A 57671-nucleotide genomic window follows, 5' to 3' on the forward strand; every position below is an offset into this window, starting at 1 on the left:
ATATTCACGTATTAAAATTGCTAACCGAAAATTAGAAAATGAAGGAAAAGTAAAAATAAGCTTTATGCGTAATTTACTAGGAATCACTAAGGCATCATTAGCTACAGAATCATTTATTTCTGCAGCATCTTTTCAAGAAACAACACGTGTATTAACTGAATCATCTGTAGCTGGGAAAAGAGATGAACTGCGCGGTCTTAAAGAAAATGTTATTGTTGGCAGATTAATTCCAGCTGGAACTGGCTACTCTTACCATCAAGAACGCATGCATCACCGTCGTCATTCAAGTAATAAAAATGAAATAGAAAAATCCAAAACAACAACAAATATTTCTTCTCAAATTACAGCAGATGAAGCATCAGCAAACTTAACTGAATTATTAAACGCTACATAAACCTTATATTTTTTAATTATGAAAAAACGATTATACTAATATATAATAGTGTTATAGACTGAAAATACTAAGTTAGAGTAAACAATTAGTAATATAGATACAACATATAAAAAATATAATTTAATATAATTTTAAAATTTAAATATTAATAATATAATTGTTCTATATTATTAATATATATTCTTTAGTTTTATACCAAAATCAGCACATAATGCACCTTATATTTATTAATTTCTATAAAACATAAATAAAAATAAATATTATTACTAGATTTTATATACCATCTATACATAATCGAGAGCATTACAACTAGTGTTTTATATAAACAATATAAATTCTATCAAAACCGTATTTTAAGGAATCAATGCCTAAAATGACGGATACGTGTGAAAATCATCGAGATACCATATTTATTGGCAGTTTTAATAATTTCCTGATCTCGAATAGATCCTCCTGGTTGGATGATACAACTAATACCTACTTCAGCCGCAATACGTATTACATCAGGAAAAGGGAAAAAAGCATCAGAAGCCATCACTGATCCTTGGATATTCTTCAACGTACCCTGTTCTTTAAAAGAAACAGCTATTTTTACCGCATGCACTCGATTCATTTGACCACTACCAATTCCGGTTGTTTGATAATTTTTGCCACAAACAATTGCATTAGATTTAACAAACTTAACTATTTTCCAACAGAACAATGCATCCTTCATTTCCTCATCTGTTGGCTGGCGTATAGTAACTATTGCTAAAGATTGTAAATCTGTTATAAGATCATAATCTTGTATTAATAATCCTCCATTAACACGTTTAAAATCTATATCTGATTTTCTCACAGTCCACACACCGCATTCCAACACTCGTATATGTTTTTTACTAGATAAAATACTAAGACAATCTCGATCAATACTTGGCGCTACGATTGCTTCTACAAATTGTCTCTTAACGATAGTTTGAACCGTGTTTTTATCTAAAGACCTATTAAAAGCAATAATTCCTCCAAATGCAGAAACAGGATCCGATTGATAAGCTTTAAGATATGCCGAACTAATTGTATTAGAAGTAGCAACACCACATGGATTAGCGTGTTTAACAATTACACAAGTTGGTTCATCAAACATTTTTACACATTCCAAAGCCGTATCCATATCTAAAATATTATTATAAGATAATGGCTTTCCATGCAATTGATGAGCAGTAGCAATAGATCCCATTTGTTTCGCACAAGTATCTATATAAAATGCTGCTCGTTGATGTGGATTTTCTCCATAACGCATATCCTGTTTTTTTGTAAATTTAAGATTCATAAAAGTTAAATGTTTGGGAAAACAATGATAGGATGCATCGCAATTGTCCTCATCAGCCATAGCAGCACAACAATTACTTTTCAGCTGATCATTAAAATAATCAGAAATTGAATTATCATATTCAGCAACATACTTAAATGCTTTTACAGCTAAATAAAAACGGGTTTCTAAGCTGAGTAATCCATTACAGTGATTAATTTCATCTAAAATTTTTTCATAACTATTACTATTGACCACAGTAGCAACATTCCTATAATTTTTTGCTGCTGCTCTTACCATACTTGGACCACTAATATCAATATGATCTAACATTTCTTCTTCAGAATGTATTTTATTTTTCATTAACAAAGAGTTAAACGAATAGAAATTAATCACTACCATATCAATTGGTTGAATATTATATTGATGCATAACAGCATCATCTAATCCTCGTCTACCAAGAATCCCAGCATATATCTTATAATGTAACGTTTTGATACGTCCATTCATTATTTCAGGTAACTTAATATAATCAGAAATTTTAAATACCGGTAACCCAGCTTCAGCTAATACTTGAGCTGTACCTCCAGTCGATAATAATTGAATGCCACGTTCAATTAATGATTGAGCAAATTCTAAAATATTAGATTTATCAAACACACTAATTAACACACGACGAATAAACAATGATGATTGCGTCATAGTATCCTCATAACAGTAAGTTAAACTACAAAATTAATTGCAATCTTACAAACATTACACGCAATAACATAATTACAATATTATTATATATCATTTCCTAAAATATTAAATTATTCAAATAATTTTAAAATAATTATAAAGGACTAATTTAATACTTTAAATAATAACTATTGAATTATAGAAATAATCTTAAATACTATTGACATTAACTAAAATCAATGCTAATGATATATTTGTTTTGTTTTAGAAATAACATGAAGCATATGTAATTGGAAGTATAGTTCTTTAACAATTGAATTTTAGATAATTTATGTGGGCACTTACGCGAATATGAAAGATAGTATTTTACTATTTATAAAATATAAAAAGTTCACTAATTAATGGTTATGCATAAAATATTGGTGCGCTTATTGATTATAAATGGGAACTGATTTAAATTGAAGAGTTTGATCATGGCTCAGATTGAACGCTGACGGTAAGCTTAACACATGCAAGTCGAGCGGCAGCAGGAGCAACGATTTCGTTGTTCTGATTGGCAAGCGGCGAACGGGTGAGTAAAGTCTGGGGATCTGCCCGATAGAGGGGGATAACTATTGGAAACGATAGCTAATACCGCATAAAGTCATAAAGACCAAAGTAGGGGACTTTATGTTTTGTTCGTAATAAATAAAGCCTTATGCTATCGGATGAACCCAGATAGGATTAGCTAGTAGGCGGGGTAATAGCCCACCTAGGCCACGATCCTTAGCTGGTCTGAGAGGACGATCAGCCACACTGGAACTGAGACACGGTCCAGACTCTTACGGGAGGCAGCAGTGGGGAATATTGCACAATGGGGGAAACCCTGATGCAGCTATACCGTGTGTGTGAAGAAGGCCTTCGGGTTGTAAAGCACTTTCAATGGGGAAGAATTTAATTTTGATAATACCAATTTTAATTGACGTTACCCATACAAGAAGCACCGGCTAACTCCGTGCCAGCAGCCGCGGTAATACGGAGGGTGCAAGCGTTAATCGGAATTACTGGGCGTAAAGCGTACGTAGGTGGTTCGTTAAGTCAGATGTGAAATCCCTAAGCTCAACTTAGGAACTGCATTTGAAACTGGCAAGCTAGAGTTTCGTAGAGGGGGGTAGAATTCCAGGTGTAGCGGTGAAATGCGTAGAGATCTGGAGGAATACCAGTGGCGAAGGCGGCCCCCTAGACTAAAACTGACACTCAAGTACGAAAGCATGGGGAGCAAACAGGATTAGATACCCTGGTAGTCCATGCCGTAAACGATGTCGATTTGAAGGTTGCAGACTTGATCTGTGGCTTTCGAAGCTAACGCGTTAAATCGACCGCCTGGGGAGTACGACCGCAAGGTTAAAACTCAAATGAATTGACGGGGGCCCGCACAAGCGGTGGAGCATGTGGTTTAATTCGATGCAACACGAAGAACCTTACCTACTCTTGACATCCAAAGAATCACATAGAAATATGAGAGTGCCTTCGGGAACTTTGAGACAGGTGCTGCATGGCTGTCGTCAGCTCGTGTTGTGAAATGTTGGGTTAAGTCCCGCAACGAGCGCAACCCTTATCCTTTGTTGCCAACGAGTAAAGTCGGGAACTCAAAGGAGACTGCCGGTGATAAACCGGAGGAAGGTGAGGATGACGTCAAGTCATCATGGCCCTTATGAGTAGGGCTACAAACGTGCTACAATGGCGTATACAAAGAGAAGCAATCTCGTAAGAGCAAGCAAACCTCATAAAGTACGTCTTAGTCCGGATTGGAGTCTGCAACTCGACTCCATGAAGTCGGAATCGCTAGTAATCGTGGATCAGAATGTCACGGTGAATACGTTCCCGGGCCTTGTACACACCGCCCGTCACACCATGGAAGTGGGTTGCAAAAGAAGTAAGCAGTTTAACCTTAGGGAGGACACTTACCACTTTGTGATTCATGACTGGGGTGAAGTCGTAACAAGGTAACCGTAGGGGAACCTGCGGTTGGATCACCTCCTTACTTATCAAAAGTAATATAAGCGAAGCGCCCACATAAATTATCTAATGTTTTTTATAAAGATAAAACTAAAAATATGAAGTAAATAAAAAATTTTTATTTTGTTGCAACTAGAGCTCAGGTCCCCTTCGTCTAGAGGTCTAGGACACTGCCCTTTCACGGCGGCAACAGGGGTTCAAAGCCCCTAGGGGACATATTTATTTTCATAAATAAAAATTTTGTATTTTATAGTTCTTTAACAATTAGGACAAAACTTAAATCTTAAACTTTTAAAATACTAGAAGTAAATGATATTATATTTAAGTTTATTAGAATATAAACACATATTAAAATGAATGTGTTTATATAGTAAATAAAATATAATTCATCTAATTAAATTATAGAGATCTGAGGATTGCGAAGTTAAGTAATTTAAGCGTACACGGTGAATGCCTTGGCAGTCAAAGGCGATGAAGGACGTGCTGATCTGCGAAAAGCATCGGTAAGCTGATGTGAAGCGTTTTAACCGGTGATTTCCGAATGGGGAAACCTAATGCAAGATAAATTGTGCATTATCATTTAGTAAATTCATAGCTAAATGAAGCAAACCAGAGGAACTGAAACATCTTAGTACTCTGAGGAACAGAAATCAATTTGAGATTCCCTTAGTAGTGGCGAGCGAACAGGGAACAGCCCAGAGTTATATGATACCACTTATGTATTAAGAGAATAATTTGGAAAAATTAGCAATATAGAGTGATAGCCTCGTATCTGAAAATATATTAGTTATCGTAACTCAACGAGTAGGACGAAACACGTGATATTTTGTCTGAAGATGGGGGGACCATCCTCCAAGGCTAAATACTCTTGACTGACCGATAGTGAACCAGTACCGTGAGGGAAAGGCGAAAAGAACCCCGGCGAGGGGAGTGAAATAGAACCTGAAACCGTGTACGTACAAGCAGTAGGAGCACGAATGATCGTTTATTTGTGTGACTGCGTACCTTTTGTATAATGGGTCAGCGACTTATATTCTGTAGCAAGGTTAACTAAATAAGGGAGCCATAGGGAAACCGAGTCTTAACTGGGCGTTAAGTTGCAGGATATAGACCCGAAACCCGGTGATCTAACCATGAACAGGTTGAAAATTAGGTAACACTGATTGAAGGACCGAACCGACTAATGTTGAAAAATTAGCGGATGATTTGTGGTTAGGGGTGAAAGGCCAATCAAACCGGGAGATAGCTGGTTCTCCCCGAAAGCTATTTAGGTAGCGCCTCGTAAATTCATCTTTGGGGGTAGAGCACTGTTTCGACTAGGGGTCTTCCCAGACTACCAACTCGTTGCAAACTACGAATACCAAAGAATGCTATTACGGGAGACACACGGCGGGTGCTAACATTCGTCGTGGAGAGGGAAACAACCCAGATCGCCAGCTAAGGTCCCTAAGTTATGATTAAGTGGGAAACGATGTGAGAAGGCTTAGACAGCCAGGATGTTGGCTTAGAAGCAGCCATCATTTAAAGAAAGCGTAATAGCTCACTGGTCGAGTCGGCTTGCGCGGAAGATGTAACGGGGCTAAATCATGCACCGAAGCTGCGACAATACATATTTTATAATTTAATATTTTGCATTTATAATTATATCAAATATAAAATTTTTATTGGGTAGGGGAGCGTTCTGTAAGCCTGAGAAGGTGTGTTGTAAAACATGCTGGAGGTATCAGAAGTGCGAATGCTGACATAAGTAACGATAAAGCGGGTGAAAAACCCGCTCGCCGAAAAACTAAGGGTTCCTGTCCAACGTTAATCGGGGCAGGGTAAGTCGACCCCTAAGGTGAGGCCAACAGGCGTAGCTGATGGGAAACAGGTTAATATTCCTGTACTAGATATAACTGCGATGGGGTGACGAAGAAAGCTAGGTTCTCCGAGGATCGGTAGTCTCGGTTTAAACGTGTAAGCGGAAAGATTCAGGAAAATCCATTCTTTCCAACGCTGAGGCGCTATGACGAGCCATCAAGATGGCGAAGGAATTAATGCTATACTTCCAGGAAAATCCTCTAAGCTTCAGGTTATATCTAATCGTACCATAAACCGACACAGGTGGTTAGGTAGAGAATACTCAGGCGCTTGAGAGAACTCGGGTGAAGGAACTAGGCAAAATAGTGCCGTAACTTCGGGAGAAGGCACGCTGGAATGTAAGTGTAAGAACAATAAATATATTGCTTCTGAAGCTGAACCCAGTCGAAGATACCAGCTGGCTGCAACTGTTTATTAAAAACACAGCACTGTGCAAACACGAAAGTGGACGTATACGGTGTGACGCCTGCCCGGTGCCGGAAGGTTAATTGAGAGGGTTATCTTTTATTACAAATAAAAGAAAAGCTCTTGATCGAAGCCTCGGTAAACGGCGGCCGTAACTATAACGGTCCTAAGGTAGCGAAATTCCTTGTCGGGTAAGTTCCGACCTGCACGAATGGCGTAATGATGGCCAGACTGTCTCCACCCGAGACTCAGTGAAATTGAATTCGCCGTGAAGATGCGGCGTACCCGCGGCAAGACGGAAAGACCCCGTGAACCTTTACTATAGCTTGATACTGGATATTAAATATTGATGTGTAGGATAGGTGGGAGACCATGAAGTAAAAGCGCTAGCTTTTATGGAGTCATCCTTGAAATACCACCCTTTAACATTTGATATTCTAACTTAGGTCCGTGATCCGGACCAAGGACAGTGTCTGGTGGGTAGTTTGACTGGGGCGGTCTCCTCCCAAAGAGTAACGGAGGAGCACAAAGGTTAGCTAATCACGGTTGGACATCGTGAGGTTAGTGCAAAGGCATAAGCTAGCTTAACTGCGAGAGTGACGATTCGAGCAGATGCGAAAGCAGGTCTTAGTGATCCGGTGGTTCTGAATGGAAAGGCCATCGCTCAACGGATAAAAGGTACTCCGGGGATAACAGGCTAATACCGCCCAAGAGTTCATATCGACGGCGGTGTTTGGCACCTCGATGTCGGCTCATCACATCCTGGGGCTGCAGTAGGTCCCAAGGGTATGGCTGTTCGCCATTTAAAGTGGTACGCGAGCTGGGTTTAGAACGTCGTGAGACAGTTCGGTCCCTATCTGCCGTGGGCGTTGGAAGATTGAGAGGGGCTGCTCCTAGTACGAGAGGACCGGAGTGGACGCACCACTGGTGTTCGGGTTGTCATGCCAATGGCATTGCCCGGTAGCTACGTGCGGAAAAGATAACCGCTGAAAGCATATAAGCGGGAAACTTGCCTCAAGATGAGTCTTCCCCGAGGATATAAAATCCTCCTAAAGGGACGTTAAAGACGATGACGTTGATAGGTCGGGTGTATAAGCACTGCGAAGTGTTAAGCTAACCGATACTAATGACCCGTGAGAACTTAACTTCGCAATACCTGAGATCTCTATATTTCTATATAAAACAAAAGAGAAAATAAGAAAAGAATAAACAAAAAATAAAATTTTTATAAAATACGACTAATTAATCGATCAAACCTAAGTTTGCGAATTTTATGAAGAAGCTGTCTTACCTTTACAGGATAATTGGATATGTGCTGCAATGACGTATAATGCATAACTGAACTAGTGTGCACACGAATAGTCTTCAATTCTTTATCATTTTGATTCAATAACATTTTACATGGATCATGTATAAGTAAAGCATTTTCCAAATCAAACCTTAAAGATCTAGGATTTAGATTATTTCCAGTAAGTAACTGCCACTCATCATCCACCCAAATTCCTTTAACATGATACCCATTATTACCTTCTCTCCACATTCGCACCGTTAATTGTTTATTATCAACATAGCTTTGCAATTTTTTTAAAAAATAACGCAGATTTAATTCATACAAATACGGTAAAACACTAATTAATGTAAATGGTTTATTAGAAGGAATATAAAAATCATTAGCAATTTTATCTCCTACAATAATTTCTATATTTCTTCCTTTATGTAACAAATAAATTAAAGTGTTTATTAAAAAATTAGGCATATTAAAATATGGCGTGCATAATATTATTTTACTCTTTGATGAACAAATTAAATGATAAATCGCTTGATTAAGTTCACTATTTTTACCTAAACCAACTAACGGAGCTATCGCTAATTCATTAAATGTCGCATTACCCTGATAACAATAACAACCCCTTCGTAAACTACGACGCAATAAACGAATATCATTTTTTCTATGCCTATTCAATTTACTTAAAGAACTTTCGCATCCTAATTTACTAATTACCCTTGAAGACAATAATTCTTTATTAATATAATCTAACATAATATTTGATAATTGACGATTCCGTATTATATGGTATCGATCGTATCGATACTTAGTACTCACATGCAAATACTCATCACTCAAACTAGCTCCACTATACAATATTTGATCATCAATAATAAATCCCTTCAAATGAAGCACCCCTAATACTTCACTTATATTAATTGGTATTCCATATATTGCAATCTCAGTATTAGGATACTTATTTATAAGATCTATATACCAATCAACATTTGTACATTTTTTGGTAGAACCAATACGACTTCTCTTAGCACGATGCCAATCCACCAAAATTATAATTTTAATTTTTGGACGAATTTGTTTAACTCGAAATAAAGCATCAAAAATCCTTTTACCACCTTGATCACCTTCTAAATAAAGAGTAACCAAACAAATATGATGACATGCTCGAGAAATAGCATACAACAATTCATTACTGAACTCTTTAGGACTATACAAAATCTTAAAATAATCCATTCTCTGAACAATTTTAGGTAACTCTACAAGAAATTTTTTATGATCATCAAACTTATTTAAAATATTGAATTTCATCTTTTTATCATAATAAATACAAACAATTTTATTTTATCTCAATAGAGATAATCAATATTCAAAAAATTATTAACAATAATTTTAAACTTATATATAATAAATAATCCACAAGAAATAAATTTTTTGCCTACTACACTACACACATATACATATAAATTTACACAATGTTATCATCCCTCTAAAACAAAATATTTAAAAAATTTTAAATTATAATAAAAGTTGTATCACTATAAATTTCAGTAAATTACAATAAATATCAATAAAAAATCTATTTAAAATAAATTAAACACACTTTAATGGTAATAAAATATTAGCTCAAATAAACATAAACTACTTCAATCATACAAAATATATATATATATATAAATATAATTTTAGCAATAAATTTTAAATTATTTCTATAAAACATTTTTATATACAATTAATGCTTTACTGTTCTAGAAAATACATTAATTAATACGACACCAATAATAATAAAAGTAATACCAATAATAGCTAAACCATCTAACTTTTGATCATAAAATAAATATCCTACTACAGTAATAAATATAATCCCAAGACCAGCCCAACAAGAATATGCAATACCCATCGGTATTGTTTGTAACACCAAAGATAACAATATAAAAGAAAGTAAATAACCAATCACTACCACAATAGAAGGATACAATTTACTAAACCCTTCAGACGCTTTTAAAGAAGCAGTAGCAACAACTTCTGAAAGAATAGCAACAAATAAATATAAATAATCCATATAATTTTCTTAAAAATTTCTTAATTTAATTTTTAAACAATAGATATTCTTGTTGTCAAATAATGAAATATTAAACAAGAAAACAAACATTATCTTGTTAGATAAAATTTTGAATGGTACAATAAGAAAGCAATTCTATACATTTTTAATAAATAAGTAGATGCAGAAAACAACTCTAAAATTTAAACATCACTTTATTACACCACTTTTACCTCAAACTAATCTTAGTGTAGCACACAAATCCAACCGATTATCTGAAAAAATAAAAAACAAAGTAATATTATATACTTACCTATTATAAAAAATTCTCTTTAACCACTTGATTATTTAATTGGATTTATTCGCTATTTTGAATTTTAAATCTTCAGTGGAGCTGGCGGGATTTGAACCCGCGTCCAGAAATTCTTAACTATTCTCAGTCACCTACATGCTTAGGTCTCAAATTGTATTTAATCGATTTAGATATATCAAGACCAATCACTAAATCCACTAGCTTTTATAACACTTAACGTCAAGCCAAAAGCAAGCATTCACGCGCACTCTTATTATATATGACCTCTCATTTAACTTTCTTTTTAATATTCAAGAGTAAATATTAAATGTAAGAGGGAATCTTCAGGGTATTAATCTGATTTTAAGCTGCCAAAGCAACAGATTCACTACGTGTACTATTATTTGCAGTTATTTTTTTAGGCTTTTTTACGAGGCCTGCCTCACCTCGGCATGCACTTTAAATATAAGATATCCCGTCGAATCCAAAATCAGCCCCGCTATCTTTTCTAAATAAGGATGATTATAACATAAAACGATGTATATACAAAACATTATTTATTTTACATACTTTAAAATATGTACTTTTTCTTTCTTCCATTTATGCGCATCTATTATATTTCTTTTATCATATTTTTTCTTACCTTTGGCAATCCCGATGCTTATTTTAATCCAAGAATCCCGCCAATACAAATCTAACACAACTATGGTATAACCTCTTTGTTTAACCGTTTCCATCAAAAATAGTAATTCATTTTTTTTTAATAATAACTTACGTATGCGAGCTGAATTATATACTTCATTATAAAATTGAGTTATATTTGTCTGGAATATAGAATTATAAATATATGCTTCTTTATTATCAAAAGATATATAACTATTATTAATAGTTACCATATTAGAACGTGCAGATTTTACTTCCCACCCTAATAATACAATTCCAGCTTCAATTTTTTTTTCAATAAAATATTCATAATATGCACGTTTATTTTGAGTAATTTTTTTTAAAACTAACTGCGTCATAATTTAATTTTCATAAAATATTGATTTTAATTTTTTTTATTATTTAAAAATAAACACATCACTAATATAATGTATCATATATATGAAAACATAATAAACAAATAAAATAAATATGCATCATGTCAAATATTTTACCTCAGTTCCTTATAGCGTAGAACAAATGTTTCATTTAGTAAACGATATTAATTCTTATACTCAATTTATCCCTGGATGTAACGTAAGTAAAATTTTAGAGAAAAAGGATAACGAATTAATTGCTGAAATGAATTTAGTTACAAATGGAATGATTAAATCATTAGTGACTCATAATTTTTTTATAAAAAATAAAAGTATCATAATACTCTTAGTAAGAGGCCCATTTAAATCATTTTATGGTTACTGGAAATTTGTTCCTATTACTTCTGATATCAGTAGAATTGAATATGTTTCTTATTATGAATTTAAATCAATATTTATTGAAAAATTTTTTAATCACATTTTAAAAAAAAAATATAAAAGTATAATTAAATCATTCATTTCCAGAGCTAATCAAATGTACGGTACATAATATATTTTATCACATCAAATACAAAGATATGCATATCTGTATTTATTAATTTAAATACATATTTTGATATTAGAAATAGTAAAATTTCACTAAAACATTAATAATTTTATTATTAATGTTTTAATAACTATTACTTCTTATTAATAGTTATTAAAACATCATTAGTATCAAATTTTAATGTCAAAATTTGATACTTTACTATTTTGTTGCCAATACAATGATAAAAAATGTAATACCATATATTCGGTTCTAACAAACCTTGCAATGTCGGAACCCCAATACTAGAAGATATATCTAATTTTGTCATACCAAGGCAAATTTTGTTGATGTCACATTCAGACAAATAATTACCTTGCTTTACATCAAAATATTTAGGAGTATACTGCAGCATTGTGCAACTTATGATACACACCATCATTGCTACAGCGACGATCGTGTGTATCACGATATGAAATACCTTCAAACACATAATTTTCTATTCAATTTATTCTAAGTTAAGATTATTAAATACAAAAAAAATAAATATTCCATATAATTATTACCTAATTATATTGCTACTACTTTTCTGTTTCAGAAATATTTTTTGACCAACCAAGCTTAATATTTAATGTTTTAAAATAGTTATAATTACTGGGATGAATTAAATCAAGATAATAATTACTACGTTGAATAAAAATTTCTTCTTCTTTACATATAAAAGTAGGAATTTGATTATCACAACCAATTTTCAATTCAGACGTAACTTTAGAAAATTTTAAACAAATAATACTTTTACTATTAATCACAACTGGCCGAGACGATAAGGTATGAGGACATATTGGCACCAATATAATAGCATCTACCATTGGGCTAAGAATCGGTCCTCCAGCAGATAAGGAATATGCGGTCGATCCAGTTGGAGTAGAAACAATTAGCCCATCAGATCTCTGAGAAAAAACAAAATTATTATCAATATATAATTCAAACTCAATCATACGTCTGATTGTATTTGTATGTAAAATAACTTCATTAATAGCACTGCCTAACCTAGTTATATTACTGCAGCGTTGTACTGTCACATCTAATAAAAACCGCTTTTCATTAATAAAATGGCCAGATAAAACATCAGATAATTCCATTAATGCTGAATTAGGATCTAAATCAGTAAGAAATCCAAGAGTTCCACGATTAATACCAATAACTTTAATATCATACTGTGCCAAAATATTTGCAGCTCTTAGCATATTTCCATCTCCGCCTATAACTATAGCTAAATCTGCATAATTACCTATATCATTCAAATCACCTACAACTGATTTTTGTATATTTAATAAACTAGCTGCATGATGTTCAATGATTACTGTAATTCCTTTATTATACAGCCAACGATATAAAATATCATATGTATGTATAGCTTGCGGATAACGAGAGTATCCTATAATACCAATGGTACTAAAAATAGAAGAAGTCATGTTATTATGAATCCTTTCTGTTTTTGTTGTAATTTTTTATTCATCACAAATGATGTCTTGAATACCTGCTATTCGTCCTTATAATAACTGAATTATAAAATATGTAATTAATAAACAGAGGATAAAATTCATGATAGACAACAATATAAAAAACAATACTAATGAACATATATCACAGGATAAAAAAGTAGAAAAAGAAGAACTATTAGAATCTAATTCTACAGCAGATAATATTATTGATCCAAAAAATGATCAAATTGTTAAACTAAAAATAAAATTAGCTCAACTTAAAGAACACGAACGTAATACTGTACTACGTCTAACAGCTGAAATAGAAAATATTCGTCGACGTAATGCCCAAGAAATAGAAAAAATACATAAATTTGGATTAGAACGGTTCATATTTGAATTACTACCAGTCATTGATAACTTAGAACGCACATTGAATATTTCAGATCATTCCAATACTTCATTGTCTGCTATAATAGAAGGAATTGAACTAACATTAAAATCATTTTTAGATACTGTACACAAATTTGGATTAGAATCCATACACGAAATTCATGTCCCATTCAATCCTGAAATACATCAAGCAATATCTGTGATAGAATCCGAAGATCAAAAACCCAATCAAGTATTAACAATTATTCAAAAAGGATATATTCTTAATGGTAGACTAATTCGGCCTGCTATGGTTACAGTCTCAAGAACTAAATGTTAAATATTATGTATGCGTGCAGAAAATTTAATAAACCAGAGCAATTACATGTCTTCTAAATGCTGTTATTAAATAATAATTATGCAATAATTAATACTCTAACTGAAAATTGCCGTATTACATAAATAATTTTCATAAAAATTAATATAATTGTAATAACTATTGTATTCAATTAACGATAAAATATCGGTTTTAGATTATTCATATTACATAATCTTTCACGATATATAGTCGATTATTACTTTAAAAATTATTTATTAAATAAAACAAACAAGAAGATATCTGAAAACATAAAATAAAAAATAATTAAAACCACATAATAACACCAAACAACTATGTTATCTAAATACGCTTTAAAATATTTTTAATTTTTTATTAAAATTCAGTCAACTATTTTAGGCTGCCAATCAATCATCTGTTTATCTTGTTGCATTAAAAACATATTAGCTCTAGAAAAATGCCGGCATCCCAAAAACCCATATTGAGCTGATATAGGCGAAGGATGCGATGCGATTAAAATATGATGTTTTTTTTGACTAATAATATTTCCTTTTTTTTGAGCATACCGCCCCCATAACATAAATATAATTTTTTCTTTATAAATATTAAGTATACGTATTACTTTATCTGTAAATAATTCCCATCCAATATTAGCGTGAGAATTACTTTTTCCTGCTTCAACAGTCAAAATACTATTCAGTAGCAATACCCCTTCCTTTGCCCAGCTTTTCAAACAACCATGACTTGGTATAACAAAATTTGGTATATCAGATACGAGTTCTTTATAAATATTCCTTAAAGAAGGAGGTATCAAAACACCAGGTAACACAGAAAAAGCAAGCCCATGTGCTTGATTTGGTCCATGATAAGGATCTTGTCCTATAATAACAACTTTGACAGATTCAAAACTAGTAAAACGAAATGCATTAAAAATATCTTTTTGTTTTGGATAACAAACAATTCCTTTTCTTTTCTGTTCTTCTAAAGAAGATAATATATTCTTAAAATAAGATAATTTTTTTTCTTCTGATAAAAAATATCGCCAGGTCAATTCCTTCATTACATTATGCTACTATTCGGATAATTTTTGTTTAAAATCTCAACATTATTTATTAACAAAATTTACAATATTAAATAAATATATATTTCACATATAATAAGTGTATTTCCAATATTATAAAACTTTAATAAATAACGATAATATTGTAGGTCACACGTAATTTTAACGTAACCAAACTATTGATGTCTAAACATATAATTCAATTAATACTATGTACTCAGATTATAAATCATTTGCTAATATACTTCTCAAAAATCATCGATTTGTTCTATAATTATTTCATATCTATTCAAAACATCTTATTGTACACTAATTAATTCTAATTAAATACCAATTAAATTTAGGTTTACACACAACTGATAATAATCATGATAAAATACATACGTAATTTTTCTATTATTGCACACATTGATCATGGAAAATCAACATTATCTGATCGATTTATTCAAACTTGTGGAGGATTAAGCGCACGTGAAATGACACCTCAAGTATTAGATTCTATGGAATTAGAACGAGAACGTGGCATTACTATAAAATCACAAAACGTAACACTAAATTACACGTCTAAATTTGGCCAATCTTATCAATTAAATCTTATCGATACTCCAGGACACGTCGATTTTTCTTATGAAGTATCTCGATCCCTAGCAGCATGCGAAGGCGCTTTATTAGTAGTAGATGCTACGCAAGGGGTTGAAGCACAAACTGTAGCTAATTATCAAATTGCTACAGAAATGAATTTAAAAGTCATTATAGCATTAAATAAAATCGATTTATCAACAGCTGATCCTATCCGAGTATCTCAAGAAATTAAAAACATTATCGGAATTAATGCAGATAATGCAATAAAATGTTCAGCTAAAACTGGCTATGGCATATCAGAATTACTAGAACATTTAATTTATGATATTCCACATCCTCAAGGAAACTCACATGCTCCTCTGCAAGCACTAATTATTGATTCCTGGTTTAATAAATATTTAGGCATTGTATCGTTAGTATGCATTAAAAACGGAAAATTAAACAAGGGCGATATATTACAATCTATGAATACGGGACAAAAATACACTGTTGATCAAATGGGTATTTTTACTCCAAAACAAGTAAAACGTGAAATATTAAATTGTGGAGAAGTAGGTTGGTTAGTTTGCGTCAACAAAAACATTATGCGCACTCCTGTAGGAGATACATTAACTCTATCAACTCGCCCAGCAAACAATGCATGTCATAGTTTCAAAAAACTGCAACCTTACGTTTATGCAGGATTATTCCCTACAGGCTCTAAAAATCAAAAAATTTTTCATGATGCTTTATTTAAACTTAGTTTAAATGATGCTTCTTTATTTTATGAACCAGAAAGATCAGAAATTTTAGGTCTAGGTTTTCGATGTGGATTCCTTGGATTATTACACATGGAAATTATACAAGAAAGATTAAAACGTGAATATTCGCTTAATCTAATTGTTACAGCTCCAATGGTAATTTACGAAATATTAACTATTGATAATCAAATAATATATATAGATAGTCCATCGAAACTACTTGCTTTAACAAAAATTAAAGAAATACGTGAACCTATTGTTTTATGTAATATATTACTTCCAAAAAAATATGTTGGAGAAATTATTTCCCTATGTACTAAAAAAAGAGGCACTCAAATTTCCATGAAATATCATGATAATCAGATCATGATCACTTACGAATTACCTATGTCTGAAATAATATTAGATTTTTTTAATCAAATAAAATCTGTATCACGTGGATATGCCTCATTTGAATATAAATTCAGTCATTTCCAAATATCAAGTATAGTATGTATAGAAATATTAGTTAATAAAAAACGTATTGACGCGTTATCAGTAATCACTCATCAAAAAAAATCTATGTATCATGGACATATTTTAGTTAAAAAATTACAAAAATTAATACCAAGACAACAATTTGAAATTGTCATTCAAGCAACTATTGGTAAACGAATAATATCTCGCAACACTGTCAAGCAATTACGAAAAAATGTTTTAAAAAAATGTCATGGAGGTGATGTAACTCGAAAGAAAAAATTATTGTATAATCAAAAAGAAGGAAAAAAACGCATGAAAAAAATAGGTAATATTAATGTACCACATACCGTGTTTCTAGAAATTTTTGATGTCAATAACAATAAAAAAAATAACTGAAGGATTTTATTTATATGATTAGCACATTTTCTTTAGTCTTAGTAATTATTACAGGAATATCAGGTATTTTCTGGGGAATAAAACAACTATATACAATGATATATAATCATTATCAGCATAAAAAAATATTTTTTCAAAAATCAAATAATATTTATCAACAATCAAAAAACACTTATTCATTAATAATTTCATACTTTTCAAAAATCTCTGAATTTATATCCTCACTTTTTCCAATATTATTATTAGTGTTTATAATACGATCATTTATTTTTGAGCCATTCCGGATACCTTCTGGATCCATGATGCCAACTTTATTAATAGGAGATTTTATTTTAGTAAAAAAATTTATATATGGTATTAAAAATCCTCTGACTCAAAAAACATTAATTAATACTGGACACCCAAAACGTGGAGACGTAATAGTATTTAAGTATCCTAAAAATACTACGCTAAACTATATTAAACGGGTAATTGGAGAACCAGGAGACAAAGTAATTTATAATATCATTACTAAGCAATTAACAATATATCCTAATTATATCAATGATATTCAGTACATACAACCATTACCAATTATTTACAATAACATTGCCCCCAGTAATTTTATTCAAATATTTAACAGTGACGTAAATGGAAAGGTCAATTCTTCTTTTATTAAAACAAAATCCCAGAAAAAAAATTTAAATGGCATTCGGTTAATCCAGGCTACAGAATCATTCAATGGAATAGAACATAATATTTTAACAATGATACCTCCTGGTGATCAAAACCTAATAAAAATGTATAACCAACATACAAAACACTTAATATCTGAATGGTTAGTACCCACAAATGAATATTTTGTAATGGGAGATAATAGAGATAACAGCGCAGATAGTCGTTACTGGGGATTTGTACCTGAGCGTAACATAGTAGGAAAAGCAACAATAATTTGGATGAATTTAAAAAAACAAGAAGAAGGAATATGGCCAATTAGCATACAAATAAATAGAATAGGAAAGATACAATAAGATTAATATATCTTCTTCTAATAATAAATAAATTAGATATTTCTCCTATTAGAAAGGTAACAAAATAAATAAAAGTTTTTATAATTAACTTTTATTATATTATATATATAACATGTAATATGTAACCTATAAACATTATGTCAGTTAATTCGCTTCAAAAAAAACTTGGTTATATTTTTACTCAATATAATTTATTATTACAAGCACTAACCCATAGAAGTTCTAGTAATCAACATAACGAAAGATTAGAGTTTTTAGGGGACGCTATATTAAATTATATCATCACCAACATATTATATCATAAATTTCCTCATATTAGCGAAGGAGATATGAGTAGAATGCGTGCGAATTTAGTACGTGAAAATACTCTAGCAACTTTAGCACGAGAATTCAACCTAGGAGATTATTTGCAATTAGGTCAAGGTGAGCTAAAAAATGGCGGATATCATCGTGAATCTATTCTAGCTAATACAGTTGAAGCAATAATAGGTAGTATATTTTTGGACAGTAATATTCAAACTATTGAAGTATTAATTACTAATTGGTATCAAGTTCGTTTAAATCAAATGAATCCTTGTGATAAACAAAAAGATCCAAAAACTCGTCTGCAAGAATATATGCAACATCGTCGTTTACCGTTACCTGTATATTGGGTTAATCAAATAGTCGGAGAGGCACATAATCAAATTTTTACCATAAATTGTCAAATTAACGAATTAACACAACCAGTCATCGGATCCGGTTCTAGCCGACGTAGAGCTGAACAAGATGCAGCAAAAAAAACTCTAGAGATATTAGAATATGATGTAAATAAATACACTAAATAAGACTACTAGAATATATTTAGATACAAAATATCTTCATACTAATAAATTTAGCCAATAAACAAATGAAATCTATTCAAAAGAAATATATTATAAGCTTTAAAAATATTTGTACGAATCATTACATACATAATTACCACTCTTTTTATTGTATTATCATGCACACATACACAATAGTATTAAATACTACTTAATTTATAAACCTATTAAAATTTGAATATTATATGATTATAGCAATAAACTGTTAACAATAATATCATTCATATGTACGAATGAATTACTAAATTATTATTATCTTTAATAACACCACATTGTTTCATCTTTAACAAAGAAGAATACCTGTCTAAATTATGCGGCACTATAATATTTATGGTATTATGTAGATGTATTTTACATTAATAAATTTTGGAAAAATTAACATTCATTATTGCAAAGTAATAGTAAATCCTAAAAAATCGTTTAAAAATTAATCACTCAATATAAAAATTTACAAATCTTGAAAAATAATAATTATTATATATTATATTTGTACTCAAATGGATCAATTTATAAACACATTGTATTCTTATCCAGTATGAACATGAATGTTCATACTGGATAAGAATACAAATACTAAACTTAAGAGTGTATACATAATGTCTAATTTATTATTAGGAGTAAATATTGATCATATTGCAACACTACGCAATGCAAGAAATACTGCATATCCCGATCCTATACATGCTGCATTTATTGCAGAACAATCAGGAGCAGACAGTATTACTGTACATTTAAGAGAAGATCGTCGCCACATCACAGATCGAGATGTCGAAATGTTACGTAAAACTATACAAACAGCTATGAACTTAGAAATAGCAGCAACAAATGAAATGATTAATATAGCATGTAAGTTAAAACCACATTATTGTTGCTTAGTGCCTGAAAGACGTCAAGAACTGACAACTGAAGGTGGTTTAAATATAATTAATAAATCAAATAAATTACAGGATATAATATTTAAGCTTATTGATTCTGGAATTAGAGTTTCACTATTCATCGATCCAGATGAACAACAAATTAATGCTGCATATAATATAGGAGTACCCTACATAGAAATACATACTGGTATGTATTCTGATGCTAGAGATCAAACAACTAAAAATATAGAATATAAACGTATTAAAAAAAGCGTACAATTTGCTGTAGATAATGGTTTAAAAGTCAATGCTGGGCATGGTCTTGGTTATCACAATGTACAGCCTATTGCAATGTTGCCAGGAATACAAGAATTAAATATAGGACATTCTATCATTAGCCGATCAATTTTCTGTGGATTATCTAAAGCCATTAAAGATATGAAAACATTATTACAAAAATCAAGAAGAGGTTAATAGTGATTCACGGAATTGGCATAGATATCGTCGATATTATCAAAATTAAAAAAATAATAACACATAGCGGAGACAAATTAGCTAAACGCATACTTAGCCAATCAGAATGGAAAATATATCAAAACAAAAAACATCCTGTACGTTTCTTAGCGAAACGTTTTGCTGCAAAAGAAGCGGTAGCTAAGGCATTTGGAACTGGAATCAATCAAGGAGTAACATTTAGTCAAATTGAAATATTTAACGATAAATTAGGAAAACCAATGTTGCATTTGTTTTCATATGCAGCACTGTTAGCTAATAAATTATCATTAAAAAAAATGCATATTACCTTATCTGATACCAATTTATATGCATGCGCGCTCGTAGTATTTGAGCGATAAATTAAGTACTAATAAATAAACTATACATATAATTATTACCATCACATTCTTTATACTAATAAAACCTAAAAATTTTTAATTAAATATAAATAATATGGACATCAACGATTTCTGTAATTAAAAATTATTTTTTATTTTATTAAAATAAAATATTAATATCTAAATATAGATAACAAATTACTCCACAATTACGCATTATAAAATTCTTGTTATGCGTGAATAAAAATATATGTATGAAATAGAAGATATGGATACTATATGGATGCGTCATGCTATTACATTAGCTGCCTATGCTGAAATTATTGGAGAAATATCAGTAGGAGCGGTTTTAATTCAAAATGGGCAACTTATAAGTTGTGGCTGGAATTCTTCTATTATTTGTCACGATCCCAGTGCTCATGCAGAAATTATAGCATTACGCATAGGAGGAAAAATTTTAGGTAATTATCGCTTATTAGGTACTACCCTTTATGTTACTTTAGAACCATGCATGATGTGCATTGGAGCAATAATTCACGCTCGTATTCATCGATTAGTTTGTGGCGCAAAAAACAAAAAATCTAGAGGAACCCCCTGGTTAAAAAATATACTCCATCATCCAATGGTTAATCATCATATATCTCTAACCACTGGAATATTGGAAAAAGAATGTGCTTCGCAATTAAATAAATTTTTTAAACATCGACGCCGCACTTCAATCCCATCATGAAAATAATTCAAAAAATTAAAAAACTAATCGATCTATATGGATAGACATAACCTATTTATTATTAGTTAATCATGTATATGATATAACAACAAATTACTTTAATATAACAGTATATTATAACGTAATCATATATCCAAGAACTCAAATAAACATATAAGCATAATATGCTTATATGTTTAAATAAAACAAAAATAGTTTTTGATATTATCAAAAACAAATATTTAATGGAATTGTATATATAAAACTCTAAATACAAGTACTAACAAAAATGTCTATTTATTAAAACATTATTTAATATTTAATAATACTTTATAAAAATAAATTTAGGAATGATTTAATCTTAAAAAGAATTAATAATTTACAATTATTTACTTAATTAAAAAATTTTTAAAATATTACTTTATAGTATAAAGTTACTATTTTCATACAAAATATAGGCGATTATTATGTCAGTATATACAAATTATGATATTGAATTATGGGAAATAATGAAACAAGAAATCTCTCGACAAGAAGAACATATTGAATTAATTGCATCTGAAAATTATGTCAGCCCACAAGTCATGAAAATACAAGGTTCCCAGCTTACCAATAAATATGCTGAAGGATATCCAAGTAAACGTTACTATGGCGGATGCAAATATATTGATATGATCGAACAATTGGGCATTGATCGTGCAAAAAAATTATTTTCTGCAGACTATGCAAATATACAACCGCACTCTGGATCTCAAGCTAATTTCTCTGTTTACAACGCCTTATTACATCCTGGAGATACTATTTTAGGTATGCACTTAAACCACGGAGGACATTTAACACATGGTTCATCAGTAAACTTTTCAGGAAAATTATATAAATCTATATTTTATGGTGTCGATGAAACTGGGTGCATTAATTACGAAGAATTATATAATTTAGCTACGATACATAAGCCAAAAATGATTATAGGAGGATTTTCTGCATACTCCGGTATTATAAATTGGTCTAAAATGCGGCAAATTGCCGATGCTGTTCAAGCATATCTATTTATTGATATGGCCCATATTGCAGGATTAGTTGCAGCAGGTATATATCCAAATCCACTACCCCATGCACATGTAGTAACTGCTACTACTCATAAAACATTAGCAGGACCAAGAGGCGGTTTAATTTTGGCTAGTGGAAGTGATGCAGAATTTTATAAAAAACTAGATGCGTCAGTTTTTCCTGGTTCTCAAGGAGGTCCATTAATGCATGTTATTGCAGCTAAAGCGATTGCCTTAAAAGAAGCAATGGATCCATCCTTTAAGTTATATCAACAAAAAGTTGTTGACCACGCTAAAATAATGGTTAAAGAATTCTTACTACGCAAATTTGAAGTAGTTTCTGGTATAACTCATAATCATCTATTTTTGTTAGATTTAAGAAACAAGAATATCACCGGAAAAGATGCTAGCACAGTCTTAGAACGTGCCAACATTATTGTTAACAAAAACAGCATACCTAATGATTATAGAAATCCTTTCATTACATCTGGCATACGTATTGGTACACCGGCAATAACCAGACGTGGTTTAAATGAAAACGACGTAAAAAAATTATCTCAGTGGATTTGTGATATACTAGACCATATTGATGATGCTGGAGTTATTTCGTCTATAAAAAATAAAGTCTCACTCATTTGTTCTCAGCATCCTATATATAGTTAACATTATAAAAATTAACTAAATAAAATCACCCTAACTGACATTCTTTTATATTGTATAAAAGTTATTTTTGACATCAATAAATATTTTTCATTAATACTTAGTTCAATCATCTATTCCAGATGATTGAACTATTGGCAAAATAGTCCGAATTATCTTTGTATTACCCGCGATTATATTTCCAAATAATAAGTAATTATCAGTCCCTGTAAAATCAACAATTAATCCTCCCGATTCACGAATAATTAAAGCGCCACTAGCCAATTTTTCATTATTAATATTTTTTAAAAAAATAGCAACACATCCATCTACACGTCCAACTGCAACATAAGCTAAATCTAATACTGTCGCCCCAGTATACCGAAAATATATGTATTTATTATTAAATTTATTTAAAAAATTAATAACCACATGATGTTTTTCACAAACACAAGATATAGCAATAATAGCTCCGTTTAAATTCTTAGCGGTACCTACACGAATCCGATAACCATTAAGCTGAGCTCCTTTTCCACGACAAGCACTAAATAGTTCATTATGGATTGGGTCATATATCACTCCTATCTCAATATGCTCTTTAAAAAAAACAGAAATAGATAAGGCAAAAAAAGGAAATTGCTTAATAAAATTAATATCACTATCTATAGATCCAATTATCCAACGAATACCCTTCTTGCAATATATATTATCACAATTGATATTATGATCATGCCATGTAGTTACAATAGTATGTAATGGATAAAATCTCCGAATAATTGTCGCAATAATATTATATGATTTTTCATTTATTTTATAAATCAAATCATTTATATAATTTGAGCGTATACTATTTTTATCTAAAAATTCATATTGTTTAACAACAAAGTCTCCAGCTTTTCTTATAGCTTGAATGGCAATATTCAACATCGGATGCATAAATTATTCATCCAGTAATTCGTCATAAATTAAAAAATAATTATAATATACATTATTATATATTGAACTAACTATGTTGTTCAAAAAAACAGACATTACATTATCTGCTCGTTATACAATACATCTTAAATATATAATCACTAAAAATCTTTAAAAACTATAAATAAGAATATTTATTTCATTTTAAATATATAGTTTATATATGTATTTAATTATTATATTGTTTATTTATATATAAATCTCAAAATGATATAAAAATCACCAATTTTATTTTTTTAACTTAATTAAAATTAAATCTTTTATGAAAATAAACTGATAACAACATAATACTACAATATATATATCAATATATAATCGTTTACATGTCTACTATTAAAAATAATACTTGTTATTTTCACTAGCAGTATTATCTTAAATAATAAATTTTTTACTATCATTTTAAACAACAAATACTTTAATCATTTATTTTTATATAAAAGTACACTAAATATTTAGCACAATATTTTGTTATATTTTATTAAAAATAACATCTCTTAAATCAATTAATTCAAATGACTAGTAACCTTAGTACAACACAATACGCATATCTTTTTCAATTAAATAGTCGAATACATATGTATATATACCTAAATTAAATCACTTACAAAATAAAAATAAAAAAAAGCAGGTTTTATTGCTTTATATAGTAATGAATAATAATTTCATATAGAATAACGTTTCTGACATGGAATATACATTCCAAGTAAAACAAATATATATTTATATACATATAATTAATCTATTATATAAATCAAAATGACTGCTATAATTTTATTTGTATATCAAAACAAAATTTTTATTTTTGGAGCATTATTAGATGAAGTTACCAATATATTTTGATTATGCTGCTACTACTCCGGTAGACCCCAGAGTAGTAGAAAAAATGACACAATATTTTACCCTAGACGGAATATTTGGTAACCCGTCTTCTCGTTCTCATTATTATGGATGGAAAGCAGAAGAAGCTGTAGATGTAGCTCGTAAACAAATTGCTCGGTTAATAGGAGCTGAATCAAACGAAATAATTTTTACTTCAGGCGCTACTGAATCAGTAAATTTAGCTATTAAAGGAATAGCTCAAGCTAATCATAAAAAAGGTAAACATATTATTACAAGTATGACAGAACATAAATCAGTCTTAGATACCTGTCAATATCTTGAAAATAAAGGATTTAAAATTACCCGCGTAATTCCACAACCCAGCGGATTAATTAATTTTAATCAAATCAGTAATGCTCTCCGTGAGGATACAATCTTATTATCTATTATGCATGTAAATAATGAAATCGGAATCATTCAAGACATCACAAAAATTGGTAAATTATGTCGTCTAAACGACATAATATTTCATGTAGATGCAACGCAAAGCGTTGGAAAATTGCATATTGATCTATCTGTATTACCAGTAGATTTAATGTCTTTCAATGGACATAAATTATACGGGCCAAAAGGTATCGGTGGCTTGTACGTTCGAAGAGATAGACATCCAAAAATTGATATTACTGCTCAAATACATGGCGGAGGACATGAGTATGGTATACGTTCTGGAACATTGCCAGTTCATCAAATTGTCGGAATGGCCGAAGCATATCGTTTAGCTGAAGAAAATATGACAACAGAAATGATTTATTTAAAAAAAATGAGAAACCGTTTATGGAAAGGATTACAACAAATTGAAGGAGTATTGATTAATGGTGATTTAGATCATAGTATAGGTACATTATTAAATATTAGTTTTAGTCATATCGACGGAGAAACGCTAATGATAGCATTAAAAGATTTTGCATTATCCTCTGGATCTGCTTGCGCCTCTGGTACTTTAAATCCATCACACGTGTTACAAGCTTTAGGGAGAAATAATGAACTAGCATATAATTCAATCAGATTTTCTTTAGGACGATTTACAACTGAAGAAGAAATAGAATACGCTATTCATCACATTGTCGCTACTGTTGTTAAATTAAACGCAATGATAAACCTGTTATAAGAGTTGATAATACTAAAAAATAATTAATTTATTCTCAAACACGCAATTATTAAAATAACAATATATATATAAAAAAAAAAATTAGGAATGTTATTAACGTTATTTACGTATATAAATAACAAATAATTTTTAAAAATCTTCTGTACTTTCAAGTTCTTATTTTTATATACTTTTATTATTAAATATTTCAAATAACTAATTATGGCTTAAATATTAATTATTTATAGTTATTTAATGTAAATTACAAATATTTCATAAATATTAATTATAAATAATAAGAATTACTAATATGAATATCTTAGTTGTATAATTAGGTTAATAAAAATTTTATAAAAACATTATACAATATGTTAAACTGGCATGTTTCTACTTTAAAATTTAACCTTTAATATTACCATTAACTAAGTAGATTTTCTACCAAACATACATTGATACTAAAATTTTTGTTTTGTATACTTGTATTATATCACCTTAAAATAAAAACTGACAGGGAGTTTTATGATTTTTAAAGAACATACACTATCGATTATAAAACCTGATGCGATTGCGAAAAATATAATAGGATCTATAATTAGTAGATTTGAAACTGCTGGTCTTTCTGTTATAGAAGCTAAGATACTAACACTAACGTGTATACAAGCTTCTGAGTTTTATTGTGAACATCAAAAAAAATATTTTTTTGAAAGCTTAATAAATTTTATGATTTCTGGCCCAATATTTGTACAAATACTATCAGGTAATAATTCAATACAACGAAGTAGAGAAATAATGGGGGCCACTAATCCAAAGCATGCGTTAGCAGGAACTATTAGATCTGACTATGGTTATGATTGTACTAAAAATGCTATTCATGGATCAGATTCTAAGAAATCAGCTATGCGTGAAATTCATTATTTCTTTAATACATGAAAATACACACTTATAAACACTGTACTACAAATAATCAAAATTGAACAATTGTAAAATTATATACAGAACACAGTTTTAAGCACCAAAATTAACTGATAATAATGGTATTAAACATAAAAAATACAAATAAATTTTTTAAAAACATAAAACCAACAAATTATAATTTAATTAATCTTATGTTGCTCCCATCCTAGTTTGACATTAAATTAATAATCAATATAAATTTTTATAAAAATAATCGTTAGAGATATATTTAATGTGTATAAAAAAAATTAATTTACTTAATATGAACAAAGAAGAATTAACAATTTTTTTCTCCAAATTAGGTGAAAAACCTTTCCGTTCTCATCAAATAATGAGATGGATATACCACTACTATTGTGATGATTTCAATCAAATGACAAATTTAAGTACATCTTTAAAAATAAAATTAAATCAAATAGCAGAAATTCGCGCACCAATAATTACAAAAAAACAACTATCTTCAGATGGAACGATTAAATGGGCAATGAAAGTTGGTCAACAACAAATAGAAACAGTTTATATTCCTGAAAATATACGAACCACATTATGTATTTCATCGCAAATTGGGTGTCCTTTAGGATGTAGTTTTTGTGGAACAGCAAAGCAAGGATTTAACAGAAATTTAAATGTATCAGAAATTATTGGTCAAATTTGGAGAATATCAAAAATCATTGCTCTAAATAAACACATTAAAATAAAAAATAATCCTCCTATTACTAACATAGTATTTATGGGAATGGGAGAACCATTACTAAACATTATTAACGTGGTATCTGCAATAAAAATTATGTTAGATAATCTTGGTTTTGGATTTTCAAAACGACATATCACTATTTCAACTGCAGGAGTTGTCCCGGGCATAACAAAACTAAAAGATATGATTGATATACCGCTAGCTATATCTCTACACGCCCCAAATGATCTCATCAGAAACAAGATTATGCCAATTAACAAAAAATATAATATTAATAGTGTATTAGAAGCAACGCGCGAATATTTAAAACAAACTAAGGCTAATCAAGGACGAGTAACGATAGAATATATATTATTAGATCATATTAATGATGAAATTTTACACGCCCATCAACTAGCAAAAAAACTTAAAGATATACCATGTAAAATTAATTTAATTCCATGGAACCCAATTCCAAACGTACAATACACATGTAGCTCCCATATTCGTACTCACTCGTTTCTTAAAGTTTTATTAAAATATAACATAGTAACTATTATAAGAAAAATAAGAGGCGCAGATATTAATGCTGCTTGTGGACAGCTAACAGGAGAAGTCATTAACCGTATAAATTATAATATGATTCATCATTAAACTAATACCAACACAATTAGTAATATGATTTCTGTTTATAATCAGGTCTTTTAATTTAGGAAAATCAATATACTTAAAAAAAATGGAATTATTTAATGTACAAGTAATGACCAATAAACACATAAATAAATAATATTTATACACATAATCATTATTTATCAGTTTAATAATATAAAAACATTGGAGAAATTATGAATAATATCGCGAACATTATTCGCCGAAAGTCTACACGTATTTATATTGGTAATATTCCTATTGGAGATGGAGCACCTATTGCAGTGCAATCCATGGTCAACACTCGTACTATAAACATATTAGAAACAGTTAAACAAATCAATGCTTTAAAAAAAGCAGGAGTAGACATCGTTCGAGTATCAATACCTACCATGGACGCAGCTGAAGCCTTCAAAATAATTAAACAGAAAACAGTTGATGTTCCATTAATAGCAGACATTCATTTTGATTATCGAATTGCATTAAAAGCAGCTGAGTATGGAGCAGATTGTTTACGTATTAATCCTGGTAATATCGGAAATAATAAACGTATCCGATCTGTAGTACATTGTGCCCAAGATAAGAATATACCTATTCGAATTGGTATAAACTCTGGTTCTCTTGAACGCGATTTACAAAAAAAATATGATGGAAATCCAACAGAACATATTTTATTAGAATCAGCAATGAGACACGTAGATATTTTAGACAAATTAAACTTCCATCAATTTAAAGTCAGCGTCAAATCTTCCGACGTACTAATAACGGTAGAAGCATACCGTATATTAGCATCTAAAATAGATCAACCATTGCACATAGGTCTTACTGAATCAGGAGCTTTACGTAATGGCACAGTAAAATCTGCAATAGCTTTAGGTTTCTTATTACACGAAGGGATCGGAGATACAATACGTATATCATTAGCCGCAGATCCCATAGAAGAAGTGAAGGTAGCATTTGACATTTTGAGAGTCTTAAAGATTCGTACTCATGGCATTAATTTTATAGCTTGTCCAGGTTGCGCCCGACAAGAATTTAACGTAATTAATGTGGTTAATACTTTAGAACAGAAAGTAAGCGATATTACAACACCCATGGATATATCTATTATTGGATGTGTAGTCAATGGACCAGGAGAAGCAGTAAAATCAACAATTGGAGTCGCCGGTGCACGTAATAAAAGTGGTATATATGAGGATGGTATACGACAACAAAAAAGGTGTGATAATGTATCAATCGTTGAAGAATTAGAACGACGTATTAGAGCTAAATCGGAATCAATAAATAAAAATAATCCTGCTACTTACCATATCAAACATAATAAATAAATAATTCAAGAGTAATACATGAATAAATATAATACGAAGATCCAATCTATTCGTGGCATGCATGATTGTTTGCCACAAGATATAACTATATGGCAATACGTAGAAAATACATTTAAAACTATACTAAATAGTTATGGATATAAAGAAATCAGATTTCCTATTGTTGAAAATACAAATTTATTCAAACGCTCAATTGGAGAAATGACAGATGTAATAGAAAAAGAAATGTATAGCTTTGATGATCGCAATAAGAATAACTTAACATTACGCCCAGAAGGAACATCTGGATGCGTGCGAGCAGGTATCGAACACGGCTTATTTTATAAAAAAGAACAACGTCTATGGTACCTTGGGCCAATGTTCCGATATGAACGCCCTCAAAAAGGACGTTATAGACAATTTCATCAGTTTAGTGCCGAAGCTTTTGGGCAAATAGGACCCGATATAGATGTTGAATTAATTTTAATTACTGCTCGTTGTTGGAAGCAATTAGGGATCAACCATCATTTATCATTAGAATTGAATTCAATCGGCTCATTATCATCTAGATTAAATTATCGAAAAAAATTAATAACTTTTTTAGAAAAAAACTCAAACAATTTAGATCATAATGATTTACGTCGTTTATACTCTAATCCCATGCGCATATTAGATACAAAAAATAGTAAAACTAAAGAATTATTACTTCATGCTCCCATATTAAGTGAGTATTTAGATAATGATTCACGTACTCATTTTTCTGAGCTATGTCAATTATTAGATCTATTAGAAATACCATACACAGTTAATCCATATTTAGTACGCGGTTTAGATTATTACAACAAAACAGTTTTTGAATGGGTTACCGATAGCTTAGGAGTAAAAAAAACTATCTGTGCTGGTGGCCGTTACGATGAATTAGTGCAGGAATTAGGAGGAGATGCAGTCCCTGCTGTAGGATTTTCTATAGGATTAGAACGTGTGATTTTATTAATGCGAGAAATCGATAATAATTCTTTTTTAAATAAAAATAATACATACATCGATATTGATGTCTACTTAATTAGCTTAGGAGATAATTCTAAAAAATATTCAATACAACTATCTGAACATATTCATTCAATATTGCCATCTTTACGATTAATGGTACACCACGGAAAAAATAATATAAAAAGACAACTGCATTCTGCTAACAAATATAAAACAAGAACCATATTAATCATAAATGAGAAAAATTATCTTACAAAAACGGTTATATTAAAAAATTTACAGTTAGGCACTAAAGAAACATTACAACACGATGAAGTTATTGAAAGATTAAGAAACATATTATTTATAAATCACATTCATAAAAAGTAAATAATAAACACACTACTTAATTTTTAATATAGCTATATTATTTATTTATTTAATTCTTGTAATCACATTATAATATGAATGTGTTTCAATACAAAGTAATATCTAACAACCCATGATAGAGCACAAAATATCTAAATCTCCTGTTATAAATAATCCTTTTGAAATTTACAAATTCAAGTTATTAAACTACATCACAATCATAAATTGTGATTACTATAAATCACTCTACTCATTCTACTATAATAGAATATACAATTACTAAAAAAACAAGATAATTTCATTATGTTGCCTAATATACTGATATTATCACTTATAGATATATATATTCTTGTTATGGATTAAAAAATGTTTCCTATTATCACATTAATTGGACAAAAAAATGTAGGAAAATCTACTTTATTTAATAAATTAACACACACACATAATGCTTTAATTTCTGATTATCCAGGATTAACTCGAGACCGTCAATATGGTTACTTTCAATGCAAACAATTTAAATCTATTCTAATAGACACTGGAGGCATTGACAGACTACATTGCAATATAAAAAAAGAAGATATTCAAAATTATATAACTCATCAAACAATTTTATCAATACAAGAAGCTGACATCATACTTTTCCTTATGGATAGACAATCTATAGCAACATCTGTAAATTATGATATTTTTAATTTTTTAAAAAAATTAAAAAAACCTATATTTATTGTTATTAATAAAATTGATAATATTCCACATCATATCCATAATATAGGATGGGATTGTTATTCTTTTGGTATAAAAAATATCATCTTTATTTCTGCAATTCATGGAAACGGAATTAATAATTTATTAGAAAATATATCTCTACTAATTTCAAAAAATATATTTAATTGCAAAAATAATATATCTAAAAATAATTTAAATACAACTATTAATAAAAAATACATAAATTCATCATCATATAACGAAAAAAATGATCCTGCTACTACCATTACGTTAGCTGTTGTAGGACGACCTAACTCCGGAAAATCTACTTTTATTAATCATATTTTAGGAAAAGATCGTATGATAACCTGTAATATACCAGGGACTACTCGAAATTGCATGCATATACCTATTATATACAATAAACAAAAATATACACTAATTGATACAGCAGGAGTACGAAAAAGAAATAAAATAGACGACATAGCGGAAAAGATTTCTGTTTCTAAAACACTTCAAATCATTAAGACTGCGCACATCCTGTTATTTATGGGAGATGTAGATCAAGGTATATCTGACCAAGATCTATACTTATTACGGTTTATTGTAAATAATGGCAAGGCATTAATAATCATTTTTAATAAATGGGATAAAATATCCTCAAATTTACATCAAAAAACCAAGAAAAACCTATACGAAAAAATAAATTTTATTAATTTTACCAAAATACACTTCATTTCAGCATTGTACGGTAATGGTATTAAGACATTATTTCAATCAATTAAAGAAACACACCTACATTTACAGTTTACAAAAACTATTAGCACCACGCGTTTAATCAATATTCTACATGAAGCTGTTTCCAAATCCCCCCCTCCCCTGCTATATGGTAGAAGAATCAAACCCAAATATGTTCACGTTGGAAAACATAATCCATTAACTTTGATAATTCATGGAAATCATGTTAGCAAATTACCTAACAGTTATAAACAGTATTTAAAAAAATATTTCTATCGTATATTAAATATTACAGGTATTTTATTAACCATACAATTTAAAGACACCACTAATCCATTTATTAACAAATAAAAAACTATTTTCAATATTATTGAATACATATAATAAAAAATACTGCTAATTTTATACTCAAAATCCTCTAATTATTAATACCCCATATTTGTACGATTTGTCGCTTCCATATAATTTAATTCCAAAACATTACAAGTATACCGTCTAATTTTATTTAGCAAAATAATATTACCATCTAATTTACTAGTATATGACGGTATCATAGCTATAATTTTATTTTTCCAAGAATCACTATTAATTTCACTATTGAACATCGTACTTAAAAGTTCCAATATTATCGAAACTACAGTAGACGCTCCAGGAGATGCGCCAAGAAGTGCTGATAAAGTTCCATCATTAGAACTAACCACCTCTGTTCCAAATTGTAACACACCTCTTTTTTCATTATTCCTTTTAATAATTTGAACGCGCTGTCCTGCCTTAACTAAAGTCCAATCTGACGGATTAACTGTCGGATAATATTCTTTAAGTGCATTAATACGTTGCATATCCGACATAATTAATTGACCAATTAAATATTTCAACAAATCAAAATTATCTATCCCAGCCTGAAATATTGGAATTAAATTATATTTATTTAAAGAATGAAATAAATCTAACCATGATCCATATTTTAAAAATTTGCTGCTAAAAGTAGCAAATGGACCAAATAATAAAACCTTATTACCATCTAATATCCTAGTATCTATATGCGGCACCGACATTGGAGGAGTATTAACAGGTGCTTTTCCATATACCTTTGCTAAATGTTGTGCGACTATTTCCTTGTTTTTTGTAACTAAAAACTGACCACCTACTGGAAATCCAGCATACCCCCTAACTTCCGGAACCCCAGAATTCTGCAAAAGACTAATTGATTTTCCTCCAGCCCCTATAAACACATAACTTGCACGAATACACTTTTTTTGACTATATCGTCGATCAATTATATGCACATCCCAAGTTGCATCAAAATTATGTTTTATACGATCAACATCATGCTGTAAATATAATTTAAAATTTAAACTTTTCTTTAACTCACTCAATAACTGTTTAGTAAGTGCTCCAAAATTAATATCCGTACCCATTTCCATACGAGTAGCCGCTACTTTTTGAGACATGCTACGTCCATTAATAACAAGAGGAACCCACTTATGAATTTGCTGCAAATCTTCAGAATACATCATCCCACTAAACAAAATACTATTTTGCAATGCTCGAAAACGTTTTTTTAAAAAAGCTACATTCTCGTCCCCCCAAACAAAACTCATATGTGGCACATTGTTAATAAAAGAACTTGGATTATTAAGAACTTTTGTTTGTACTAAATATGCCCAAAACTGACGCGACATTTCAAAAGCTTCATTAACAGCAACAGCTTTTGAAATGTCGACAGAAGAACGATCTTTAGAATCATATTGAGTATAATTAAGTTCACAAAATGCTGCATGACCAGTTCCAGCATTATTCCATACATTAGAACTTTCTCGGGCCGGTTCATCAAGACGTTCATATATATGAATTTTCCAGGTTGGCTCAAGAATTGTTAAAAACATAGCAAAAGTAGCGCTCATGATGCCAGCGCCAACCAACACTACATCCACAGAAGAATCAATTTTAATTAAGTGATGTTGTTTATTACCCACAACTACAATATTACTCATTTTGTATCACTCAATAACACTATCTCACCTTAACAACACCATAATCAACATACTTATTTTTATAAGTCTGTTGTAGTACAAACAATTCAAAATCAGCAACAACACACACATCTAAAAAATAACTCTCTAAATATACCATATCTCAATATTTAATTACATATTAAACTTTAAATACAATACAAAGCAACATCCAATCAAAATTAAAATTACTAAATAAGACATATAAACTACTAAATTAAAATTTACTATCAACTAACAAATCTATACATAAATATTTTATACAAAAGTGCTCATAGTAACAATACTTACGCAACAACATACATGCAATTTCAACAAGATTTATAATTATTAATTTTCAAATAACTTACATACTAAAACTTGATTAATTACACAATTCATGATAAAACTAACGCCGTTAGGGCACGAGGGTTCCTCTCTCCAGATAGCTATATAGCTATCTGCTAAATTGTGTCGTATTGGTGTCGTGGTGGGTTGGATTGATTTTGTTTTGGTTGAGTTATTTTGGGTGCTTATGCGGTTTTCCATTTGAAAAGTTGTGTAGTATAATGTTTATGTTTTCTTTTGATAAAGAAGCTTTAACTTTTGATGATGTGCTTATTGTGCCGTCTTATTCGAAAGTTCTTCCTGCAGAGACGGTTTTAGATAGTTTAATAACTAGTTCTGTTTCTTTGAATATTCCTATTGTGTCTTCGGCTATGGATACAGTAACAGAATCAGGTTTAGCTATTGCTTTAGCACAGGAAGGCGGTATAGGTTTTATTCATAAAAATATGTCTTTGGCGCATCAAATCAATGAGGTACGTCGTGTTAAACGTTATGAAAGTGGAATAGTAGCTAATCCGCAGTGTGTTACTCCTGATACAACTTTATTACAAGTGAGAGAATTAACTTCTCGTAATGGGTTTGCTGGTTATCCTGTTGTGATGGGTGCAAATGAATTAGTAGGGATAGTTACAAGTCGTGATGTTAGATTTGTAAGTGATTTATCAAATTGTGTTTCTTCTGTTATGACTCCTAAGGAGCGTTTGGTTACAGTATTAGAAAAAGAAAATCGAAAAATAGTATTAAGCAAAATGCATGATAAGAGAGTGGAAAAAATTTTATTAGTTGATTCTTTGTTTCGTCTTAAAGGTATGATTACTGCAAAAGATTTTGAAAAAGCAGAGCGTAAGCCACATGCATGTAAAGATGATTATGGACGACTTAGAGTAGGCGCTGCTGTTGGAGTAGGGAGTGATTGTATAGAACGTGTTGTAGGGTTAGTTGATGCTGGTTTAGATGTATTGTTAGTTGATTCTTCGCATGGACATTCAGATGGGGTTTTAAAGTGTATTACAGCTATTAGAAACTTATATCCTAATTTGCCTATTGTGGGAGGTAATGTTGTTACTAAAGATGGTGCTTTAGCATTAGTAAAATCTGGTGTTAGTGCTGTGAAAGTTGGTGTTGGGCCTGGTTCTATTTGTACAACTCGTATTGTTACTGGTGTAGGAATTCCTCAAATTACTGCTATTTCTAATGTATCAAAAGCATTAAAAAATACAGATATTCCGATTATTGCAGATGGGGGTATTAGATTTTCTGGAGATATTGCTAAAGCAATTGCCGCTGGTGCTCACTGTGTGATGATTGGTTCGTTGCTAGCAGGAACAGAAGAATCGCCAGGAGATATAGAATTTTATCAGGGTAGGTCTTTTAAAACTTACCGTGGAATGGGTTCTTTAGGAGCTATGAATCAGGGATCTGCTGATCGTTATTTTCAACAACAGGATATTGTTGCCGCTTGTAAATTGGTTCCAGAAGGTATAGAGGGACGTGTTCCTTATAAAGGTAAATTGGAAACTATTGTACATCAATTAATGGGGGGTTTACGATCTTGTATGGGTTTAACAGGTTGTATGACTATTTGCGATTTAAGAACACAGACTAAATTTATTCGTGTAAGTCATTCTAGTATGCAAGAAAGTCATGTACATGATGTAATTATAACAAAAGAATCCCCTAATTATCGTTTAAGATAATTATTTATTTGTGTATTATGTGTACTATAGGTAATAGTTATTATATTTATTTAGTTTAGGATGTACTATTAATTATTAAATATTTTGGTTAGATAATAGATGGTTACTTTATACAATAAAATAGACCATAATATAAAATGCAGTGATTACCGTATTTTAGTAATAGATTTTGGATCTCAATATACTCAATTATTATTAAGAAGAATCCGTGAGTTGGGTGTGTATTCTGAACTTTTTTCTTGGAACATTAGTGAGTCTCAAATAAGTGCATTTAATCCCAATGGAATTATTCTTTCGGGAGGTCCTCATAGTGTAGTTAATCTTCATTTTCCATGTATTCCTGCATTTGTATTTCAATTGGGTATACCTATATTTGGAATTTGTTATGGTATGCAGATTATGTCGCAACAGTTGGGTGGCGAGGTACAGCATTTAACTACTCAACGTGAGTTTGGTTGTACTCAAATAACACTCATTACTGAAAGTATTCTTACAAATGATATGTATGATTATGTTGATAGTATTACAGGTTATTCGGTACTGGATGTGTGGATGAGTCATGGAGATATAGTTACTACTGTCCCTAAAGGTTTTACTGTTATTGGTATTAATAAATATCATCAAGTTGCAGTTATGGCTAATGAGGATCGTCGATTATATGGTGTACAGTTTCATCCAGAAGTTACTCATACTAAACAAGGGAAAAATATTTTAGAGCGTTTTATTATGTGTATTTGCTCTTGTAAATCTTCATGGAAGATCGCTAATATTATCGATAATATTGTTATGGATATTCGTGTAAAGGTGGGTAATGATAAAGTAGTGCTTGGATTTTCAGGTGGTATTGATTCTCTTATTACAGCTTTATTATTGAGACGTGCCATTGGTTGTCAGTTTATTTGTATGTTTATTGACAATGGATTATTATTACATCGTGAATTTGATCGGATTAAGGATTTTTGTAATAAAAATTATGGTTTAGATATTATTTATGTGCCAAAAGAACAGTTGTTTTTAGATGCTTTAATTGGAGTTGTTGATCCAGAGGAAAAAAGAAGAGTAATTGGTAGGATTTTTACAGAAGTTTTTGAAGAACAAATTAGTAATTTGGTACCTACTATAAAATGGTTAGTTCAAGGTACTATATATTCGGATGTTATTGAATCTGGAGTGTCGTTGTTTTCTTTTAAAAATGTAATTAAGTCGCACCATAATGTGAGTTGTTTCTCAGGTATTGTGAATGTTCAATTGTTAGAGCCTATAAGGAACTTATTTAAAGATGAAGTTCGTAGCATTGGATTAGAATTAGGATTACCTCATAATATAGTATATCGTTATCCGTTTCCAGGGCCTGGTTTAGCTATTAGAATTTTGGGAGAGGTAAGAAGAGAATATTGTGATATTTTACGAAAGGTAGATTTTATTTTTATTGAGGAACTTAAGCGTGATAATTTGTATTACAAGATTAGTCAGGCTTTTGCAGTTTTTTTACCGATACATTCAGTGGGTATACAAGGAGATCAGCGTAAGTATGAGTGGGTAATTTCTTTGCGTGCAGTGGAAACTGTTGATTTTATGACGGCACGATGGGCTTATTTGTCTTATGATTTTTTAAATAAAGTATCTAATCGTATTGTTAATGAGGTTGAGGGAATATCTCGTGTAGTGTATGATATTTCTTCTAAACCTCCAGCTACTATTGAATGGGAATAAATGTGTATATTCTTGTATAAGTTTAAAGATTTTAATAATTTAAATTGGTTTATTCTATTGTTGATTTGATAGTTTGAGATGTTTGTATATTATTATAATAATAAGGTATTATATAGTTTGTGTCTGTTTATCGTTGATGAAAGTGTCGGTGAAAGTATATGTTATTTATAGTTTTTTGTAAAATGTGTGTATCTAAAGATTGTTTATTTATATAAATCCATAGTATATTATTATTATATGATACAATTTCTACTTTAGAAATAAAAGTACGTATATTTAAACGAGTATGTGTATATATGTTATACATAATAAAATGGATGTGTTTTTTTTGTAAGAGAAATTTTTTGTATGGGTTTTGTTTTAACTTTTAAAATTATTTTGTGTTTAATTTTTAATGAATAATAAGTTATCTCAGAATTTGATTGATGGTTGGTTAGGAGCGCTGGAGTTAAATTTTGCTTTACGTAAGGGTCGTAGCGTGCTAACTAAATGTAAGAATATTGGTCCGTTTTATGTTAAAAAGTGTTTTTATTCTAAAAATGATAATACCCCACATGTATATTTATTGCATCCTCCTGGTGGATTAGTTGGGGGAGACAAATTGACACTGGATGTTAAATTGGAATCGGGCAGTAGAGCATTATTGACGACACCTGGTTCTTCTAAATTTTATCGTAGTAATGGAATTTGCGCAGTTCAGAAGCACACATTTACATTAGATTGTAATACTGCTTTGGAATGGGTCCCTCAAAGCAGTATTTTTTTTCCTAAAACAAAGGCAAAAATAGATACCACTTTTATTATAGGACAAGGATCTAGAATTATATCATTCGAAATGTTATGTTTTGTGAATTCATCATTAGGTATTTATGTTTATCCAGAAGAAGTAGAGATTTTTCTAAATATTTGTTTGGCTAATTCTGTTGGTTTACAAGAAAGATTTCAGGTTAATGAGTCGAATTGTATTATGAAATTAGGTGGCTTTAAAATGAGCGCTTTACTTTTTGCTATTCCGTCGGATGAAAAAATATTAGATACGGTTCGTAAACTTATTACGTCGGTTAAATATTTTCAAGTTGGAGGTGCTACATTATTGGATAATATTCTTGTAGTGCGACTATTGGGTAATGATAATCAATGTTTAAGAAAATTGCTGTGTCATATTTGGTATACTATACGTCCTTTTGTAATTGGAAGAGAAGTTACAATACCTCGTATTTGGTCGACATGAGTAGAGAATTTATATATGAAGCTATTACCCCGTGAAAAAGATAAATTATTATTGTTTACGGCAGCATTACTGGCAGAAAGGCGCCGTAATAGAGGTTTGAAATTAAATTATCCAGAAGCAATAGCATTGATTAGTTCTGTAATTTTAGAGGGAGCACGTGAAGGAAAAAATGTCTCTGAATTAATGGATATAGGCAAGAACGTATTAACTAGAGACGATGTTATGTTGGGAGTGCCTGAAATGATTACTGATGTACAAGTGGAAGCTACTTTTACTGATGGAACTAAATTAGTAACGGTACATGATCCGATAATTTAATAATAGCTAAATGAGTATATTTATTATGATACCAGGTGAATTCTATATTTCCGAGGGTAATATAGAATTAAATGTCGGAAGACAGCGAGTTTCAGTAACTGTTATTAATTATGGAGATAGACCTGTACAAATTGGTTCTCATTTTCATTTTTATGAAGTTAATCCTGCTTTAAAATTTAATCGTGTTCTTGTTCGTGGTTTTCGTTTAAATATTCCGTCAGGAACGGCAATACGGTTTGAGCCAGGGCAGTCTAGAACTGTAGAGCTTGTGAAATATACAGGAGTATGTAAAATTTATGGATTTTGCAAAGCTATTATGGGTAAGTTGGATTAATTATGAGTAGTGTATTGTCTAGACATGAATATGCTTCTTTATTCGGACCAACTATAGGTGATTCTGTACGATTAGCTGATACTGATTTGTGGATACAAGTGGAAAAAGATTTTACTGTGTATGGAGAAGAAGTAAAATTTGGAGGAGGAAAAGTTATACGAGATGGTATGGGTCAAGGACAAATGAGTAGTAAGGATTGTGTTGATTTAGTGTTGACTAATGTAATAATTATTGATTACTGGGGGATAGTAAAAGCAGATATTGGTATAAATAATGGCCGCATCACGGGTATTGGGAAATCAGGAAATCCTGATGTGCAGCCAGACGTAACAATATTTATTGGACCAGGCACGGATGTAATAGCGGCAGAAGGTAAAATCGTTACTGCTGGAGGAATTGACTCTCATGTTCATTTTATTTGCCCTCAACAAGTAGAAGAGGGATTATGTTCTGGAATGACTACATTTATTGGAGGAGGTACTGGGCCAACAACAGGAAGTAATGCAACAACTTGTACTCCGGGGCCTTGGTTTCTATCTCGTATGCTGCAAGTAGCAGATTCCTTGCCTGTTAATATCGGGTTTACTGGTAAAGGTAGCGCCTCTTTACCTAAAGCTTTAGAAGAACAAATAATTGCTGGGGCTATTGGTTTGAAGGTTCATGAAGATTGGGGAGCAACACCTTCAGTTATTGATTGCTGTTTAAATGTGGCCGATCATTTTGATATTCAAGTTTCTATCCATACTGACAGTTTAAACGAATCAGGATTTGTTGAAGATACTTTATCTGCGATTAAAGGGAGAACGATACATGCTTATCATACTGAGGGAGCAGGCGGTGGACATTCTCCAGATATCATACGTATGTGTGGGTTTAATAATATATTACCATCATCTACTAATCCTACTATGCCTTATACTGTTAATACAATCGATGAACACTTAGATATGATGATGGTTTGTCATAATCTTAATCCTAATCTTCCTGAAGATATGGCGTTTTCAGAATCTAGAATCCGTAAAGAGACTATTGCTGCTGAAGATATTTTACATGATCTTGGAGCTTTGTCTATGATTTCTTCCGATTCTCAAGCTATGGGGCGAGTTGGAGAAGTTATTTTACGTACTTGGCAAACAGCTCATAAGATGAAATTACAAAGGGGTTTATTATCAGGTGATGGAAAATATAATGATAATATTCGTATAAAACGGTATATTGCTAAATATACAATTAATCCAGCAATAACACATGGTATTTCGCATGAGGTTGGTTCCATTGAAATAGGAAAGTTGGCGGATTTAGTGTTATGGTCCCCTGTTTTTTTTGGCGTCAAACCAGAATTAATAATTAAGGGTGGTATGATTAACTCTTCTGTTATGGGAGATCCTAGCGCTTCCATACCTACTCCACAACCCATACATTATCGATTAATGTTTGGAGCATATGGCAATGCAAGACATGCGACACGTATGACGTTTGTGTCTAAAGCTGCTTATAATTCAGAATTAATAAATCGTTTAAAATTGGTTAGTTTAATTGGTGAAGCTCATAAATGTAGAGACATTCAAAAAAATAATATGATTAATAATTCTTGGCAACCAATGATTGAGGTAGATCCTCAAACTTATCAAGTACGTGCAAATGGAGAATTATTAACTTGTGAACCTTTATCTTCATTGCCTATGTCGCAACGTTATTTTTTATTTTAGTATATAATAGCTTCTTATGTTCTAATATATATATAATAGTGAATATTATTTCGTTATTGTTTATCCTTGAAATTTTATTTCTTTTGATTATGATAGTATCAACAATTATTGTAGGTACTATTGTAGTTTTATAGCAATAAAGTTATATATGTGGTTTATATACTATTTAGTTATATTATTATGGTTGTGTTGTACGATTAAAGTTATGGATTCAAGATATAATAGATCCATTTTTAAGATTTATTCAGAGGATTGTTATTGTAGTAAAACTAGCATTAATTATTATATTTTTTATTTTTATGATTATGTTTAGATCTTATATAAGAAGGTGATGCATAATGTTGTAATGATCAATTGTATATATATTTGTTATTGTGTTTATAATAGTTTAAAATTTGAAGAATATTTATATAAATAATTTATGATTTTGATTATATTATGTGTATTGTTCAGAGTGAAAATTCATTGTTATCTTTAATGCAGTTGATTAGTTCTAATTTTCCTTTGGGAGGATTTGCATATTCACGAGGTTTAGAGTGGGCTGTAGAGTGTAATTGGGTAAATTCTGTGGAAACTTTTTCTGAATGGCAACAGCAGTGGATTGATGGGCCATTAATTCATTTGGAGTGGCCTATGCTTAAGCGTTGTTATTATTATACGCAAATTAGAGATGAAGTTAAATTTTTTCAATGTGTATTAAGAATCTTATCATGTCGTGATACTCGTGAGTTTAGATTAGAAGAAAACCAACGTGGACAGGCAATGATAAAATTAATATTGCAGTGGTATCCGCTGACTCGTGATGATATTTGGTTATCAGCTTTAGAGCGTAGTGGTTTAGCATCTATAGCATGGTTAGGGTGTATGTGGGGTATTCCTTTAAAAGATTTAGCGTTAGGGTATGCGTATAATATGTTAGAATCGTCTATTATGGCAGGATTGAAATTAATACCTTTTGGGCAAAGGGCTGCTCAAAAATTGTTAAGGCATTTGATGGAGTTTTTTCCAAATGCTTGGAATAAGGCGGATATAATAATGGATCATGAATTAGGAAGTAGTTTTTTATTGCAATCTATAGCGTCTTCTTGTCATGAAACACAATATTCACGATTATTTCGTTCTTAAAAGCACTTGATTTTAATATGATACCTGTATCATAGCACACTAAGTGTTATGTGATTATTAATTTTAATAAAAGGAATGTATTTTGTTATGTAAAAAATATACTCCGCCATTCCGTATAGGCGTAGGTGGTCCAGTGGGATCAGGTAAAACTGCGTTACTTGAAGTATTATGTAAAAAAATGAAAGATAATTATCAATTAGCAGTAGTAACTAATGATATTTATACTAAAGAGGATCAACGTATTTTGATAGATGCCAATGCTTTATCGGCTGATCGTATTATTGGTTTAGAGACTGGAGGATGTCCTCATGCTGCTATTCGTGAAGACGCTTCTATGAATTTATTAGCTATAGAAGAATTAACATATAAATTTAAGAATTTAGATATTATTTTTATTGAAAGCGGTGGAGATAATTTGAGTGCTATGTTTAGTCCGGAATTGTCAGATTTAAATTTATATGTTATTGATGTAGCTGCAGGTGATAAAATACCTCGAAAAGGAGGACCGGGTATTACACGTTCAGATTTTTTAATAATTAATAAAATTGATTTAGCTGAGTACGTAGGAGCATCCTTAGAAATAATGGCTAGAGATACTAATTTTATGAGGAAGGGTTTACCATGGTCTTTTACTAATTTGAAAATAGGTCATGGTGTACAATTTGTTCTTGATTTTATTTTAGAGAAACGGTTATCTTTATTAACTTAAAAAGATAGAGATGTTATTGTATGTAATAGTAATTTTGTATTATTGCATTTATTTTAGATAGACAAAAATGAATAAAAGGTTTTAAATTTTAATATGTAAATGAGAGTTATTATACATCTATTTGTTTTTAGATTAAGATGTATAAAAATTCTTTATTGTTTTTAGTTTTTATAGGTATCAATGTAAAATTTGTTAGTTTTTGTTTTAATAGTGGTTAATTTATAAGCATTGTGTTTTTGATTTAAATAATTATTTTTATTATTTGATATAATGGGATTGTTTTTGTCGTGGGTTTTTTGATAATTCCAAGCATTTATAGAAGCGTATATTAACCTGATTAACAATATCATAAAACTGATGAATAATACCCATTTAGTAATACGTACTTTTGTTTTCTTTTTTTTCATATAAAAATTAGTATCTTTATTTAAAGAATTGTAAGATAGTATATCCGAATATAATTGTTATAAATTTTTATATAAATATTTTGTTTAATTTAATAAAAGTTCTTTACTACAAGTAGTATTGTTTTGATACTTAAATATTAATTAAGTTTAAGATTGAAAACTGTTTCAATTTAATTTTTCAGTAATAAATTTATATAAGTTAAAATTCATGTCTTATGTGAATTTTCATTTAGTGTTTATTTTTTTATTTTTTCTTAAATAATATTATGTTTATGAAAACATATAAATCAGTAATAATTACTGAAATTGTATTTAATGCTAGTATTAGGTATTTTATGATATGTTTTATTTAATTTTTATATTTAATATATTAAATATAAAAATTTTACTATTGTAACTATAATATAGTTGTAAATTTATTTCTATATTAACCACAATATAAAATATTGTTGATGATATAATATTATTGTGTTTATAAGACGATTATTTATTCAGATAATCGATGAGATCAATAGATTATATTATATTAAATATTAAAATTTGATTTATGTTATGTATGGAAAATAAATGATGTAATCAATTTTGTGTAAGCTCTTATATTATCAATGTATTCTGCAAATATCAATTAAATAATATCTTATATTTATTTTAATAGATTTATGAATATTATTATAAATGGTAATTAGAAAGTATAATTTTTCAGATGTGGAAGTTTACTTTCATGGAGAACAAAATTGATATGAAAATAGTTGAAATTAGGCATCCATTAGTTCAACATAAATTAGGATTAATGCGTATTTGTGATATTAGTACTAAACGTTTTAGAGAGTTATCTGCAGAATTAGGAAGTTTATTAACTTATGTAGCTACTGATAATTTAGAAGTAGAAATAGTAACTATCAAGGGATGGTGTGGACTAGTTAAAATTGCGCGTATTAAAGGAAAAAAAATAACAGTAGTGCCAATTTTAAGGGCTGGTTTGGGTATGATGAATGGTGTATTGGAGCATCTTCCGAGTGCACGTATCAGTATAATAGGGATTTATCGTAATGAAATTACTCTTGAGCCCATTCCATATTTTCATAAATTAGTTTATGATATAAATGAACGTATGGCTATGGTATTGGATCCTATGTTAGCTACTGGCGGATCAATAATTGCGGCTATTGATTTATTAAAAAAATTTGGATGCAGTAACATAAAAGTTTTATCGATAGTAGCAGCGCCAGAAGGAATTGAAGCCTTAGAAAAAAAACATCCAGATATTGAATTGTATTTGGCTTCTATAGATCAAAAAATTAATAAACATGGTTATATTATTCCGGGATTTGGAGATGCTGGTGATAAAACATTTGGAACTAAATAATATAATCATCTATAAATAATTAAAAAATTATTTATTTAAAATATATATAAATTTAATTATGCTATTAATAATGGATTTTTTATATTGATGATATTGATTTTTGTGTGTTGTTGAGTAATTCTGTTTATACAGGGCATATAATAGATTATATAAAAAATTATTTATGTCATTATTATTTTTTAATTTAGATAACGTAGTATGATTTGATCATGATCAATAGGTTTAAAATTTGTAAACACTTGCTCTACAATGCCGGTCGTATCTATTATAAAACTAATACGATGTATTCCGTTGTATATTTTACCCATGAATTTTTTTTCTCCCCATACTCCAAATTTCTTAGTAACTTTGCAGTATTCATCAGAGAGTAAAGTAAAATGCAACATTTCTTTTTTATGAAATTTTAAAAGTTTTTCTGGTTTATCATTATTAATTCCAATTATTTCTACGTTTAATTTCTTGAATATATCTATATTATCTCTTAATTTGCATGCTTGTATGGTGCATCCTGGTGACATAGCTTTAGGATAAAAATAAATAAGAACTTTTTTTCCTATGAAAGAATAAAGATCAACTGAAATACTATCTTGATTAGGTAAAATAAAGTGCGGTGCTTGATCTCCAGGTTGTAATAATGCCATAGTGATATTCCATTTAATAATTAATAAATTTATATAAATTAATTACACTTTAATACTACTTTTAATTTTTGTATAGAATATAATTAAATTATTTAAAAGAGTTCATATCTGCATATGATGATAATTTTAAAAATGATTTGTCATAAGAATGATAGAGAACTATTTTTAAATAATCATTGAATATTGAATATATCTTTAACGAATAATAATTTACTTAATAATCAAAAATATAATGAAAATAATTTTTAATTCATTTAAAATATTAAACGATGGTAAATGATATGTATATTCATACATAAGTATACTATAAGAATTATAATATTACTTGTTATATTCAAATTAAGTTAAGTATTTTATGGTTTTCCCTTGTTTAGTTGGATTTCATTGAATATAAAAATTTTATATATATATATATATAAGTTTATTGGAGATAATAGTTCATGTTTACTGGAAGTATAGTTGCTTTAATTACCCCAATGGATTTACAAGGTTCTGTAGATTGGATAAGTTTAAAAAAACTTGTTGATTATCATGTAATTAGTGGTACAACAGCTATTGTTTCTGTCGGAACGACTGGGGAAATGTCTGGACTTACACAGGAAGAACATGTTAATGTAGTCATGAAAACTTTAGAGTTTAGTGATGGTAGATTACCTGTTATAGCTGGCACTGGCGCAAATTCAACAGCAGAGGCTATTTCATTGACTAATAAATTTAATAATAGTGATATAGCTGCTTGTTTAAGTGTAACTCCTTATTACAATCGTCCTAATCAAGAAGGGTTATTTCAACATTTTAAAGCTATTTCAGAAAGTACAGAATTACCCCAGATATTATATAATGTTCCGTTGCGTACTGGGTGCGATATGGTTCCGAATACTGTTTCTCGTTTGTCAAAGATAAAAAATATCATTGGTATTAAAGAGGCGACAGGAAATTTAAGCAGAGTAAATCAATTAAAACAGCTGGTTCATGAAGATTTTATTTTATTAAGTGGAGATGACTTAAGTGCATTAGATTTTATGAAACTTGGAGGAACTGGAGTAATTTCTGTTACCGCTAATGTTGCTGCAAAAGAAATGGCTGATTTATGTAAATTAGCAAATAAAAATGATTTTTTAAATGCACAATATATTAATCAACGCTTGATGCCTGTTCATCAAGCGTTATTCATTGATTCTAATCCTATACCAGTAAAATGGGCTTGCAAAGAATTGGGATTAATTTCATATGATACCTTACGTTTACCTATGACCTATTTATCTGAGGTATATTGTCATGTGTTAAAGAAGGCTTTAGTAGATTCAGGATTGTTTTACACTCAATATAATCATAAATAATTATTTGTATAAGGGTTTTATTTTTAATGTTGACTTTTTTAGAGATTTTATGTGTGTGTGTGATATTGCTATCGGCTTGTGCTTCTGAAATATATAAGGAAAATCGCTGTAAACTTAATGGAAATCTAAAATATTTAAATACTGTATCCTTGTTAGAATTAAATTTACCAGAAAATTTGGATATTTTATTACCTGTATCGTATGATGATTATGTTATTCCAAAGGTTAGCAATATTAATTCTGATACTCAAAAAATAGGTAAAAAATTAAATATATGTCCTCCAGTAGTGTTGTCTACAGAAATAACGCGTACATCATCTTGTTTAATTAATATTGAAAATTAATTAAATTGAATTAAAAAATTTTTGTTATTATGTTTTTGGGTATACAGAACATACATGTTCGTTGTTTAATATAAAAGTAAATCTTCTATTATTTTTTGATATATAAAGCTAAGTAATTTTAGATCTGATAAATCAATGTACTCATTAAATTTATGGATAGTATGATTACGTGCGCCTAATTCTATAACTTCTGTTCCCATTTTAGATATGAAACGTCCGTCAGAAGTGCCCCCTGTAGTTTCTAAATAAGGTTCAAATTTTTGATAATATTTAATAGCATTAATTACAACATTAGTTAGTTTTCCTGGATTACTAAAATAAGGTTCTGCAGAAAGTTTCCAATCAATCTTATAAGTTAAAGAATAAGATTCAAGTATCTTATTGATGTATGTTTTAATATCTTCAATGGAAGATTTATTATTAAATCTAAAATTAAAGTCTAATGTAACTGTGTGAGGTATAATATTATTATTGTTGTTGTTATTTGTATAAATGTTTGTAATTTGTATAGTAGTGGGAGGGAAAAATATATTTTTTTTTTGATCCCATGTAGTATTTAGGAGGTCTGATAATATTGGAACAACTAAATGTATTGGGTTTTTTGAGAATTGGGGATACGCTACATGCCCTTGTGATCCATATATTGTTAATTGCCCCATAAGTGAACCACGTCTTCCATTTTTTATAATATCTCCTATTTGATGTTGACTTGATGGTTCTCCGACTATGCAATAATCTATGTGTTCGTTGCGTGTTATTAAAGATTCTACAACTTTTGTAGTTCCATTTATTCCAGTTCCTTCTTCATCAGAGGTAATAAGAAACGCAAGTCGGCCTTGATAATTGGGATTGTTATTTATAAAATTATCGGAGGCAACTAACATAGCAGCTAATGCACCTTTCATATCTGCTGCTCCTCGTCCGTGTAACGCATTATTGTTTATTAAGCCTGAAAATGGGGGGTAATTCCAGTATTTTGGGTTTCCAGGATCTACCACATCAGTATGCCCAAGAAATAATAATGTTGTGTATTTTTGTTGTTCCTTATCGCCATGATGATACGCCCAGATATTAATTGTATCATCAAATTGCATGAGCTCTATATTAAAATTTAATTCTTGTAAATAATCTACAATTATTTCATGGCAACTATTATTTCTTGGGCATACTGATGGTTGTTTAATTAATTTTTGAGCTAATATTTCTAGTTTGGAAAAATTCATATTGTATGCTCCTATTTATAATAGTTATAAATCAAAAAATTTGAAGCTTAAATAATTACATATTTGAAATTGTACATTAATATATATTAATATTAATTCGGATAAATATACTTTGATTTATATATGTTATGTATATAAATTAAAGTACTAATATTTTATATATATAAAATATTTTATGATTACTTATTGATTAATAGATTTATTTAATAATTTATATGATTTCTTGATTATATAATCTACAGTAAAGTTAAAAAATTTAAATAATTGATTTGATGGAGCTGATCTTCCAAATTCATTCATACCTATTATTTCACCATATAATCCAACGTATTTGTACCAATAATCAGCACTACTAGCTTCAATAGCTATTCTATTAATTATTGTGTTTGGTAGTACGTATTCACGGTATGATGCATCTTGTTGATCAAATATATTAGTAGAAGGTAAGGAAACAATTCGTATTTTATATCCTTCATTGGTTAATCGGTAATATGAATTTATAGCTAACACTATTTCTGATCCAGTAGCAATTATAATTAATTCAGGCACGCCTTGACAATCTTTAAGAATATATCCTCCTCGAGTAATATTATTAGTCTGTGTTGATGTTCGTTCTTGTTGTATAAGATTTTGTCTAGATAAAACTAACGCGGTTGGGCCGTGATGTTCAATTGCAGATTTCCAAGCAACTGCTGTTTCTACTTGATCACAGGGGCGCCATACTGTTAAATTTGGAGTCAAACGTAAATTTGATAATTGTTCTATAGGTTGATGAGTTGGACCGTCTTCTCCTAATCCAATAGAATCATGAGTATAAATCATAATATGATGACAATTCATTAATGCCGCCATACGAACTGCGTTACGTGCGTATTCAACAAATGTTAGAAACGTAGCAGTATAGGGTAAAAAAGCCCCATAATTAGCAATACCGTTAGCAATTGCAGTCATACCAAATTCGCGCACGCCGTAATGGATATAATTTCCAGCAGTATTTTTCATGATAGAAGAAGATTGAGACCAAGTTGTTAAATTACTGGGTGTTAAATCTGCTGATCCGCCAAAAAGTTCCGGTAAGTTTTGGGAAAAAGATTCAATTGTAATTTGGGAAGCTTGGCGTGTAGCAATATTTTTAGGGTGCATTTGTAAGTTTTCGATAAATTTTTGCGTTTTCTTGCACCAATTATCAGGTAATTTTCGTTGTATTCGTCTTATTAATTCTTTTGATAAATCAGGATAGGTAAGTGTGTATTGATAAAATAGTTTTTTCCAAGCATCTTCTTTTTCTTGACCTATTATTTTAGCATTCCATAATTTGTATATTTTTTTAGGTATAACAAATTTAGGTTCATGCCAATGAAGCATTTTTCGTGTAGCAGCTACTTCTTCTGGTCCTAGAGGAGCACCATGTGCGCTGTGTGTACCGCTTTTATTTGGTGATCCAAAGGCAATAATAGTATTACATATTAATAATGATGGTTTATTCGGTATGGATTTAGCTTGGTCAATTGCAATTTTAATAGAATCTCTATTATGTCCGTTTATATTACGTATTACATTCCATCCATAAGATTCAAAGCGCATAGCAGTGTCATCTGTGAACCATTCTGTTATATCGCCATCTATAGAAATGCCATTATTATCATAAAACATAATTAATTTATTTAGTTTCATAGTTCCAGCTAACGAGCAAACTTCATGAGAAATACCTTCCATCATGCACCCGTCTCCTACAAATACATAAGTATAATGATCAATGATATTAAATTGCATACGATTAAATTGAGCTGCTAGTGTCCGCTCAGCAATTGCTAATCCTACTGCATTAGCTAGGCCTTGTCCTAATGGTCCTGTTGTAACTTCGACTCCTTCAGTATGTCCATATTCTGGATGTCCAGGTGTTTTAGAATTTAACTGTCTAAAATTTTTTAGATCTTCTATAGATATAGAATATCCAGTTAAATGTAGTATGCTATATAGCAACATTGATCCGTGTCCATTAGATAAAATGAATCTATCTCTATTAATCCAATTTGGATTGCATGGATTATGATTTATGTAATCTCTCCATAATACTTCAGCAATATCAGCCATACCCATGGGACAACCAGGATGCCCGGAATTGGCCTGTTGTATAGCATCTATGCTTAGTATACGTATAGCGTTAGCTAATATTTTATTTGTTAACATAAAGTGTTTTCCTAATATTAAATTTTTAATTTAAAGATTATAGAGATACCTTCTCTTTATAGAGAAGAGTTGAGTGTACTAAATAATTTTTCTATAATCATATTATTTTTGTTATGTTTTAAAAACGAATGATATAAAAATAGGTTTATTAAATATTTTATTTACAAGAAGAAATAAAAGTATTTAGGAATTTGTATATTTAAGGTTAATGTTTTGGCAATTTTTAGCAATAATTAAGTAATTACATTTAATTGTAGTTATAATTTATTTATCTATATGACAGTTAACTAATTTTAAGATTAATCATATGATAGTCATATTGTTTATAGCAAGAACAATTTTTAATTATTTTTTATATAATAACATGATTAGAAACATTATATTTATTTGATAAATATATTGATAGTATTTTTGTAAATAAGATTTAAAAATGTATCAATTAAAATATATATTTGATTCCAATATGTGTATGTTATTGATTAAAAGGAGAATAATAATATTAAATTAAACTGGATATTGTTATTATTTTTTAGTTTTATGTTATTTTAATATCTTTTTGAAAAGTAGTAATAATATTAATGATAATATAAGATGTGTTTGTACTTTGTTTTAGATATATTTTAATTAATTTTATCATATTTTTATTGTCATGTATTTTTTATAAATGATGTTATTTTTCTGTCAGTAGATATATGTTTAAATATTTTAGATAACACTTTAATTCTGACATTTGCTATTAATTTGTTGATTGTGTAAGTACATATATTATTTATTTTAGTATGGGCTAGAATATCTGTAATTAAAATATAATAAATGGAGTAACATTGATTTTAAAATATAAATGAATGAATGATAATTGTGTTTCGCAGATTATCGGAATTAATGATATTAGTATATTCTGTTTATGTTATAGTTATTGTACAATTTATGTATTATTTAATCAATCAATTACTGCTTAGTGTAGAGTACTTATAGAGTAAGATAGTAATAGTCATCGTTTGGTTATCATGGTTATTTTAATTTATAAAATATAGATTTATTTTATCAGAAATGAATTTATTATTTTTTATAATATTAATAATATCTCTTGATATGAGATATTGAGCTTTATATATTTTTATATTATTTTTTAATTAAATATGTATGCATATCATCTTATATAATGATGTTCTCATTAAAATAATAAAAATATGACTCTGAATTATAATTCAGATTTAGATATAATTATTATATTAATAATAATTATATATTATTGTAGTTGAAATAACGTTGTAGCATTACATTAAAAGAGTTATTAATTTTTAAGATTAAGCAAAGAGTATATTAGGTTGTGTATATGTTGTTATAATAAATAAATGAGATGATTAATTTGAGATGAACAAAATAAAAAAAGATGTAATTTATGTTTGATATTAAATAATTGATTTTATTTTTTGAATAGGTATTTATATATTATGTAGTGCATGCACTTATTAGTGTTTAAATAATTTTTTAATTAAATTTTAAGATAGGTTTTTTATTTTAAAATGATTTATTTAGGGATATAAAATGATTAATTATATATGAGTTTTTATATAGAGAGATAATCATATGTATACACTTTATTTTAATCAATAAGATATTTTCATTTGAATTTTAATTATATATATTGTTATATATAATTGTTTCTGATTTTTAATTGTATTAATAAATAAAATTTTTATTTTACGTAGAATTATTTTAATTATTGGTTTCAATATAAAATGATTGTTTGATTTATTTTAAAAATAAATATATAGTAGTGTTTTGTGTTTTATTGTAAATTAATAATTGTTTAATTATTGCAGTGATTTATTTTTTAAATACATAAAATCGTAAATTTTTGTTAATTAATAAATTATTAGTTAGAAATTAATTCTATATTATAAAGAATATTATTTTATATATTAATAATTGGTTAATAAATTTTTAAGTAAATATATATTTACATACGATCCATGTCACAATTATACACATAATATATCATATTTTTCTGGAATAAAAGAAACTCTATTTTAGTAATCGTGTTTATATTTGGATATATATGATTATTGCACGTATTTTTTTTAAAATAATTAGAACAACGGTACTGTTGTATTGTATTTTTTATACCTCAGTGTTTGGGACTGTTTTGTTAAATAGTTCATATGATGTATCTAGAGAATTGTTTTTAGAGATTAATTCTAATTTTATTAAATATTGGAAAGATAAAAATCCTGAAGACACACTAATTATTCGACAGTCCCATGCAGGGTCCACCAGACAAGCTATGGCTATATTACAAGGATTGCGTGCAGATGTAGTCACTTATAATCAGGTAATAGATGTACAAATTTTACACGATCGTGGAAAATTAATTCCTAAAGACTGGCAAGATCGATTGCCGAATCACAGCTCGCCATTCTATTCAACTATGGCTTTTTTAGTAAGACAAGGAAATCCAAAAGGAATTTATAATTGGCATGATTTAACTAATGAAGGGTTGAAAATAGTATTTCCTAATCCTAAAACTTCTGGAAATGGACGCTATACTTATTTGGCTGCTTGGAATGTGTTTTTTAAAAACAGTAACGAAAATATAGAGCAAACTCGATTATGGATGAGAAAGTTCTTACAAAATGTAATAGTATTTGATACTGGAGGACGTGCTGCTACTTCTACTTTTGTTGATCGCAATCAGGGGGATGTATTAATTAATTTTGAATCTGAAGCAAAATTAGTACAGAAGCAACATGGATCTAATAACTATGATATTGTGATACCTACGCCTAATATTTTAGTAGAATTTCCAGTGACTTGGATAGATAGAAATGTTATTCGAAATAGAACTAAAGATGTAGCACAGGCTTATTTAAATTATTTGTATACTCCTCCAGCGCAAAATATTATTGCTAAGTTTGGATATCGTTTAAATACAATGGATATTATTCAACTATATCAGAATAGATCCTTTAAGAGTCAATTATTTAGGATAGAGGATCGGCATGATAATTGGAATCTTCTTATGGAGACACATTTTAGGCGTGGCGGTGAATTAGATAAATTATTGTCAGTAGGACATCGTTGATGTTATTTTTTTCAGTTAAATATGTGTTACCTGGATTTGGTATAGCTCTTGGCAGCAGTTTATTATTTATTTGTTTAATTTTATTATTACCTTTAAGTGCATTAATGATGCAATTATCTCAAATGAATTTTTCTCAATATTGGGATATAATTACAGATCCAGCATTATTAGTATCCTATAAAATTACCTTATTATCTGCTGGATCAGCGACGTTATTTAATGCTGTGTTTGGTATATTAGTATCATGGGTAATAACTAGATATCAATTTCTTGGTAAAAAGTTATTAGATGCATTAATAGATTTGCCTTTTGCTTTACCTACTGCAGTAGCAGGATTAACTTTAGCAACATTATTTTCAACATCAGGTTGGTATGGAAGTTGGTTATCTAAAGTAGGTATTACAGTATCATATACATGGATAGGAATATCTATTGCCATGATTTTTACAAGTATTCCATTTGTAGTACGTACGGTACAGCCAGTATTAGAGGAGTTTTCTGAAGAATATGAAGAAGTAGCAAAGACTCTTGGAGCTGATCATTGGCAAATTTTTTATAATATAATTTTTCCGGAATTGGCTCCAGCTTGGTTGTCTGGTGTAGTTTTATCTTTTATCCGAAGCTTAGGTGAATTTGGTGCAGTCATTTTTATTGCTGGAAATATTGCATGGAAGAATGAGGTGATATCCTTAATTATTTTTATTCGTTTACAAGAATTTGATTATCCAGCAGCTAGTGCTATTGCTTCTGTGATTTTGATTGTTTCTTTGTTATTGTTGTTTTTTACTAATATGTTTCAGTTACGAATAAATCGGAGGTTTAAAGGATTTTAGTGATAAACATATTTAACAATTATGTTAATAGAAATAATAATTGTACTGGTCGTATTACATTAAACCAATGGGTTTTAATTAGCTTAACTATTTTTATATCAACAGTGTTATTGTTAGTTCCTTTAATTGTAATTTTTGTATCTGCTTTTTCAGAGGGACTAAAAATAATTAGAATAAATTTGATTGATAAAGATATGGTGCATGCAATTTTTTTAACGATTATTGTAGTGTTATTTACTGTACCTATTAATATATTTTTTGGAGTGTTGATAGCTTGGTTAGTAACTCGTTTTAAATTTTATGGAAGGCAATTTTTATTAGTCTTGTTGAATATACCTATTGCTGTTTCTCCAGTAATTGCTGGATTGTTATATCTGTTACTTTATACCAGTAATAATGTAATAGCAAATTGGCTGGATTTACATAATATACAAATAATATTTACATGGGTAGGAGTAGTATTAGTTACTATTTTTGTCACTTGTCCTTTTGTAGTACATGAGCTTGTTCCGGTGATGGTAAATAGAGGAAGACAAGAAGATGAGGCAGCAGTACTTCTTGGGGCTTCTGGTTGGATGATGTTTCGTTATGTTACTTTTCCTAATATTCGTTGGGCTTTATTATATGGTGCTATCTTGACTAATGCTCGTGCTATTGGTGAATTTGGTGCAGTATCTATAGTATCAGGGTTAATACGTGGAGAAACATACACTTTATCATTATATGTAGAATTATTATATCAAGATTATAATACTGTCGGTGCATTTATTGCTGCATCATTATTAGCTTCTGTTTCAATTATTATGTTATTTATAAAGAGTTACTTACAAAGTCGTTTGAAACGTATGAATTAATATTTGTGGTCAGGGATAAGAAATGAGTATTGAAATAGACGGGATCAATAAATTTTTTGGTCATGACAAAGTGTTAACCAATATTTCTTTACATATAGAATCTGGAGAAATTATAGCATTATTAGGTCCATCTGGTTCTGGTAAGACAACATTATTACGTATTATTGCTGGATTAGAACATCATAATAGTGGTTGTTTACGTTTTAGAGGTAAAGACGTAAGTCAGCTTAGTGCGCGTGATCGTCATGTTGGTTTTGTTTTTCAAAATTATGCTTTATTTCGTCATATGACAGTATCGGATAATATTTCTTTTGGCATAAGAATGCTACCACGTTATAAACGTCCCAATTCTTATGCAATTAATAAAAAAGTTATGCAGTTATTAACTATGGTGCAATTAGAAGGTTTAGGAAATAGATATCCTGAACAACTTTCTGGAGGACAAAAACAACGTGTAGCTTTAGCTCGTTCTTTAGCAATTGAACCAGAAATTTTGTTATTAGATGAACCTTTTGGGGCATTAGACACTCAAGTTAGGAAAGAATTACGTCGTTGGCTTCGTAGATTGCATAGTGAGTTTAAATTCACTAGTGTTTTTGTTACACATGACCAAGAGGAAGCGATGGAAGTTGCTAATAGGATAGTGGTTATGAATCGAGGGATTATTGAGCAGATAGGTACACCTAAAGATATTTGGTGCATGCCAGCTACTCGTTTTGTTCTAGAGTTTTTAAGTGAAGTTAATTGTCTACAGGGAATAGTATGTGGTTCAGAACTATCTATTGGGTCTTATCATTGGTCTTTACCATACATGCCTGCTTTGCAGGGAAAAGTAGAATTATTTTTTCGTCCGTGGGAAATGGATATTAGTAAAGAATCTAATGTATTGCATCCATTACCAGCTAAAATTGTTAATGTTAATTTACATGGATTTTATTGGCAATTAAGTGTAGAGCCTTTGGGCTGGCATCAAGATTTATTGACTATAATTTTAGGGATTAGGGATATTTTTGGTATTCCAGAATGTGGATCATGTTGTTATTTAAGCGGGCGTAACGCGCGATTCTTTTCAGAAGAAATAGTATTGTAATAAGTATAAGGAATGATATTATTTCTTGGGATGCTTTCATGATGTTAATGATAAAGGTGTAAGTAATAATAATTGACGTAATTTTTATTTATGTTGGTTATGTATGTTGGTGTATGAATATATAAATAATTTAATGATATTCTTAAATTTAAGTGCTGTATCTAAAAAGATTCTGTTTTTATGTTTTATGTGTGAATTTTAATATTTTTAAAGTAACTGGGCAAATAGTTGGTAAAGGATACTAATTAAAATTGTACAGAGTACAGTAGTAAAGTATTTATATAGGAGTATATATATTATGTAACATAAATTTATAGTATATATTGTTTTTTGTTTTTATTTATAAGTATATGTATGAATATACGTTAAATTTTTTGTAATAGATTGTGTAGTTTGATAACCTCATAAGGTTGTTGTTTTTTTTAAGGTTATATTTTCATGGTAGCTTACGTTTAAATTAAAAATTAATATTATTACTCATATTTTTTGATACAGGTGTATTATTGTTTGTGCTGCATAAGTAAATGCATTATTGATTTTGTAGTTGGATGATTTAACGCTTTTTTTGCTATTTTCTTTGCATCATGATAGTATGAACCACGGATTATTTTTTTTATTTGTGGAATGGATACAGAACTCATGCTAA

43 protein-coding genes, 1 tRNA gene, 2 rRNA genes, 1 other RNA gene and 2 pseudogenes (2 of these 49 running past the window's edge) are annotated in these 57671 nt (G+C 29.7%); 34 read left to right on the plus strand and 15 right to left on the minus strand.

The window, feature by feature from the left end:
• Positions 1–394: the final stretch of a DNA-directed RNA polymerase subunit beta' gene (gene rpoC / locus QMA81_02465; protein ID WHL25312.1), read on the plus strand. The gene continues 3827 nt to the left of window position 1, outside the view; 394 of the gene's 4221 nt are visible here — the last part of the coding sequence; the start codon falls outside the window, past its left edge; its stop codon occupies positions 392–394.
• 361 nt (positions 395–755) lie between these two features.
• Here rpoC and purH read toward each other — a convergent pair whose 3' ends face one another.
• Positions 756–2384 (minus strand): bifunctional phosphoribosylaminoimidazolecarboxamide formyltransferase/IMP cyclohydrolase, encoded by a 1629-nt coding sequence (gene purH / locus QMA81_02470; GenBank protein WHL25148.1) that lies wholly within the window; start codon positions 2382–2384, stop codon positions 756–758.
• 434 nt (positions 2385–2818) lie between these two features.
• On the opposite strand from purH, the gene QMA81_02475 reads away from it, so the two are divergent.
• The 3 genes from QMA81_02475 (at position 2819) to QMA81_02485 (ending at position 7775) form a co-directional block, all read left to right on the plus strand.
• Positions 2819–4386 (plus strand): 16S ribosomal RNA (locus QMA81_02475).
• Positions 4387–4504: 118 nt separating this feature from the next.
• Positions 4505–4577: transfer RNA gene (locus tag QMA81_02480), tRNA-Glu, on the plus strand.
• Positions 4578–4783: 206 nt separating this feature from the next.
• Positions 4784–7775: ribosomal RNA gene (locus tag QMA81_02485) — 23S ribosomal RNA — on the plus strand.
• Together the 16S and 23S rRNA genes with 1 tRNA gene alongside form the textbook arrangement of a ribosomal RNA operon.
• Before the next feature lie 76 nt (positions 7776–7851).
• On the opposite strand, the gene pssA is transcribed toward QMA81_02485, so the two are convergent.
• The 4 genes from pssA to smpB form a co-directional block, all read right to left on the minus strand.
• On the minus strand, positions 7852–9219 hold the full coding sequence (gene pssA, locus QMA81_02490) for a CDP-diacylglycerol--serine O-phosphatidyltransferase (protein ID WHL25149.1): 1368 nt from the start codon (positions 9217–9219) through the stop codon (positions 7852–7854).
• 421 nt (positions 9220–9640) lie between these two features.
• The gene (locus QMA81_02495; protein WHL25150.1) at positions 9641–9970 is read right to left on the minus strand and encodes a multidrug efflux SMR transporter; all 330 of its coding nucleotides are present in this window, start codon (positions 9968–9970) and stop codon (positions 9641–9643) included.
• A gap of 365 nt (positions 9971–10335) precedes the next feature.
• Positions 10336–10739: a transfer-messenger RNA gene (gene ssrA / locus QMA81_02500) on the minus strand.
• 59 nt (positions 10740–10798) lie between these two features.
• The gene (gene smpB / locus QMA81_02505) at positions 10799–11263 is read right to left on the minus strand and encodes an SsrA-binding protein SmpB (GenBank protein WHL25151.1); all 465 of its coding nucleotides are present in this window, start codon (positions 11261–11263) and stop codon (positions 10799–10801) included.
• A 112-nt stretch (positions 11264–11375) separates the two neighbouring features.
• Between smpB and QMA81_02510 the strand changes: the two genes are divergently transcribed.
• Positions 11376–11810: a type II toxin-antitoxin system RatA family toxin gene (locus tag QMA81_02510; GenBank protein WHL25152.1), complete on the plus strand. Its 435-nt coding sequence runs from the start codon at positions 11376–11378 to the stop codon at positions 11808–11810.
• Between the two features lie 130 nt (positions 11811–11940).
• Here QMA81_02510 and bamE read toward each other — a convergent pair whose 3' ends face one another.
• Positions 11941–12279, minus strand: coding sequence for an outer membrane protein assembly factor BamE (bamE, locus tag QMA81_02515; protein ID WHL25153.1), 339 nt, complete (start codon positions 12277–12279; stop codon positions 11941–11943).
• Between the two features lie 88 nt (positions 12280–12367).
• Complete coding sequence (nadK, locus tag QMA81_02520; GenBank protein ID WHL25154.1) at positions 12368–13261, minus strand: NAD(+) kinase; 894 nt, start codon at positions 13259–13261, stop codon at positions 12368–12370.
• Positions 13262–13391: 130 nt separating this feature from the next.
• Here nadK and grpE point away from each other — a divergent pair, with 130 nt between their 5' ends.
• The gene (gene grpE, locus QMA81_02525) at positions 13392–13982 is read left to right on the plus strand and encodes a nucleotide exchange factor GrpE (GenBank protein WHL25155.1); all 591 of its coding nucleotides are present in this window, start codon (positions 13392–13394) and stop codon (positions 13980–13982) included.
• 379 nt (positions 13983–14361) lie between these two features.
• Here the strand turns inward: grpE and ung are convergent, their stop codons facing one another.
• Positions 14362–15039 carry a uracil-DNA glycosylase gene (ung, locus tag QMA81_02530; GenBank protein ID WHL25156.1) on the minus strand — a complete coding sequence of 226 codons (678 nt, stop codon included), beginning with the start codon at positions 15037–15039 and terminating at the stop codon, positions 14362–14364.
• A 368-nt stretch (positions 15040–15407) separates the two neighbouring features.
• Here ung and lepA point away from each other — a divergent pair, with 368 nt between their 5' ends.
• The 7 genes and pseudogenes from lepA to glyA all read left to right on the plus strand — a co-directional run bounded on the left by lepA (position 15408) and on the right by glyA (position 23197).
• Positions 15408–17216, plus strand: a complete 1809-nt coding sequence (gene lepA, locus QMA81_02535) for a translation elongation factor 4 (protein WHL25157.1) — start codon at positions 15408–15410, stop codon at positions 17214–17216.
• Between the two features lie 14 nt (positions 17217–17230).
• Positions 17231–18226 carry a signal peptidase I gene (lepB, locus tag QMA81_02540; GenBank protein ID WHL25158.1) on the plus strand — a complete coding sequence of 332 codons (996 nt, stop codon included), beginning with the start codon at positions 17231–17233 and terminating at the stop codon, positions 18224–18226.
• Between the two features lie 137 nt (positions 18227–18363).
• Positions 18364–19053 carry a ribonuclease III gene (rnc, locus tag QMA81_02545; GenBank protein WHL25159.1) on the plus strand — a complete coding sequence of 230 codons (690 nt, stop codon included), beginning with the start codon at positions 18364–18366 and terminating at the stop codon, positions 19051–19053.
• A gap of 632 nt (positions 19054–19685) precedes the next feature.
• Positions 19686–20420: a pyridoxine 5'-phosphate synthase gene (gene pdxJ / locus QMA81_02550; protein WHL25160.1), complete on the plus strand. Its 735-nt coding sequence runs from the start codon at positions 19686–19688 to the stop codon at positions 20418–20420.
• Positions 20420–20800, plus strand: a pseudogene (gene acpS / locus QMA81_02555) (holo-ACP synthase). Before pdxJ ends, acpS begins: the two are co-directional and overlap by 1 nt.
• Positions 20801–21029: 229 nt before the next feature.
• Complete coding sequence (gene tadA, locus QMA81_02560) at positions 21030–21509, plus strand: tRNA adenosine(34) deaminase TadA (protein WHL25161.1); 480 nt, start codon at positions 21030–21032, stop codon at positions 21507–21509.
• 446 nt (positions 21510–21955) lie between these two features.
• Entirely contained in the window at positions 21956–23197 is a 1242-nt protein-coding gene (gene glyA / locus QMA81_02565; protein ID WHL25162.1) for a serine hydroxymethyltransferase, read from the plus strand.
• 102 nt (positions 23198–23299) lie between these two features.
• On the opposite strand, the gene QMA81_02570 is transcribed toward glyA, so the two are convergent.
• Positions 23300–24109: an inositol monophosphatase family protein gene (locus tag QMA81_02570; GenBank protein WHL25163.1), complete on the minus strand. Its 810-nt coding sequence runs from the start codon at positions 24107–24109 to the stop codon at positions 23300–23302.
• Between the two features lie 856 nt (positions 24110–24965).
• Here QMA81_02570 and QMA81_02575 point away from each other — a divergent pair.
• From QMA81_02575 to der, 6 genes are all read left to right on the plus strand, one after another.
• Positions 24966–26135, plus strand: coding sequence for an IscS subfamily cysteine desulfurase (locus QMA81_02575; protein ID WHL25164.1), 1170 nt, complete (start codon positions 24966–24968; stop codon positions 26133–26135).
• A gap of 498 nt (positions 26136–26633) precedes the next feature.
• Positions 26634–27044 carry a nucleoside-diphosphate kinase gene (gene ndk, locus QMA81_02580; GenBank protein ID WHL25165.1) on the plus strand — a complete coding sequence of 137 codons (411 nt, stop codon included), beginning with the start codon at positions 26634–26636 and terminating at the stop codon, positions 27042–27044.
• Positions 27045–27300: 256 nt separating this feature from the next.
• The gene (gene rlmN, locus QMA81_02585; protein ID WHL25166.1) at positions 27301–28395 is read left to right on the plus strand and encodes a 23S rRNA (adenine(2503)-C(2))-methyltransferase RlmN; all 1095 of its coding nucleotides are present in this window, start codon (positions 27301–27303) and stop codon (positions 28393–28395) included.
• A 191-nt stretch (positions 28396–28586) separates the two neighbouring features.
• Entirely contained in the window at positions 28587–29717 is a 1131-nt protein-coding gene (gene ispG, locus QMA81_02590; GenBank protein ID WHL25167.1) for a flavodoxin-dependent (E)-4-hydroxy-3-methylbut-2-enyl-diphosphate synthase, read from the plus strand.
• 18 nt (positions 29718–29735) lie between these two features.
• Positions 29736–31055 (plus strand): histidine--tRNA ligase, encoded by a 1320-nt coding sequence (gene hisS, locus QMA81_02595; GenBank protein WHL25168.1) that lies wholly within the window; start codon positions 29736–29738, stop codon positions 31053–31055.
• A gap of 345 nt (positions 31056–31400) precedes the next feature.
• Positions 31401–32828 carry a ribosome biogenesis GTPase Der gene (gene der, locus QMA81_02600; protein WHL25169.1) on the plus strand — a complete coding sequence of 476 codons (1428 nt, stop codon included), beginning with the start codon at positions 31401–31403 and terminating at the stop codon, positions 32826–32828.
• 74 nt (positions 32829–32902) lie between these two features.
• On the opposite strand, the gene mqo is transcribed toward der, so the two are convergent.
• Both mqo and QMA81_02610 read right to left on the minus strand, forming a co-directional pair.
• Entirely contained in the window at positions 32903–34471 is a 1569-nt protein-coding gene (gene mqo / locus QMA81_02605) for a malate dehydrogenase (quinone) (GenBank protein WHL25170.1), read from the minus strand.
• A 348-nt stretch (positions 34472–34819) separates the two neighbouring features.
• Complete coding sequence (locus tag QMA81_02610; protein WHL25171.1) at positions 34820–35017, minus strand: hypothetical protein; 198 nt, start codon at positions 35015–35017, stop codon at positions 34820–34822.
• 26 nt (positions 35018–35043) lie between these two features.
• Here QMA81_02610 and guaB point away from each other — a divergent pair, with 26 nt between their 5' ends.
• The 9 genes from guaB (at position 35044) to upp (ending at position 45425) form a co-directional block, all read left to right on the plus strand.
• Complete coding sequence (gene guaB / locus QMA81_02615) at positions 35044–36513, plus strand: IMP dehydrogenase (protein ID WHL25172.1); 1470 nt, start codon at positions 35044–35046, stop codon at positions 36511–36513.
• Positions 36514–36612: 99 nt separating this feature from the next.
• The gene (gene guaA / locus QMA81_02620) at positions 36613–38226 is read left to right on the plus strand and encodes a glutamine-hydrolyzing GMP synthase (protein WHL25173.1); all 1614 of its coding nucleotides are present in this window, start codon (positions 36613–36615) and stop codon (positions 38224–38226) included.
• A 394-nt stretch (positions 38227–38620) separates the two neighbouring features.
• Positions 38621–39457, plus strand: coding sequence for an urease accessory protein UreD (locus QMA81_02625; protein ID WHL25174.1), 837 nt, complete (start codon positions 38621–38623; stop codon positions 39455–39457).
• Positions 39458–39472: 15 nt separating this feature from the next.
• The gene (locus QMA81_02630) at positions 39473–39775 is read left to right on the plus strand and encodes an urease subunit gamma (protein WHL25175.1); all 303 of its coding nucleotides are present in this window, start codon (positions 39473–39475) and stop codon (positions 39773–39775) included.
• Between the two features lie 25 nt (positions 39776–39800).
• Complete coding sequence (locus QMA81_02635) at positions 39801–40109, plus strand: urease subunit beta (protein ID WHL25176.1); 309 nt, start codon at positions 39801–39803, stop codon at positions 40107–40109.
• Between the two features lie 2 nt (positions 40110–40111).
• Positions 40112–41818, plus strand: a complete 1707-nt coding sequence (gene ureC / locus QMA81_02640) for an urease subunit alpha (GenBank protein WHL25177.1) — start codon at positions 40112–40114, stop codon at positions 41816–41818.
• A gap of 438 nt (positions 41819–42256) precedes the next feature.
• On the plus strand, positions 42257–42943 hold the full coding sequence (locus QMA81_02645) for an urease accessory UreF family protein (protein WHL25178.1): 687 nt from the start codon (positions 42257–42259) through the stop codon (positions 42941–42943).
• 82 nt (positions 42944–43025) lie between these two features.
• Positions 43026–43652 (plus strand): urease accessory protein UreG, encoded by a 627-nt coding sequence (gene ureG, locus QMA81_02650; protein WHL25179.1) that lies wholly within the window; start codon positions 43026–43028, stop codon positions 43650–43652.
• A 1146-nt stretch (positions 43653–44798) separates the two neighbouring features.
• On the plus strand, positions 44799–45425 hold the full coding sequence (gene upp / locus QMA81_02655) for a uracil phosphoribosyltransferase (GenBank protein ID WHL25313.1): 627 nt from the start codon (positions 44799–44801) through the stop codon (positions 45423–45425).
• Positions 45426–45604: 179 nt separating this feature from the next.
• On the opposite strand, the gene bcp is transcribed toward upp, so the two are convergent.
• Positions 45605–46066, minus strand: coding sequence for a thioredoxin-dependent thiol peroxidase (gene bcp / locus QMA81_02660; protein WHL25180.1), 462 nt, complete (start codon positions 46064–46066; stop codon positions 45605–45607).
• 440 nt (positions 46067–46506) lie between these two features.
• Here bcp and dapA point away from each other — a divergent pair, with 440 nt between their 5' ends.
• Entirely contained in the window at positions 46507–47406 is a 900-nt protein-coding gene (gene dapA, locus QMA81_02665) for a 4-hydroxy-tetrahydrodipicolinate synthase (GenBank protein ID WHL25181.1), read from the plus strand.
• A 26-nt stretch (positions 47407–47432) separates the two neighbouring features.
• Positions 47433–47750 carry an outer membrane protein assembly factor BamC gene (gene bamC, locus QMA81_02670; GenBank protein ID WHL25182.1) on the plus strand — a complete coding sequence of 106 codons (318 nt, stop codon included), beginning with the start codon at positions 47433–47435 and terminating at the stop codon, positions 47748–47750.
• A 65-nt stretch (positions 47751–47815) separates the two neighbouring features.
• On the opposite strand, the gene dapE is transcribed toward bamC, so the two are convergent.
• Together dapE and tkt are read right to left on the minus strand one after the other, a co-directional pair.
• The gene (gene dapE / locus QMA81_02675) at positions 47816–48973 is read right to left on the minus strand and encodes a succinyl-diaminopimelate desuccinylase (protein ID WHL25183.1); all 1158 of its coding nucleotides are present in this window, start codon (positions 48971–48973) and stop codon (positions 47816–47818) included.
• 183 nt (positions 48974–49156) lie between these two features.
• Positions 49157–51163, minus strand: a complete 2007-nt coding sequence (gene tkt / locus QMA81_02680) for a transketolase (protein WHL25184.1) — start codon at positions 51161–51163, stop codon at positions 49157–49159.
• Positions 51164–53225: 2062 nt separating this feature from the next.
• On the opposite strand from tkt, the gene cysP reads away from it, so the two are divergent.
• From cysP to cysA, 4 genes and pseudogenes are all read left to right on the plus strand, one after another.
• Positions 53226–54248 (plus strand): thiosulfate ABC transporter substrate-binding protein CysP, encoded by a 1023-nt coding sequence (cysP, locus tag QMA81_02685; protein ID WHL25185.1) that lies wholly within the window; start codon positions 53226–53228, stop codon positions 54246–54248.
• A complete protein-coding gene (gene cysT, locus QMA81_02690) occupies positions 54248–55081 on the plus strand; it encodes a sulfate/thiosulfate ABC transporter permease CysT (GenBank protein ID WHL25186.1) in 834 nt (277 codons plus the stop codon). The genes cysP and cysT overlap by 1 nt, the downstream gene beginning before the upstream one ends.
• A gap of 65 nt (positions 55082–55146) precedes the next feature.
• Positions 55147–55935 (plus strand): annotated as a pseudogene (locus QMA81_02695) (sulfate ABC transporter permease subunit).
• Between the two features lie 22 nt (positions 55936–55957).
• On the plus strand, positions 55958–57025 hold the full coding sequence (gene cysA, locus QMA81_02700) for a sulfate/thiosulfate ABC transporter ATP-binding protein CysA (protein ID WHL25187.1): 1068 nt from the start codon (positions 55958–55960) through the stop codon (positions 57023–57025).
• Between the two features lie 500 nt (positions 57026–57525).
• On the opposite strand, the gene ptsI is transcribed toward cysA, so the two are convergent.
• Positions 57526–57671: the 3' end of a phosphoenolpyruvate-protein phosphotransferase PtsI gene (ptsI, locus tag QMA81_02705; GenBank protein ID WHL25188.1), read on the minus strand. 1570 nt of this gene lie beyond the right edge of the window; 146 of the gene's 1716 nt are visible here — the last part of the coding sequence; the start codon falls outside the window, past its right edge — the gene reads right to left on this strand; the stop codon is at positions 57526–57528.

This window comes from Candidatus Blochmannia vicinus (assembly GCA_030020825.1).
GTDB lineage: Bacteria > Pseudomonadota > Gammaproteobacteria > Enterobacterales > Enterobacteriaceae > Blochmanniella > Blochmanniella vicinus_A.

What these genes read in the sequence shown, in the direction of transcription:
- purH (WHL25148.1), bottom strand. Translation starts at nt 2,384, where the DNA reads ATGACGCAATCATCATTGTTTATTCGTCGTGTGTTAATTAGTGTGTTT.
- pssA (WHL25149.1), bottom strand. Translation starts at nt 9,219, where the DNA reads ATGAAATTCAATATTTTAAATAAGTTTGATGATCATAAAAAATTTCTT.
- QMA81_02495 (WHL25150.1), bottom strand. Translation starts at nt 9,970, where the DNA reads ATGGATTATTTATATTTATTTGTTGCTATTCTTTCAGAAGTTGTTGCT.
- smpB (WHL25151.1), bottom strand. Translation starts at nt 11,263, where the DNA reads ATGACGCAGTTAGTTTTAAAAAAAATTACTCAAAATAAACGTGCATAT.
- QMA81_02510 (WHL25152.1), top strand. Translation starts at nt 11,376, where the DNA reads ATGCATCATGTCAAATATTTTACCTCAGTTCCTTATAGCGTAGAACAA.
- bamE (WHL25153.1), bottom strand. Translation starts at nt 12,279, where the DNA reads ATGTGTTTGAAGGTATTTCATATCGTGATACACACGATCGTCGCTGTA.
- nadK (WHL25154.1), bottom strand. Translation starts at nt 13,261, where the DNA reads ATGACTTCTTCTATTTTTAGTACCATTGGTATTATAGGATACTCTCGT.
- grpE (WHL25155.1), top strand. Translation starts at nt 13,392, where the DNA reads ATGATAGACAACAATATAAAAAACAATACTAATGAACATATATCACAG.
- ung (WHL25156.1), bottom strand. Translation starts at nt 15,039, where the DNA reads ATGAAGGAATTGACCTGGCGATATTTTTTATCAGAAGAAAAAAAATTA.
- lepA (WHL25157.1), top strand. Translation starts at nt 15,408, where the DNA reads ATGATAAAATACATACGTAATTTTTCTATTATTGCACACATTGATCAT.
- lepB (WHL25158.1), top strand. Translation starts at nt 17,231, where the DNA reads ATGATTAGCACATTTTCTTTAGTCTTAGTAATTATTACAGGAATATCA.
- rnc (WHL25159.1), top strand. Translation starts at nt 18,364, where the DNA reads ATGTCAGTTAATTCGCTTCAAAAAAAACTTGGTTATATTTTTACTCAA.
- pdxJ (WHL25160.1), top strand. Translation starts at nt 19,686, where the DNA reads ATGTCTAATTTATTATTAGGAGTAAATATTGATCATATTGCAACACTA.
- tadA (WHL25161.1), top strand. Translation starts at nt 21,030, where the DNA reads ATGTATGAAATAGAAGATATGGATACTATATGGATGCGTCATGCTATT.
- glyA (WHL25162.1), top strand. Translation starts at nt 21,956, where the DNA reads ATGTCAGTATATACAAATTATGATATTGAATTATGGGAAATAATGAAA.
- QMA81_02570 (WHL25163.1), bottom strand. Translation starts at nt 24,109, where the DNA reads ATGCATCCGATGTTGAATATTGCCATTCAAGCTATAAGAAAAGCTGGA.
- QMA81_02575 (WHL25164.1), top strand. Translation starts at nt 24,966, where the DNA reads ATGAAGTTACCAATATATTTTGATTATGCTGCTACTACTCCGGTAGAC.
- ndk (WHL25165.1), top strand. Translation starts at nt 26,634, where the DNA reads ATGATTTTTAAAGAACATACACTATCGATTATAAAACCTGATGCGATT.
- rlmN (WHL25166.1), top strand. Translation starts at nt 27,301, where the DNA reads ATGTGTATAAAAAAAATTAATTTACTTAATATGAACAAAGAAGAATTA.
- ispG (WHL25167.1), top strand. Translation starts at nt 28,587, where the DNA reads ATGAATAATATCGCGAACATTATTCGCCGAAAGTCTACACGTATTTAT.
- hisS (WHL25168.1), top strand. Translation starts at nt 29,736, where the DNA reads ATGAATAAATATAATACGAAGATCCAATCTATTCGTGGCATGCATGAT.
- der (WHL25169.1), top strand. Translation starts at nt 31,401, where the DNA reads ATGTTTCCTATTATCACATTAATTGGACAAAAAAATGTAGGAAAATCT.
- mqo (WHL25170.1), bottom strand. Translation starts at nt 34,471, where the DNA reads ATGAGTAATATTGTAGTTGTGGGTAATAAACAACATCACTTAATTAAA.
- QMA81_02610 (WHL25171.1), bottom strand. Translation starts at nt 35,017, where the DNA reads ATGGAAAACCGCATAAGCACCCAAAATAACTCAACCAAAACAAAATCA.
- guaB (WHL25172.1), top strand. Translation starts at nt 35,044, where the DNA reads ATGTTTTCTTTTGATAAAGAAGCTTTAACTTTTGATGATGTGCTTATT.
- guaA (WHL25173.1), top strand. Translation starts at nt 36,613, where the DNA reads ATGGTTACTTTATACAATAAAATAGACCATAATATAAAATGCAGTGAT.
- QMA81_02625 (WHL25174.1), top strand. Translation starts at nt 38,621, where the DNA reads ATGAATAATAAGTTATCTCAGAATTTGATTGATGGTTGGTTAGGAGCG.
- QMA81_02630 (WHL25175.1), top strand. Translation starts at nt 39,473, where the DNA reads ATGAAGCTATTACCCCGTGAAAAAGATAAATTATTATTGTTTACGGCA.
- QMA81_02635 (WHL25176.1), top strand. Translation starts at nt 39,801, where the DNA reads ATGATACCAGGTGAATTCTATATTTCCGAGGGTAATATAGAATTAAAT.
- ureC (WHL25177.1), top strand. Translation starts at nt 40,112, where the DNA reads ATGAGTAGTGTATTGTCTAGACATGAATATGCTTCTTTATTCGGACCA.
- QMA81_02645 (WHL25178.1), top strand. Translation starts at nt 42,257, where the DNA reads ATGTGTATTGTTCAGAGTGAAAATTCATTGTTATCTTTAATGCAGTTG.
- upp (WHL25313.1), top strand. Translation starts at nt 44,799, where the DNA reads ATGAAAATAGTTGAAATTAGGCATCCATTAGTTCAACATAAATTAGGA.
- bcp (WHL25180.1), bottom strand. Translation starts at nt 46,066, where the DNA reads ATGGCATTATTACAACCTGGAGATCAAGCACCGCACTTTATTTTACCT.
- dapA (WHL25181.1), top strand. Translation starts at nt 46,507, where the DNA reads ATGTTTACTGGAAGTATAGTTGCTTTAATTACCCCAATGGATTTACAA.
- bamC (WHL25182.1), top strand. Translation starts at nt 47,433, where the DNA reads ATGTTGACTTTTTTAGAGATTTTATGTGTGTGTGTGATATTGCTATCG.
- dapE (WHL25183.1), bottom strand. Translation starts at nt 48,973, where the DNA reads ATGAATTTTTCCAAACTAGAAATATTAGCTCAAAAATTAATTAAACAA.
- tkt (WHL25184.1), bottom strand. Translation starts at nt 51,163, where the DNA reads ATGTTAACAAATAAAATATTAGCTAACGCTATACGTATACTAAGCATA.
- cysP (WHL25185.1), top strand. Translation starts at nt 53,226, where the DNA reads ATGATTATTGCACGTATTTTTTTTAAAATAATTAGAACAACGGTACTG.
- cysT (WHL25186.1), top strand. Translation starts at nt 54,248, where the DNA reads ATGTTATTTTTTTCAGTTAAATATGTGTTACCTGGATTTGGTATAGCT.
- cysA (WHL25187.1), top strand. Translation starts at nt 55,958, where the DNA reads ATGAGTATTGAAATAGACGGGATCAATAAATTTTTTGGTCATGACAAA.